The sequence below is a fragment of the Marivibrio halodurans genome (genome assembly GCF_017963645.1).
Taxonomy (GTDB): Bacteria; Pseudomonadota; Alphaproteobacteria; order UBA8366; family Aestuariispiraceae; genus Marivibrio; species Marivibrio halodurans.
The window spans coordinates 112,933-170,403 of sequence record NZ_JAGMWN010000005.1; the positions used below are offsets into that span (position 1 = coordinate 112,933).

Annotated in this window: 50 protein-coding genes and 2 other RNA genes (2 of these 52 cut by a window edge); 38 read left to right on the forward strand and 14 right to left on the reverse strand. The window is 67.1% G+C overall.

From position 1 onward, the window contains the following. A protein-coding gene (locus KAJ83_RS11795) for a YebC/PmpR family DNA-binding transcriptional regulator (RefSeq protein WP_210682278.1) crosses the window boundary here: on the reverse strand, positions 1 to 576 show its 5' portion. Its footprint begins 174 nt before the window's first position; only the first 576 of its 750 coding nucleotides appear in the window; its start codon is at positions 574 to 576; its stop codon lies beyond the left edge, outside the window. A gap of 423 nt (positions 577 to 999) precedes the next feature. Here KAJ83_RS11795 and KAJ83_RS11800 point away from each other — a divergent pair, with 423 nt between their 5' ends. Beyond that, positions 1,000 to 1,518 (forward strand): Hpt domain-containing protein, encoded by a 519-nt coding sequence (locus KAJ83_RS11800; protein WP_210682279.1) that lies wholly within the window; start codon positions 1,000 to 1,002, stop codon positions 1,516 to 1,518. A gap of 7 nt (positions 1,519 to 1,525) precedes the next feature. On the opposite strand, the gene KAJ83_RS11805 is transcribed toward KAJ83_RS11800, so the two are convergent. The 5 genes from KAJ83_RS11805 to KAJ83_RS11825 form a co-directional block, all read right to left on the reverse strand. After that, positions 1,526 to 2,341, reverse strand: coding sequence for a TIGR00282 family metallophosphoesterase (locus tag KAJ83_RS11805; protein WP_210682280.1), 816 nt, complete (start codon positions 2,339 to 2,341; stop codon positions 1,526 to 1,528). After that, positions 2,338 to 2,931 (reverse strand): 5-formyltetrahydrofolate cyclo-ligase, encoded by a 594-nt coding sequence (locus KAJ83_RS11810; protein WP_210682281.1) that lies wholly within the window; start codon positions 2,929 to 2,931, stop codon positions 2,338 to 2,340. Before KAJ83_RS11810 ends, KAJ83_RS11805 begins: the two co-directional genes overlap by 4 nt. Positions 2,932 to 2,990: 59 nt before the next feature. Beyond that, positions 2,991 to 3,148: non-coding RNA, 6S RNA (gene ssrS / locus KAJ83_RS11815), on the reverse strand. 13 nt (positions 3,149 to 3,161) lie between these two features. After that, positions 3,162 to 3,533, reverse strand: coding sequence for a cell division protein ZapA (locus KAJ83_RS11820; RefSeq protein WP_210682282.1), 372 nt, complete (start codon positions 3,531 to 3,533; stop codon positions 3,162 to 3,164). Between the two features lie 17 nt (positions 3,534 to 3,550). Next, the gene (locus KAJ83_RS11825; protein ID WP_210682283.1) at positions 3,551 to 3,865 is read right to left on the reverse strand and encodes a hypothetical protein; all 315 of its coding nucleotides are present in this window, start codon (positions 3,863 to 3,865) and stop codon (positions 3,551 to 3,553) included. Between the two features lie 407 nt (positions 3,866 to 4,272). On the opposite strand from KAJ83_RS11825, the gene tkt reads away from it, so the two are divergent. From tkt to KAJ83_RS11845, 4 genes are all read left to right on the forward strand, one after another. Next, positions 4,273 to 6,300 (forward strand): transketolase, encoded by a 2,028-nt coding sequence (gene tkt, locus KAJ83_RS11830; protein ID WP_210682284.1) that lies wholly within the window; start codon positions 4,273 to 4,275, stop codon positions 6,298 to 6,300. A gap of 63 nt (positions 6,301 to 6,363) precedes the next feature. Next, positions 6,364 to 7,374 (forward strand): type I glyceraldehyde-3-phosphate dehydrogenase, encoded by a 1,011-nt coding sequence (gene gap, locus KAJ83_RS11835; protein ID WP_210682285.1) that lies wholly within the window; start codon positions 6,364 to 6,366, stop codon positions 7,372 to 7,374. Positions 7,375 to 7,406: 32 nt separating this feature from the next. Next, the gene (locus tag KAJ83_RS11840) at positions 7,407 to 8,327 is read left to right on the forward strand and encodes a class I fructose-bisphosphate aldolase (protein ID WP_210682286.1); all 921 of its coding nucleotides are present in this window, start codon (positions 7,407 to 7,409) and stop codon (positions 8,325 to 8,327) included. Between the two features lie 22 nt (positions 8,328 to 8,349). Then, entirely contained in the window at positions 8,350 to 8,994 is a 645-nt protein-coding gene (locus KAJ83_RS11845) for a thiamine phosphate synthase (protein ID WP_210682287.1), read from the forward strand. A gap of 18 nt (positions 8,995 to 9,012) precedes the next feature. Here KAJ83_RS11845 and KAJ83_RS11850 read toward each other — a convergent pair whose 3' ends face one another. Continuing rightward, the gene (locus KAJ83_RS11850; protein ID WP_210682288.1) at positions 9,013 to 9,624 is read right to left on the reverse strand and encodes a glutathione S-transferase family protein; all 612 of its coding nucleotides are present in this window, start codon (positions 9,622 to 9,624) and stop codon (positions 9,013 to 9,015) included. Between the two features lie 613 nt (positions 9,625 to 10,237). Between KAJ83_RS11850 and KAJ83_RS11855 the strand changes: the two genes are divergently transcribed. The 3 genes from KAJ83_RS11855 to KAJ83_RS11865 all read left to right on the forward strand — a co-directional run bounded on the left by KAJ83_RS11855 (position 10,238) and on the right by KAJ83_RS11865 (position 14,778). Beyond that, positions 10,238 to 10,834, forward strand: coding sequence for a hypothetical protein (locus KAJ83_RS11855; RefSeq protein ID WP_210682289.1), 597 nt, complete (start codon positions 10,238 to 10,240; stop codon positions 10,832 to 10,834). Between the two features lie 550 nt (positions 10,835 to 11,384). Continuing rightward, a complete protein-coding gene (locus KAJ83_RS11860) occupies positions 11,385 to 13,061 on the forward strand; it encodes a sulfotransferase family protein (RefSeq protein WP_210682290.1) in 1,677 nt (558 codons plus the stop codon). Positions 13,062 to 13,134: 73 nt separating this feature from the next. Further along, positions 13,135 to 14,778: a sulfotransferase gene (locus tag KAJ83_RS11865; protein WP_210682291.1), complete on the forward strand. Its 1,644-nt coding sequence runs from the start codon at positions 13,135 to 13,137 to the stop codon at positions 14,776 to 14,778. A 57-nt stretch (positions 14,779 to 14,835) separates the two neighbouring features. Here the strand turns inward: KAJ83_RS11865 and KAJ83_RS19655 are convergent, their stop codons facing one another. The 5 genes from KAJ83_RS19655 to epmA all read right to left on the reverse strand — a co-directional run bounded on the left by KAJ83_RS19655 (position 14,836) and on the right by epmA (position 19,698). Further along, positions 14,836 to 16,440 (reverse strand): PAS domain-containing sensor histidine kinase, encoded by a 1,605-nt coding sequence (locus KAJ83_RS19655; protein WP_210682292.1) that lies wholly within the window; start codon positions 16,438 to 16,440, stop codon positions 14,836 to 14,838. A 163-nt stretch (positions 16,441 to 16,603) separates the two neighbouring features. Continuing rightward, entirely contained in the window at positions 16,604 to 17,203 is a 600-nt protein-coding gene (locus tag KAJ83_RS11875) for a 2OG-Fe(II) oxygenase family protein (RefSeq protein WP_210682293.1), read from the reverse strand. 202 nt (positions 17,204 to 17,405) lie between these two features. After that, positions 17,406 to 17,906: an Hsp20 family protein gene (locus KAJ83_RS11880; protein WP_210682294.1), complete on the reverse strand. Its 501-nt coding sequence runs from the start codon at positions 17,904 to 17,906 to the stop codon at positions 17,406 to 17,408. A 271-nt stretch (positions 17,907 to 18,177) separates the two neighbouring features. Continuing rightward, positions 18,178 to 18,399, reverse strand: a complete 222-nt coding sequence (gene rpmE / locus KAJ83_RS11885) for a 50S ribosomal protein L31 (protein ID WP_210682295.1) — start codon at positions 18,397 to 18,399, stop codon at positions 18,178 to 18,180. A 153-nt stretch (positions 18,400 to 18,552) separates the two neighbouring features. Beyond that, positions 18,553 to 19,698 (reverse strand): EF-P lysine aminoacylase EpmA, encoded by a 1,146-nt coding sequence (epmA, locus tag KAJ83_RS11890; protein ID WP_210682296.1) that lies wholly within the window; start codon positions 19,696 to 19,698, stop codon positions 18,553 to 18,555. 162 nt (positions 19,699 to 19,860) lie between these two features. Between epmA and efp the strand changes: the two genes are divergently transcribed. From efp to KAJ83_RS11935, 9 genes are all read left to right on the forward strand, one after another. Next, on the forward strand, positions 19,861 to 20,427 hold the full coding sequence (gene efp, locus KAJ83_RS11895; RefSeq protein WP_210682297.1) for an elongation factor P: 567 nt from the start codon (positions 19,861 to 19,863) through the stop codon (positions 20,425 to 20,427). Positions 20,428 to 20,509: 82 nt separating this feature from the next. Then, positions 20,510 to 21,313 carry an inositol monophosphatase family protein gene (locus tag KAJ83_RS11900; protein ID WP_210682298.1) on the forward strand — a complete coding sequence of 268 codons (804 nt, stop codon included), beginning with the start codon at positions 20,510 to 20,512 and terminating at the stop codon, positions 21,311 to 21,313. A gap of 359 nt (positions 21,314 to 21,672) precedes the next feature. Next, entirely contained in the window at positions 21,673 to 23,157 is a 1,485-nt protein-coding gene (locus KAJ83_RS19660) for an OmpA family protein (RefSeq protein WP_210682299.1), read from the forward strand. Positions 23,158 to 23,247: 90 nt separating this feature from the next. Further along, complete coding sequence (locus tag KAJ83_RS11910; RefSeq protein WP_210682300.1) at positions 23,248 to 24,444, forward strand: flagellar motor protein MotA; 1,197 nt, start codon at positions 23,248 to 23,250, stop codon at positions 24,442 to 24,444. 32 nt (positions 24,445 to 24,476) lie between these two features. Continuing rightward, entirely contained in the window at positions 24,477 to 25,667 is a 1,191-nt protein-coding gene (locus KAJ83_RS11915; RefSeq protein WP_210682301.1) for a peptidoglycan -binding protein, read from the forward strand. 16 nt (positions 25,668 to 25,683) lie between these two features. After that, entirely contained in the window at positions 25,684 to 26,130 is a 447-nt protein-coding gene (locus KAJ83_RS11920; RefSeq protein WP_210682302.1) for a GFA family protein, read from the forward strand. 198 nt (positions 26,131 to 26,328) lie between these two features. Then, on the forward strand, positions 26,329 to 27,018 hold the full coding sequence (locus KAJ83_RS11925; RefSeq protein ID WP_210682303.1) for a vWA domain-containing protein: 690 nt from the start codon (positions 26,329 to 26,331) through the stop codon (positions 27,016 to 27,018). 10 nt (positions 27,019 to 27,028) lie between these two features. After that, positions 27,029 to 27,814, forward strand: a complete 786-nt coding sequence (locus KAJ83_RS11930) for a PP2C family serine/threonine-protein phosphatase (RefSeq protein WP_210682304.1) — start codon at positions 27,029 to 27,031, stop codon at positions 27,812 to 27,814. Then, positions 27,790 to 29,865 carry a helix-hairpin-helix domain-containing protein gene (locus KAJ83_RS11935; protein WP_210682305.1) on the forward strand — a complete coding sequence of 692 codons (2,076 nt, stop codon included), beginning with the start codon at positions 27,790 to 27,792 and terminating at the stop codon, positions 29,863 to 29,865. The genes KAJ83_RS11930 and KAJ83_RS11935 overlap by 25 nt, the downstream gene beginning before the upstream one ends. A 24-nt stretch (positions 29,866 to 29,889) precedes the next feature. On the opposite strand, the gene KAJ83_RS11940 is transcribed toward KAJ83_RS11935, so the two are convergent. Further along, the gene (locus KAJ83_RS11940; RefSeq protein ID WP_210682306.1) at positions 29,890 to 31,020 is read right to left on the reverse strand and encodes a GlxA family transcriptional regulator; all 1,131 of its coding nucleotides are present in this window, start codon (positions 31,018 to 31,020) and stop codon (positions 29,890 to 29,892) included. A 99-nt stretch (positions 31,021 to 31,119) separates the two neighbouring features. Between KAJ83_RS11940 and rnpB the strand changes: the two genes are divergently transcribed. Further along, an RNA gene (rnpB, locus tag KAJ83_RS11945) (RNase P RNA component class A) lies at positions 31,120 to 31,586 on the forward strand. A gap of 59 nt (positions 31,587 to 31,645) precedes the next feature. Here the strand turns inward: rnpB and KAJ83_RS11950 are convergent. After that, positions 31,646 to 32,668 carry a patatin-like phospholipase family protein gene (locus KAJ83_RS11950; protein WP_210682307.1) on the reverse strand — a complete coding sequence of 341 codons (1,023 nt, stop codon included), beginning with the start codon at positions 32,666 to 32,668 and terminating at the stop codon, positions 31,646 to 31,648. A 510-nt stretch (positions 32,669 to 33,178) separates the two neighbouring features. Here KAJ83_RS11950 and KAJ83_RS11955 point away from each other — a divergent pair. From KAJ83_RS11955 to KAJ83_RS12050, 20 genes are all read left to right on the forward strand, one after another. Next, entirely contained in the window at positions 33,179 to 33,655 is a 477-nt protein-coding gene (locus KAJ83_RS11955) for a division/cell wall cluster transcriptional repressor MraZ (protein ID WP_210682308.1), read from the forward strand. A gap of 4 nt (positions 33,656 to 33,659) precedes the next feature. After that, positions 33,660 to 34,655 carry a 16S rRNA (cytosine(1402)-N(4))-methyltransferase RsmH gene (gene rsmH, locus KAJ83_RS11960; protein WP_246484470.1) on the forward strand — a complete coding sequence of 332 codons (996 nt, stop codon included), beginning with the start codon at positions 33,660 to 33,662 and terminating at the stop codon, positions 34,653 to 34,655. After that, positions 34,652 to 35,059: a cell division protein FtsL gene (ftsL, locus tag KAJ83_RS11965; protein ID WP_210682309.1), complete on the forward strand. Its 408-nt coding sequence runs from the start codon at positions 34,652 to 34,654 to the stop codon at positions 35,057 to 35,059. The genes rsmH and ftsL overlap by 4 nt, the downstream gene beginning before the upstream one ends. 3 nt (positions 35,060 to 35,062) lie before the next feature. Beyond that, positions 35,063 to 36,958 carry a peptidoglycan D,D-transpeptidase FtsI family protein gene (locus KAJ83_RS11970; RefSeq protein WP_246484471.1) on the forward strand — a complete coding sequence of 632 codons (1,896 nt, stop codon included), beginning with the start codon at positions 35,063 to 35,065 and terminating at the stop codon, positions 36,956 to 36,958. Between the two features lie 46 nt (positions 36,959 to 37,004). Next, a complete protein-coding gene (locus KAJ83_RS11975) occupies positions 37,005 to 38,489 on the forward strand; it encodes a UDP-N-acetylmuramoyl-L-alanyl-D-glutamate--2,6-diaminopimelate ligase (protein WP_246484472.1) in 1,485 nt (494 codons plus the stop codon). Next, a complete protein-coding gene (locus KAJ83_RS11980) occupies positions 38,486 to 39,232 on the forward strand; it encodes a UDP-N-acetylmuramoyl-tripeptide--D-alanyl-D-alanine ligase (RefSeq protein WP_210682310.1) in 747 nt (248 codons plus the stop codon). Before KAJ83_RS11975 ends, KAJ83_RS11980 begins: the two co-directional genes overlap by 4 nt. A 17-nt stretch (positions 39,233 to 39,249) precedes the next feature. Beyond that, entirely contained in the window at positions 39,250 to 40,335 is a 1,086-nt protein-coding gene (mraY, locus tag KAJ83_RS11985; RefSeq protein ID WP_210682311.1) for a phospho-N-acetylmuramoyl-pentapeptide-transferase, read from the forward strand. 22 nt (positions 40,336 to 40,357) lie between these two features. Continuing rightward, positions 40,358 to 41,764 (forward strand): UDP-N-acetylmuramoyl-L-alanine--D-glutamate ligase, encoded by a 1,407-nt coding sequence (gene murD, locus KAJ83_RS11990; RefSeq protein WP_210682312.1) that lies wholly within the window; start codon positions 40,358 to 40,360, stop codon positions 41,762 to 41,764. Continuing rightward, complete coding sequence (locus tag KAJ83_RS11995; protein WP_210682313.1) at positions 41,764 to 42,879, forward strand: FtsW/RodA/SpoVE family cell cycle protein; 1,116 nt, start codon at positions 41,764 to 41,766, stop codon at positions 42,877 to 42,879. Before murD ends, KAJ83_RS11995 begins: the two co-directional genes overlap by 1 nt. Continuing rightward, entirely contained in the window at positions 42,876 to 44,006 is a 1,131-nt protein-coding gene (gene murG, locus KAJ83_RS12000; protein ID WP_210682314.1) for an undecaprenyldiphospho-muramoylpentapeptide beta-N-acetylglucosaminyltransferase, read from the forward strand. Before KAJ83_RS11995 ends, murG begins: the two co-directional genes overlap by 4 nt. Further along, entirely contained in the window at positions 44,003 to 45,424 is a 1,422-nt protein-coding gene (murC, locus tag KAJ83_RS12005) for a UDP-N-acetylmuramate--L-alanine ligase (RefSeq protein ID WP_210682315.1), read from the forward strand. The genes murG and murC overlap by 4 nt, the downstream gene beginning before the upstream one ends. Then, the gene (murB, locus tag KAJ83_RS12010) at positions 45,424 to 46,365 is read left to right on the forward strand and encodes a UDP-N-acetylmuramate dehydrogenase (protein ID WP_210682499.1); all 942 of its coding nucleotides are present in this window, start codon (positions 45,424 to 45,426) and stop codon (positions 46,363 to 46,365) included. The genes murC and murB overlap by 1 nt, the downstream gene beginning before the upstream one ends. Beyond that, positions 46,362 to 47,261 carry a cell division protein FtsQ/DivIB gene (locus KAJ83_RS12015; protein ID WP_210682316.1) on the forward strand — a complete coding sequence of 300 codons (900 nt, stop codon included), beginning with the start codon at positions 46,362 to 46,364 and terminating at the stop codon, positions 47,259 to 47,261. The genes murB and KAJ83_RS12015 overlap by 4 nt, the downstream gene beginning before the upstream one ends. 76 nt (positions 47,262 to 47,337) lie before the next feature. Further along, entirely contained in the window at positions 47,338 to 48,576 is a 1,239-nt protein-coding gene (ftsA, locus tag KAJ83_RS12020) for a cell division protein FtsA (protein WP_210682317.1), read from the forward strand. Positions 48,577 to 48,741: 165 nt separating this feature from the next. Then, positions 48,742 to 50,616 (forward strand): cell division protein FtsZ, encoded by a 1,875-nt coding sequence (ftsZ, locus tag KAJ83_RS12025; RefSeq protein WP_210682318.1) that lies wholly within the window; start codon positions 48,742 to 48,744, stop codon positions 50,614 to 50,616. 586 nt (positions 50,617 to 51,202) lie between these two features. Continuing rightward, positions 51,203 to 52,174: a UDP-3-O-acyl-N-acetylglucosamine deacetylase gene (gene lpxC / locus KAJ83_RS12030; RefSeq protein ID WP_210682319.1), complete on the forward strand. Its 972-nt coding sequence runs from the start codon at positions 51,203 to 51,205 to the stop codon at positions 52,172 to 52,174. A gap of 226 nt (positions 52,175 to 52,400) precedes the next feature. Continuing rightward, on the forward strand, positions 52,401 to 53,240 hold the full coding sequence (locus KAJ83_RS12035; protein ID WP_379786709.1) for an outer membrane protein assembly factor BamD: 840 nt from the start codon (positions 52,401 to 52,403) through the stop codon (positions 53,238 to 53,240). 23 nt (positions 53,241 to 53,263) lie between these two features. Further along, positions 53,264 to 54,934, forward strand: a complete 1,671-nt coding sequence (recN, locus tag KAJ83_RS12040) for a DNA repair protein RecN (protein ID WP_210682321.1) — start codon at positions 53,264 to 53,266, stop codon at positions 54,932 to 54,934. Beyond that, positions 54,931 to 57,111 (forward strand): NAD-dependent DNA ligase LigA, encoded by a 2,181-nt coding sequence (ligA, locus tag KAJ83_RS12045; protein WP_343221994.1) that lies wholly within the window; start codon positions 54,931 to 54,933, stop codon positions 57,109 to 57,111. The genes recN and ligA overlap by 4 nt, the downstream gene beginning before the upstream one ends. Before the next feature lie 46 nt (positions 57,112 to 57,157). Continuing rightward, positions 57,158 to 57,471: the beginning of a S8 family serine peptidase gene (locus KAJ83_RS12050; protein ID WP_210682322.1), read on the forward strand. 979 nt of this gene lie beyond the right edge of the window; only the first 314 of its 1,293 coding nucleotides appear in the window; the start codon lies at positions 57,158 to 57,160; the stop codon falls past the right edge of the window.

Genomic DNA, 57,471 nt, shown 5'->3' on the forward strand with positions numbered 1-57,471 from the left:
GCCGAAGGTCTCCTGCAAGCCCGAGGCGACCTCGTTCAGATCGTCCGCCTGGCAGGTCACGACATGGCCTTCCTCGTCGGATTCGACATCTTCCGCGCCGGCTTCCAGCGCGGCCTCGAACATGGCCTCGTTGCCGGCGACATCGGGCTTGTAACGCACCTCGCCCGCCCGCTCGAACATGAAGGAGACGGAGCCCGTCTCGCCCATGTTGCCGCCGTTCTTGTTGAAGATGGAGCGGATATCGGCGGCCGAACGGTTGCGGTTGTCGGTCATCACGTCGACGATTATGGCGACGCCGCCGGGGCCATAGCCCTCATAACGGATCTCCTCGTACTCGACGCCCTCGCCGCCGCCGGCGCCCTTCTGGATCGCGCGCTCGATATTGTCCTTCGGCATCGATTGCGCGCGCGCCGCCTGCACGGCGAGGCGCAAGCGCGGATTGGCCGCCGGGTCCGGATCGCCCATCTTGGCCGCGATCATGATTTCCTTCGACAGCCGCGCGAAAAGTTGGGCGCGCTTCTTATCCTGCGCGCCCTTGCGGTGCATGATGTTCTTGAACTTGGAATGCCCTGCCATGGTGGCCCGTCCCGATCATATCGTCCCTGAGGCCGGCTCCGCGCGTCCCCGCGCCCCGGGGGCGGTTTCGGGGACGGTCGCATGTCGCCGCCCGGTTTCCACAAAGTCTAGCGCTGCCCGCGTCGAGTTTACCCGATATGTGGTAGGCACGCACGGCTTTCCTATCGGAACCGTAGTCTCCCGGTGCGCGGGCCCGCGCGGGGCAAGCTTTAGGGCAAGACCGCCCGCCATGCAACGAGCGGCTTCGTCGCCCGCCCCACCACGACGCAACGACCTTCCGCGGCCCTCTTGCGCGGCCCTCTTGCGCGGCCCTCTTGCCATGCCGCGCCACGGCGCGTCATATTGCGCCCATTCGGTCGGGGCTGGCGCGAGGCTGACCGACCGCCGGCCACATGGCCGGCCACGCGAACGGGATAAAGACTTATGGCTGACGGCGGCGACGGATCGGGGGATCGCGGCGATGTGGAGATCGTGACGCCCCCCCATACTCTGAAAAAGAAGGTCTCCGGCAGCGGCGGCCCGACGCCGGAGATGCTGGCACGCGCCGAAGCCGCCATCGCAAAGATGAGCGACGACTATCCCGAATGGGCGGGCAAGGACGTGGAAAAGCTCAGCGCCCTGGTAGAGACGCTGTCTCCGGAGCAGGCGACGAATACCGGCGCCGCGCGGGACGCCTTCCGCCTTGCCCACGACATGCGTGGTCAGGGTGGCAGCTTCGGTTATCCGCTGATGACGCGGATCGCCAATTCCTTCTGCCGCTTCATGGAGAAAATGGAGACGCTCGATGCCGGCGCGATCGACATCCTATCAACGCATGTCGACGCGATGCGCGCGGTAATCGGTCACAAGGTCAGCGGCGACGGCGGCGAGACCGGCCGCCAGATCGCCGAGGGGCTGGAACAGGCGACGCGGAAATACCTAACGAGACACGGCCTGTCCTGACGCCCCCTTACCCCGGCCAGGCGACGGACAACCGCCCGCCGACGCGCAGCGGCTCGACCCGCACGGCGAGGCCGGTCCTGGGGTTCGTTTCCACCACGACACCGCACAGCGTGCCATCGCCCTCCGCCGGTTCCATGCGCGGGCGCGGCAGGCGGCCCAGGAGGCGCTCCATCGAGAGTTCCTTCTTCATCCCGATGACCGAATCGTAATCACCGCACATGCCGGCATCGCACTGAAAGCCGGTACCGCCGGCCAGCACATGGGCATCCGCCGTCGGAACGTGAGTATGGGTCCCGACCACCAGGCTGGCCCGTCCGTCGCAATAATGGCCGGTCGCGTATTTCTCGCTCGTCGCCTCGCCATGGAAATCCACCAGGACGAAGTCGAATCCGCTTTCCACCGGCGCGCCGTCGGGCATCGCCTCGTCGATCGCCTGAAAAGGATCGTCCAGAGGCTCCATGAAAAGGCGTCCCATGACATTGACCACCAGCACACGGTGCCCGCGCGCCGTGTCATAGACCGCCGTGCCCCGCCCCGGCGTGCCCGCCCGGAAGTTCGCGGGACGCAGCAGGCGCGGCTCCTCGTCGATATAGCCGATGATCTCGGCCTGATCCCAACTGTGATTGCCGCCGGTGATGACGTCCACGCCGGCCTCGAAGATCTCCTCGCAGATCTTGCGCGTGATACCGAAACCGTGCGCCGCGTTCTCGCCATTGGCGACGACGAAATCGAAATCGAACTGCTCGCGCAGACGGGGCAGGTGCGCGTTCAATGCGTCGCGCCCCGGCCGGCCGACGATGTCCCCCAGGAACAGAAGCTTCATGGACGGAATGCCTTTCGCTCGGTCACGATCCAGTCGAGCGGTTGGTCCGTCGCCTCGCGGGGGACCGCCGCCACCTCCTGCGCGGCATAGGCGACACCCGCGGCGATCACCCGGCGCCGGCCACGCAGCCTCTCCAGCGTGCGGTCATAGAAACCGCCGCCATAGCCCAGCCGATAGCCGGCCCGGTCGAAGGCCAGCATCGGCACGAGCAGGATATCGGGTTCTACCGCCTCGACCTCCGGCGCGGGCGCGCGGGTTCCGAAGGGTTCCTCCACCAACGCGTCACCTTGGCGATAGAGGCGGAAGGTCAGCGGCCGGTCCTTGCCCTCGACGCAGGGCAACGCGACCCGGCAACCCCGCGCCCAGAGCGCCTGCATCAACGGCGCCGTATCGAGTTCGGAGCCGATCGGCAGAAACGCGCTGACGGTCGATTTCTTCGGCGGGTCGAGCGCCGCCATCACCTTCAGCGACACCTCGATCGCGGCCTGAACGCCGTTCTCCGCGTGCGCGGCCTTGCGGGCTGCCTGGGCCTCGCGCCGAGCGGCGCGCTTCGCCTCGGCGATGGACTCGCCATCCTGCGATTCCGTCATGCGGACACCTTGGGTCACGGGAACGAGCCGCCGACCTCGACGTCTCGGAAAACGAGCGGGCGCGAACCGCGATCGCCGTGGCCGGAACATATCCTCTGGAGCCTGCTCGAGCAGGTGGGCGCCGTTGTACCGAGGCCAAGACCCCGGCAGGGACAGCTCCCTAGAGGTGAGTATAGCCCCCGGGACATAATCGGCTACACGCGCGCCGCAGCACGCGCCCTGGCGCAGATTTAGGAGTCTTGAAGCCGCGCGGCAATAGCGTCGAGTCGTTCGGTCGCGCGATCGATCGCCGCCGCCCCCTCGGCGCGCGCCGAATCCGTGGCATCGGCTCCGGCCTCGGCGGTCCGCGCACCTTCCGCCTCCAGCGCGTCGACACGCTGTTTCAGACGCGCGATTTCGAGTTGGGCGTCGGAGAGTTCGTCCGAAACCAGCAGACCAGCAATCACCAGCAGCCGCGCATGACCGACCTGACCGATCGAACCGGCGAGGTCGCGCACCCGACCGTCGAGTTGCGCCGCGAGCGCGCCCAGATGCTCCTCCTGCCCATCCTCGCAGGCGATCATATAGTCGCGGTCATTTATCGTGACGGAGAGTTGGCGCATGTCCTCGCGGCCCTTTCCTAAGGCTCTTCCCGGCCGGCGGAGGCCGGTCCGGCGCGTAACGCGTCCCCGTCGACCTTCCCGCCATTCCCGCCGCCCTCCGGTGCGAGCACCGCGTCGATATCCGCCAGGGTGGCATCGATCTCCGCGCACGCGCCGCGTTTGAGACGGTTCAGCTCGGTTTCGAGGTCGGCGACGCGACTCTCCAGCGCGCGCTTTTCCTCCGCGAGACGCGCGCGCTCGGTCTCCGCCTTCTCCCGCTGCGCGGTCGCGGCCGTCTCCACCCGCTGCAACGCGGCGGCAAGGCGGCTTTCCGCTTGCGGGATGTCGGTCATGGCGGCCACGGCTCCGCTTGAGGGCGTTGATGCTACGTCGGAAGCGTCCGCGACGTTAAGCGTGGCCCCGGCGCGCGTCAACTCGACCCTCCGTTTCGAGCGCCATCGCTTCGCCACGCCCCAGGTCCGCGAAGCCGCGCGAAACCGGGCATGGCGGGGGTGAATCCGGTTGACCTGCCGGGTCGGCGCTTGCATCTTGCGCCCGCTTTCGGGGAAAGGGGATTCTCCGGGGCATCTTGGGGCATTTTTTCGGTCCGAGGCGGTGCACGCGGCCCGGTCGGAGCGCAACGGCGCGTGGCCGTCGAACGCGAGATGCAAGACCGCCCGCCGCGCCGGCATTCAGCGTATGACCCGCCCGAAGGCGAGTCCACGCGACACGAACGACTGACGAAAGAGTACCGAACGCCATGTCGAAATCCGAACCGCTTCCTTCCTCGTCGTCCGATACGGGGGCGGTCCCGTCCCGGACCATGGCCAATGCCATCCGCGCGCTCGCGATGGACGCGGTGGAGGCGGCGAAATCCGGCCACCCGGGCATGCCCATGGGCATGGCCGATGTCGCGACGGTCCTGTTCACCAAGCATCTGAAGTTCGACGCGGCGGCCCCGGACTGGCCGGATCGCGACCGGTTCGTGCTCTCGGCCGGGCACGGCTCGATGCTGCTCTACGCGCTCCTCCACCTCACCGGCTATGAGGACATGACGCTGGAGGATCTGAAGAATTTCCGCCAGCTCGGCGCCAAGACCGCCGGCCATCCGGAATATGGCCATGCCAAGGGGATCGAGACCACGACCGGTCCGCTCGGCCAGGGTCTCGGCAACGCGGTCGGCATGGCGTTGGCGGAGCGGATGTTGAACGCACGCTTCGGCGACGATCTGGTCGACCATCATACCTACGTCATCGCCGGCGATGGCTGCCTTATGGAGGGTATCAGCCACGAGGCGATCTCGCTGGCGGGCCATCTGGGGCTGGGCCGGCTGATCGTGCTGTTCGACGACAACGGCATTTCGATCGACGGACCGACGGACCTCGCCGTGTCCGACGATCAGGCCGCGCGCTTCAAGGCCTCCGGCTGGCATGTCCAGAAGGTGGACGGCCACGACCCGGAAGCGGTCGACAAGGCGATCCGCGCGGCCAAGCGCTCCGACAAGCCTTCCCTCATCGCCTGCAAGACCGTGATCGGCTTCGGCGCGCCGACCAAGGCGGGGACCGCCGGCTCGCACGGGGCGGCCCTGGGCGCGGAGGAGATCGCGGCGACGCGCGAGGCGCTGGGCTGGCCCCATCACCCGTTCGAGATTCCGGGCGACGTGCTGGAAGCTTGGCGCGCAGCGGGCCGCAGGGGGGCTAAGGCCAATGCGCAATGGGCGAAGCGCCTTGCCGGCCAGCCGTCGGAACGCCGCGCCGCCTTCGAGCGCGGCCAGCAGGGCGACCTGCCGGAGGGTTGGGACGCAGCACTGGTCGCCTACAAGAAGAAGCTGAGCGAGGAGGCGCCGAAGGTCGCCACCCGCGTCGCCTCGCAGAACACGCTCAAGGTCCTGGGGGACGCGGTGCCGGAACTGGTCGGCGGCTCGGCCGACCTCACCGGCTCGAACAATACCAAGGCCGGCGACATGGCGGTCGTGACCCGCGACGACTATAGCGGCCGCTACATCCATTACGGTGTGCGGGAGCACGGCATGGCCGCGGCGATGAACGGCATCGCGCTGCATGGCGGGCTTATCCCCTATGGCGGTACCTTCCTGGTCTTCACCGATTATTGCCGGCCGTCGATCCGGCTTTCCGCGTTGATGGGGCAGCGCGTCGTCTATGTGATGACGCACGACTCGATCGGCCTGGGCGAGGACGGGCCGACCCACCAGCCGGTGGAGCATCTCTCGGCCCTGCGCGCGATCCCCAATGTCGCGGTCTTCCGTCCCTGCGACGCGGTGGAGACGGCGGAATGCTGGGGCCTGGCTCTGGCACGGGCGGACGGGCCGTCGATCCTGGCGCTGACGCGACAGGGGCTGCCGACGCTTCGCACCATCGCGCAGGACGAGAATCTCAGCGCCCGGGGCGGCTATATCATGCTGGACGCCGAGGGAGGCGCCCGCCGGGCGACCCTGGTCGCCACCGGCTCGGAGGTGGAAATCGCCTGCGCCGCGCGCGAGACGCTTCAGGCCGCCGGTATTCCGACGGCCGTGGTTTCCATGCCGTCCCAGGAACTCTTCCGGGCGCAGAGCGTCTCCTATCGCGAGAGCGTGCTGGGCGACGCCGATACCGTGAAGGTCGCGGTCGAGGCCGCGACGGGCGAGAGTTGGTACGCGGTGCTGGGTGGCGATTTCGGCTTCGTCGGGATGACGGGCTTCGGCGCATCCGGGCCCTATAAGGAGCTCTACGAGCATTTCGGCATCACGGCCGAGGCGGTCGCGGACGCGGTGCGCCAGCGGCTGGGCTGACAAGGACATGGAAGACGGGCCGGGGTGGCCCGACCAAGCAGGTCTCAAGGAGGAAAGAGGACGATGGCGGTACGGGTAGCGATCAACGGGTTCGGGCGCATCGGTCGGCTGGTGCTGCGCGCCGCGATGGAAGCGGGCCGCAAGGATATCGAGTTCGTGGCGATCAACGATCTCGGCACCGTCGAGGCCAATGCCCATATGCTGAAGTACGACACCGTGCATGGCCGCTTCCCGGGCGAGGTGAAGACCGGCGACGATTGGATGGACCTCGGCACCGGCCGCATCAAGGTCACCTCCGAGCGCGACCCGGCCAAGCTGCCCTGGGGCGATCTCGGCATCGACGTCGCGCTGGAATGCACGGGCCTCTTCGCCTCCAAGGAGAAGGCATCGGCGCATCTGACGGCGGGCGCGAAGCGCGTGCTGGTCTCGGCCCCCTGCTCGGAGGCCGACGCGACCATCGTCTACGGCGTGAACCATGACTCGCTGCAGGCCGATCACACGGTGATCTCCAACGCGAGCTGCACCACCAACTGCCTCGCGCCCGTCGCCTATGTGCTGAACAAGGCGGTCGGGATCGAGCGTGGCTTCATGTCCACCATCCACTCCTTCACCGGCGATCAGCGCACCGTCGATACGCTGCATAGCGACCTGCGCCGGGCCCGCGCGGCGAGCGAGAACATGATCCCGACCTCGACCGGCGCGGCGCGCGCGGTCGGCCTCGTGCTGCCGGAACTGAAGGGCAAGCTCGACGGCACGGCGATCCGCGTGCCGACGGCGAACGTCTCGCTGATCGACCTGAAGTTCGACGCCAAGAAGGCCACGGACGCGGAAGCGATCAACAACGCGATCAAGGAGGCCGCCGCCTCCGGTCCGCTCAAGGGGGTGCTGACGACGAACGACGAGCCGCTCGTCTCCAGCGATTTCAACCACAACCCGGCCAGTTCCACCTTCGATCTGACCCAGACGCAGGTGGTCGACGGCACGCTGGTGCGCGTCCTGAGCTGGTACGACAATGAATGGGGCTTCTCCAACCGCATGTCCGACACCGCCGTCGCGATCGGCAAGCTGGGTTGAGATCGGCCATATAGATCAGGGGGACGACAGCCATGAAAGTCACGCAGACCGTCAAGAAGATCCTCTCGCACTATGAGAGCGACAATCCCGGCACCAAGCGCAACATCGCCTCGATGTTGATGCAGGGGAAGCTGGCCGGCACCGGCAAGATGGTGATCCTGCCCGTGGATCAGGGGTTCGAGCATGGGCCGGCGCGCTCCTTCGCGCCGAACCCGGACGCCTACGACCCGCACTATCACTATAAGCTGGCGATCGACGCGGGCCTCAATGCCTATGCCGCGCCGCTCGGCCAGCTCGAACTCGGCGCCGACACCTTCGCCGGGCAGATTCCAACGATCCTGAAGGTCAACAGCTCCAATAGCTGGGCGACCGATAAGGACCAGGCGATCACCGCCTCGGTCGACGACGCGCTGAAGCTCGGCTGCGCGGCCATCGGCTTCACGGTCTATCCGGCCTCCGATTTCGCGAACGAACTGTTCGAGGAAATCCGCAAGATGGCGGAAGAGGCGAAGTCCGTCGGCCTCGCCGTCGTCATCTGGTCCTATCCGCGCGGCGGCGATCTGTCGAAGGACGGCGAGACGGCGATGGATGTCTGCGCCTATGCCGCGCACCTCGCCGCCCAGCTCGGCGCGCACATCATCAAGGTGAAGCCGCCGACGGCGCATCTGGAGCAGCCGGAGGCCAAGAAGGTCTACGAGAAGGAAGGCATCGACATCTCGACGATGGCCAAGCGCGTCGCGCATGTGAAGCAGGCCGCCTTTAACGGCAAGCGCATCGTCGTCTTCTCCGGCGGTGCCTCCAAGGGTCTGGACGGCCTCTACGAGGAAATCCGGGGCCTGCGCGACGGCGGCGCCAACGGCTCCATCATCGGCCGCAACACCTTCCAGCGCCCCCGCGAGGAGGCGCTGGAAATGCTGAGCCATATCATCGACATCTATAAGGGCAAGGCCTGATCCCAGGGCCGGTATCCAGTCGATGACCGATCGGCATGATTGCCAACTCTATCTCGTGACGCCGCCGGAGTTCGATCCGGCGGCGTTCGCGCCTCTGGTCGAGGAGGCGCTGGCGGCCGGCCCCGTCGCCTGCCTGCAACTCTGGCTGCCGGAGGCCGACGACGACCGGCTGCGCACCGCCGCCAAGGCGTTGCGCGGCGTGGTACAGGGTCATGACACCGCCTTCGTCATCAACGGCCACGTGAAGCTCGCCGCCTATCTGGGCTGTGACGGGGTGCACTTGGATCATGCCTCCGCCGCCGACGTGAAGGCGGCGAAGAAGGTACTGGGGGAGGATTCGATCGTCGGCGTCTCCGCCCGCACCTCCCGCCACGAGGCGATGAACGCGGGCGAAGCGGGTGCGGACTATGTCAGTTTCGGCCCCGTCTTCGATACCGCCACCAAGGGCCTGCCGGCCGACCCGGCGGCACTGAGCGCGATCGAGTGGTGGGGCGAGATGATGGAGGTCCCCTGTGTCGCCGTCGGCGGTATCACGGCCGACAATCTGACGCGGCCGGTGGAAGCCGGCGCGGATTTCATCTGCGCCGTCTCCGCCGTCTGGAACCATCCGGACGGGCCGGGCGCGGGCGTCCGCGCCTTGACCCGGGCCCTGAAGGCGACGCGTTAGCGGATAGGCGCCACACGCCTATCCGTTCCAGGGCGCCATCGCGATGAATCCGGGCAGCGCCTCCACCCGCGCGAGCCATTGGGTGAGCGCGGGATAGCCGTCGCGCTTGATCCCCCCTTCCGCGCTGACCGATGTGTAGGAATAGAGGGCGATGTCGGCGACCGTCGCGCCGTCCCCCACCAGCCAGTCGCGCGCCGTCAGGTGATCGTCCATCAGCTTGAGCGCCGCATGTCCCTTCGCCTGCCGTTTCGCCAAGAGCACCCTGCGTTCCGCCGTCATCTCCAGATGGTGGCACCAGAAGCGGGCGACGGCGACATTGGGCTCGTGATTATACTGCTCCCAGAATAGCCAGGAGAGGCATTGGGCACGGGCGAACGGCTCCTCCGGCAGGAAGGCCGTTCCCTCCGCCAGATAGCACAGGATCGCGTTCGATTCCGGCAGGCAGCGCCCATCCTCCAACTGCAGCACCGGGATCTTGCCGTTGGGGTTGAGCGCCAGGAAGGCCGGCCTATGCGTTCCGCCCGAATGAATATCGTGCAATTCCAGCCGGAAATCCCGCCCCAGCAGGGCGAGCAACAGGCGCACCTTGTGGCCGTTACCGCTTTCCAGACAGTCATGGAGCGTAAGCATCCGTCCCCTCCCTCTTTCGCGCGAGATGATACCGGAATTCTGCGGGCGACACGCGCGCCCGCAAGCGAGATTTTCAGGGCGCGAGACCAAGCCCCGCTTGGCCTTGCCCAGATATTCCGACTCTCATTGCCTAGTGATGCCTAAGTTTGAAATTCGCCGGGATTGTCGCCCTGTCGCGAACCTGCCCGACCTCTTAAACGCTTCGGGGAAGTGAGGAAGGGGCGGCCCCGCTAAAGTGGCGGAGGAACCTAAGTCCCAAGTACGCCGACTCCATCCGAACGGGGCCGCTTGCGCCACTATACACTACGCAAACATAGATAGTGAACGGTAAAGACCCTAAGGACAGAAGGTGATCGACAACGCCATGCAGATCGCAATCTGTAAGCTAAGGAAAAATATGGTTAAAAATGGCCGTGAAGGAACTCCAACGCATAGACAGCATGTCTCGGCTGGGTCTGGAACATGAAGAATACTGTCATTGAGTCAATCGACTCGACCGTCGCATAGCCAGGATCGCGCGGGCGACACAAGAAATGCGAGAAGTAAAAAGAGTGAGTCGTTATAATCACTTAGTGAATATTGACTAAACATCTGATTCTTTTATAATTTTCTCATGGATACGACGTACCACCTTAACGGCAGCTACAAGCCTACGCTCAAGCGGTTCGCTGATCTTAGTGGGCCGGATTTTTTCCCGACACCGCGCTGGGCAACATTTGCTCTAATCGATAATGAAAGGTTCCAAGGTGACATTTGGGAGTGCGCCTGTGGTGATGGAGCCATGTCTGGCGTGTTGGAGAACACGGGAAGCTCCGTGGCTAGCTCTGACCTTTATGATCGTGGATATGGCGAGCGAGGGGTGGATTTCCTCTCACCCGACCGACACGCTAACAACATCGTCACCAATCCGCCCTACAATGCCGCCGAGGGCTTCGTTCGTTCCGGTTTGATATCAGCGGATCAGAAATTCGCGCTCTTGTTGCGTTTAGCCTTCCTTGAAGGGGCGAACCGCCAGCGCACGATATTTTCGAAAGCCCCGCCCTCTCGAGTTTGGGTATTCAGTGAGCGCATTACCTTTTACCCTGCTGGCGTCGAGCGGAAAGGTAGCGGGACTACGGCATACGCTTGGTTTGTGTGGGACAAGGATGCCCCAAGCACAACAGAACTCCGCTGGTTGGAGCCGGGCTATAAGGCGCGTTACTCGGATTAGGTCCGCATGCGGAGATACTGCCTTCCATGCTCAGTGATGCGGTAACCGGACCGAGGAACGTGTTCAAGATATCCTTCACAAATGTAATTGCCGGGCGTCTCATAGTGCGACTTAATATTACGTATACGCTGTTCCCACACTTCTTCACGCTGCCGAGGAACTGATCGGCGCCGATCTGCGTTGGAGAGGTCGACATAGTCGGGAACCTCCCGTTTCATTCGTGGAAATGTCGCGATGCCGTTTGGTTGGCCCGCAGCAATCTGTAGCACCGCAAACGCTATATCGTTCTCTGTAACGCTAACATTCTGCATCATGGCCCTCTCCTTATATCTAGTTGTAATAATATAAATATATCTCCCAAAGAGCGAGTCGCTTTGCGTCTGGGGCGTATTTGGGAAATTATTCGCCCCAGCTAAAACTCATATTGCGATACGACCTTACGTCTCCCTCGCTTTCGCACGGCGCGAATCCGTGCCACCGTTTCGGCTGGACATGGAACGGCGCCTTTCCCGCCCGGTCCGGCGGCGGGGATCAGCGGAAACGGACGGTCATGACGCAGGCGACGGCGCGGGACGCCCTTCTCGCCGCCCTGAAGGCGGATCATTTCTATGCGGGTCTGCGGGCGTTCGAGACCTTGGACGACCCCGCCGCCCTGCCCCCCGGCACCGCGGAGCGGATGATCCATCTGACGCTGGCGCTCGGGCATTTCGATCAGTTGATGCGCATCATGCGCGCGCCCGGCATCGCGGCCTCGCTATCGCCCGCGATGCGGGAGCTCGGCACGCTCGGCCTCTTCATCGCCGGACGGGGCGATCTCGTCGCTTCCGGCGCGGTCCCGCTTTCACCGAAGCGCCAGGAACTCGGGCTGCTGCTCAACATGGCGCAATGCCTTGAACAGGTGGGGGAAAGCCGCAAGGCGATGAGCATCATGGCCGGGCCGTTGAAACAGGCCGTGGCCACGAACGATCTGGCCGGCCGGGTCGCGATGCATATCGGGGCCTCGCTGTTCGAGGTGGAGGACAGCGTCCGCTTCGCCGCCATGGCCAAGGCCTTGGGCCTCGCCCCCGACGACAATTGGGTCCTCTACCAATCCCTGCGCTACGTGCCCGTGCCGCGCGACGTCGCGCGTCTGCGCAAGCCGGGCGAAGCGGTCTTCCCGAGCAAGAAGATGCCGCTCCACACCTGCATCGGTGGACGACAACGCATCGCCGCGCGTGACGGCGCGGGCTGGGACGGGCTGGGGGTCGATGCCTTCCGACCTGCGCCGAGCTATAGGCCGGACGCGCTCTCCGATCTCGTCGCGAGGCAGGCGGAGGCCGCGCGCACGGCCTTGCGGGCCCCCTGGTTCGCCGAACGTCTGGACGGCCTCGCCCGCGTGCGGGAGCGTTTCGCCCCCGATGCCGCCGATCCGATCCAGGTAATCTCCACCGGGCGGGCGGGAACGACGGCACTGCAGCTTTTCCTGCGGCGCGGAGCCTATCTGCCCTATCATACCTTCGTGTGGCAATTGGGCCCGCGACACCGGTTCGACCTGTTGAACCGGCTGTTGACGGACGCGAACGACCCCGCATCCCTCGCCCCCGCCTTGCGGCGTTATCTATCGGCCCGGATCACCGAATGGATCGCCGCCTACCGACTCGGCAAGACGCCGGTGATCGTCAGTCATTGGGATGTGATCTTCGCGCCCTTCCTGCGCGCCATGTTCCCGGAGGCACGCTTTCTCCACCTGCACCGCCGGGCGGAGGGGGTGGCGGCATCCCAGGTCGGCAAGCGCCAGTTCGCGATGAGCCAGTTGATCGCCCTGCCGACCCATCGCGACCGCGGCGAGGGGACGAACGAAGGGGCGTCGTTCCTCCTGCCGCCCTGCGACATGCTGCCGGACTGCGTCGGCTGGTACATGGCCTTCACGCGCCATTTCCACGAGGCGCTGACGCGGGCCTTCCCCTCCGACCGGCATGCGGATCTGGCGAGCGAGGCCTTGTTCGAGGCCCGGCCGGAAGCCCTGGACGCCCTGCATGCCGTCTTTCCCGACGCGCCGGTCACCCAGGATATGGTCCGCCGACATTTCGGCCGTAAGATCAACGAGAAGCAGGATCACAGCTTCGACGACCCGAACACCGCCGGCTATATCGAGCGCGCGCTGGCCGCCCATGACGCCCGGCGCGCGGCCGCGGAGGTGGCGCCACCCTGGACACCCAGCCCGAAGCCGGCAGACACCGATTCTTAGGTACCCTGGCGAGAATCCTGTACCGTCTTCCCTCAAGATTGCCTCCCGGCAGAGCGACGCGACGGATGGGACAATGCCGACGATAGAGGACACGGACGGTTTGAACGACCTGGTCGGCCATATCAAGGCGGGCCGCCCCTACTCCGCCCAACGCGGTATCGAGGCCCTGTCGGATGGCGCCGGTCTCGGCGCGGATGTCGTCGCCCACCTGATCAATATCGCCGACGTTCTCGGGCATCATGACGACGTCCTGCGCATAGCCGGCACGGCGGACTCCACCGCCAGCCTGCCACGACCCTCGCGGACAGCGATCGCCCGCGTCGCCGCCATCGCGGGGCGGGGCGATTTGATGACCGGGGGGACAATCACGCTAAAGGCGTCGGCCGGCGAGGAGGAGTTGCTGATGTACGCCGCGCAGTGCATGGCGCAGACGGGGCACGCGGGCCGCGCGCTCGACCTCATGGGCGGCGCGTTGCGACGCGCCGTTCGCAGCCACGACCTTGTGGCGCGGAACGCTATGTTCGTCGCCGCCCATGCCGTCGACCCGGACGATGGAGACGCGTTCGACGACGTGCTGCGGCCGATCGGCCTTACACGCCGGAACAGTTGGACCGTCTATGAGCGGCTGCGCCACACGGCGCCCACCGATATCGACCGACTTCCCCGGCCAACCGCCTCGGTCTTTCCCGCCGGCAAGCACATGCTTCATTTCTGTCCGTCCGGCACGGAGGGTATCGACCTGCCGGGAGAAGGAGGGGGACATGCCGCCGCCCCGTCCTATACACCCGACAGCCTCGTCGAAACGTTATCGACCCTGATCGACACGCTGCGCGACATGATGCGGGAGCCCTGGTTCGCGGAGCGGCTGGCGCTCATCGGCCAGACGCGCCGGCACTTCGCCCCGGCGGCCGGCGACCCTGTCCAAGTGATCTCGACCGGGCGGGCGGGAACGACCGCGCTCCATGGCTATCTCGCCGGCAGCCGGTTCGAGCCCTATCACGGTTTCGTCTGGCAACTCGCCCCGCGACACCGGTGGGAGATGCTGAACCGACTGTTGACCGGAACGATCGACCGGGACGGGCTGCGGCCTGTCGCTCGGTGCTATCTGCGTGCCCGGGTAAGCGAGATCCTGGCTGCCTATAGGCTTGGCCGCACGCCGGTATTGATCAGCCATTTCGATGTGATCTTCGCCCCGGTTCTGCTGGCCGCCTTCCCGGACATGCGGTTCATCCATATGCACCGCGCCCCTTCGGCGGTGGCCTCCTCCCAAATCGGCAAGCGCCAGTTCGCCATGGGGCAGTTGCTGCCCCTGCCCTATCGGCGCGCGAGGGCGTCGCAAGGCGCGCGCTTCCATCTTCCCGCCAGCACACACCTGCCGGAGATGGTCGCTTGGTACATCACCTTCACCGAGGATTTCTTCCACGCCCTCGCCACCACCCACCCATCGCCACATCATATCGACCTGCGGGCGGAGGATCTTTTCGAAGGGCACGCGGCGGGATTCGAGGCGCTGGCGCATGTCTTCGACGGACCGGTCCGGTCCGAGGCCGAAACCCGCGCCCATTTCGCGCGTAAGATCAATGAGAAGCGGGAACGGGCCGTCGAAGACCCGCTGACGGCCCGTTATATGGAGGAGACGGAAACCGCCAGACGCCGACTGCGGGCGATGACGCGCCGAACCCTGTTCCCGCTCGATCGCGGGAACCACGCCGGATAGGCAAAATACCCTCCAAAGCCCCCTGGTCTAGGTAAGGGGAGCGAAACCGCCCCGCCCTTAAAGGGCATCGTGCATCTCGACCAGCAAGGTATCCTGCACCCGCGCATGCACGGGAAAGCCCAGGGTCACGGTCGTGCCGACACCGACGATCGAGGTGATGGAGAGATCCACGCCCAGCAGTTCGGTAAGCCGCTTGCAGATCGGCATGCCCAGGCCGGTTCCCGGGTCCCGACGCGCGACGCTGGTGCGTCCCCGGAAAAAGGGTTCGAAGATCGTCGTCAGATCATCCTCCGGAATCCCGCGCCCGGTATCCGCGATCACGATGCGGGCGCCACCGGCCGGCTTTTCTAGCGCGATCAACTGGACGGAGACCGTTCCACCGTCGGCGGTGAACTTAACGGCATTGGAAATCAGATTGCCGAGAATAAGCGCGACGGCCCGGTGATCCGACCGGACGGCGACGGAATCCGGCGCGATGGTGTTTATCCGCAAACGGCGGCCGGGATGTCCGGCCCGGGTCAGGTCGACCGCTTCCCGGATCAACCGGCCAAGATCGATCCATTCGGGATGGATCGGGTACTTTCCGGCCTCTATCCGCGAGAGATCCAGGAGATCGTCGACCAACGCCAGCAAGGTACCCGCGGCCGCATGGATGTCGCGTCCATAGGCGGCGAAATTCGCCCGTGCCAACCCCTCGGTCGCCGGCGTGTAAAGCAGTTCCGAGAAGCCGATGATCGCATTGAGCGGCGTCCTCAAATCATGGCTCATCCGTGCCAGGAAATCGGATTTCGCGATGTTCGCCGCCTCCGCCCGCTCGCGCGCCTGATTCAGGTCCTTGGTGCGGCGGCGCACCCGGTCCTCGAGGCTGTTGTTCAAGGCGGCCAAGTCGTCCATCGCGCGCTTCAGCGAGGTGATATCCTCCTCCACGACGATAAGCGCCGGCTGTCCACTCACCGCATCGCGGGCGATGCGCAGGGTAATCAGGTGCCAGCGCGGTCCTTGCCGGCTCTCGATCAGGAATTCCCCGGACGGTTCCGCCCCCATCGCGCCTTCCCGCAACAGGCGCTCGGCGACCCGCTTGTCCCGGAAGCGGTCCTCGAACCGGGCCGCTGGAGCGGTGGCACCATCGAAGGTCTCGGCCTCGGAACGAACAGGGCCATGCCGGTCGGCCGCGGCGGGATTCATCGTGAGCACGGTCCCGTCGAGACCGATATAGCTGATCATGATGGATGTATAGCGCGTCGCCTCGAGTAATCGGCGGTCATTGGCCGAGAGCATGCCGTCCCCGGTCTCCCGCGTCTCCCGCGCCTCGATCATGACCGCATCCCGCGCTCCTCGGCCGATGCGCACCGGCGTCAAGCTTATCTGCGCGGCAACCGGCGTGCCGCGCGGATAGAGGGTCCAGCTATCCTGTATCGGTGTTCCGGGCGAAGCATGGTCCATGACCTGACGGAGACGCTTGCGCACGGTCGGGCTGTCGGTCGAGAAATCCCGTCGAACCAGATCCTCCCGCGATTCCGCCCCCCAGAACCGCACGGCCTCGGCATTGCCCCACCAGATGGCATGACGCTCGATATCGAATATCCAGATGGGCATCGCGCAGAGTTCCAGAAGGTCGAGGTCCGACCGCCTGGAAAACCGCCATTCCGTCTTATGTGTCACCTTGGTTCCCTCCCATTCCCCAGAAGGGTGACACACTCCCCTATGAGGCACCCTTCCCAGAGAACACAAAAGTCATAATAAATCATAAGTACGATCGTCGGCGAAACGGGAACGACGTTGCGGGCGGGAAAGTTCGAAGTTGGAGGCAGTCACCTGGACCGGGTCACTTGAAGGGGGGGCCGTTAACCCATGCGACCAACGCATGCCGGATGCCCCTCGTTACCGGCCGCACGCGATGCAGGATGAAGGAGGGAAACAGAACGAATGTCCCCCGCTCCTTCGGCGCCGTGGTCGGCTCGCCCGTCCGGTTGAACTCCAACTCGCCGCCCTCATAGTCCTCGGCCCGGCTCAACTGGAAGGTAATGCTTAGCTTACGTGGTGCCTGCCCCGCCGCGGTGCCGTCGTAGTGCCAGCTATAATGTCCCTGCCGCTTCCCTTCGTAGGTCACGAAATAGAGCGGTTCATCCATGCCTTTCACATCGAACTGATAGGATTGCGCGTTGAGGACCGACAGTGTCGTCATGATGCGGTGGTATATCCACCCGCTTTCTGGATCGGGCAGGATATGGCGCGCGGTGCTTCTATTCTGCTCGGGCCGGATTTGCAGGTCCGGGCCGGTGCGGACCTCCTGGCCCGGCTGGCCGGTCATTCGCGCGATCAGCGCATCCATCTCGGCGTCGGTGAAAACGTTACGCCCCGTGACATAGGGCGGAAAATCGATATGCGCGACATCGGCGCGACCCGGCACCGGATACCAGAACATGAGAACCTCCCCCCGAAACGGCATTCTTTTTGTTCGATGCCGTATCGTACGATCCTACATTCAACATGCGCGCTCTCAAAGGGAACGCATGCCGCATCGACCAATAAGAAAAAGGGCGGCGCCATCGCGCCGCCCTTCCGGTTCTCGGGTCATGCCGCCCCGGCGGGGCGTCCTTTGATGATGGAGTCCAGGAAACGCCTGATTACGCGGTTTCCTTGCCGGACTCCGCCGAGGACTTTCCCTCGATCGCCTTGGCCTTGCTCTTGCCGTTGATGGCGATCTGGCGGGGCTTGGCTTCCTCGGGCACCTCGCGCTTGAGGGTTACGTGCAGCAACCCATTCTCCAGCGACGCCTGGTCGATCTTGATATGATCGGCCAGATTGAAGCGACGCTCGAAGGCGCGGGCCGCGATGCCGCGATGCAGGAACTGGCGCTCGGCCTGATCGCCGTCGTTCCCTTCGGAAACCGTCTCCGAAATCCGGCCCGAGATGGTGAGCGTGTTCCGCTCGACCGTCACGTCCAGATCGTCCTCGCCGAAGCCGGCGACCGCCATGGTAATGCGATATTCATCATCGCTCACCTTCTCGATATTGTAGGGCGGATAGGACGGAGCCGTCTCCTGCCCGACCGTATCGAGCATACGGGCCAGCCGGTCGAAGCCGACGGAGGTGCGGAAAAGCGGGGAGAGATCATAGGTACGCATGGAGCTATCCTCCTTTCAGAAGCGATAACCGTTTCATCCCAGGCCGCCCCGGTTCGCCGGCGGCGGCCCATCCATCGTTCGCCCTGGTCGGGACCCGCTTCGGGCGTCCCGGGCGAACGCGTTCGAGATGGGCAAGACGTTTCACGATGTCAAGAGGCCGCCCTGGCCGCGCGTCCCCGTTCGGACACAGAACCGGACACAGAAAAAGGGCGGCCGAAGCCGCCCTTTCCGAGATCGCATCGCGCCGGCCGTCGGACCGGCCGCGCGTCCGTTACTTCAGGCCGAAACTGGCGAAGCGCTTGTTGAAGCGCGCCAGCTGGCCGCTCTCCATCAGGCGGGCCGGGCCGCCGGTCCATGCCGGGTGCGTCGAGGGGTCGATGTCGAGCTTCAGGACATCGCCTTCCTTGCCCCAGGTGGAGCGGGTCTCGTAGGTCGTGCCGTCGACCAGCTGCACCGTGATGGTGTGATAGTCGGGGTGCGTTTCGGCCTTCATCGTCTTCGTCTCCTTGCATGGGACGCAGGCGGCGCGTCTGGGCCGCCTCCTGTCGCATGTGTCGGTGTCATGCTTGATCCGGCGCGGTTTCTACAGAAAGCCCGTGCCCCGCGCAACCGAATTCGGGCAGCAGTGTCGGCTTTCGCGCGCCCTTCAAGCCTGCTCCACCCACGCCCACAGCACGTCACGGATATCCGCCGCCCCCGTCGCCAACATGACGAGGCGATCGAAGCCCAGCGCGATGCCGGCCGCGTTCGGCGGCATGGCGTCGACCGCCGCCAGGAAGCCCTCGTCGATGGGAACCCGCGCGCCCTCGCCGTAAAGCCGGGCGCGGAGGTCCTGGTCGGCCTCGAACCGGCGGCGCAGCGCGGCCGCGTCGGCCAGTTCCCCGAAGGCGTTGGCGAGTTCCAGGCCCGCGACATAAAGCTCGAACCGCTCCGCCAACGACGGGTCATCCGGCTTCGGACGGGACAGCGCCGCCATGGCGATCGGATAATCCGTCAGCACCGTCGGCGCGGGATGGCCTAGATGCGGCTCGATCCGCTCGTCGAAGACACGGAAGAAGATATCCTCCCACCGGTCTCCCTCTGCCGTGCGGACGCCGCGCGCGGCGGCGGCCTCGGCCAGCGGTGCCGGGTCCGGGGCCATCGGATCGCCCCGCGTGGCGGCCGCAAGATCGATGCCGGCATAACGCGCGAAGGCCTCCGCCACGCCGATGACCTGCCAGTCGGCGCGCGGATCGCAGGTCACCGCCCCGTGACGCAGCATGCCGGTACCCGATGCCTTTCCGGCCGCCTCGTCGGCCGTTCCTTCGACCGCCTCGACCGCCGCCAGGAGAAGCGCGCGGCAATCCGCGATCAGCGCCTCGACCGGCGCATCGGCGCGGTACCATTCGATCATCCGGAATTCCGGGTGATGGGTGGGGGAACCCTCGGCATTGCGGAAGACGGGGGCGAGTTGCCAGATTCGCGCGAATTCCGGCAGGCCGCTCCCGCCGGCCAGCAGCTTCTTCATCGCGAATTCGGGGCTGGTGTGGAGATAGCGCGGCGTGCCCGTATCGCCGTTCACGGTCCCCGCCGCCGCATGATGGCCCGGGGCGAGCAAGCGGGTCGCGAACACCCCCAGATGCGGCTCCATGCCGGGGCTTATCTGTAACGCCGGCGTCTCGACCTCCGTGAAGCCAAGGCGTGCGAAGGTCGCCCGCGTGGCGTCGAGCACCGCCGCGCGCCCACGAAGATAGGGCGCGCGGCGCACCATCGCCGCGCCGTCCCAGAAATGTCCATGACCGCCACCGCTCATACCGGCGCTCCCGGCTTGTCCGAAGCGGGCCCCGGTGGTAGGACAGCCGCGCTTTCGCGGGGGACGGAATGTCGCCGCGATCCCCTATCGGACATCGCGCCCGGCCGGACGGTCCGGCCCCGGGCGCACCAAATGTCGCCTGAACTATCGAGCGAGTGGATCATGAAGGTCAACGCGATCAATCTGCGTCCCGGCAGTGCCATTGAAATCGACGGCAAGCTTCTAATCGTCACGAAGAACGATATCAACCAGCCCGGCAAGGGCGCGGCGGTCGCCCAGGTCGAGGCCCGCGACGCGCGCACCGGTCTGAAGTCGAACTTCCGCTTCCGCACTCAGGAGCAGGTGGAGACGGCCGAGCTGTTCGATGCCGACTATCAATATCTCTATGAGATGGAAGGCATCTACTACTTCATGAACCAGGAGAATTTCGAGCAACTCGAGGTTCCCGGCGACGTGATCGGCGACCCGAAGGATTTCCTGCAAGCGAACATGACCGTCACGATCTCGACGCATGAGGGCCGGCCGATCTCCACCAGCCTGCCGCAGAAGGTGACGATGGAAGTGACCGAGGCCGATCCGGTGGTGAAGGGCCAAACGCAGTCCTCCTCCTACAAGCCGGCGAAGCTGGAGAACGGCCGCCCGACCCTCGTCCCCCCGCATATCGAGGCCGGCACCCGCATCGTCGTCATGACGGCCGACGGCTCCTATGTGGAGCGTGCGAAGGACTGACGGACCGCTGCCGGGGCCGGGGCCGGGCCGGTCGATACCCGGACCATTCACTTTCCGATCAACAAGGCATCAGGCATTTCCCATGATCGTTCGCTCCGCCACCCTCAATGTCATGACCAAGGCCGTGCAGAAGGCGGGGCGAGCCTTGGTGCGCGACTTCGGCGAGGTCGAGCAGTTGCAGGTCAGCCGCAAGGGACCCGCAGATTTCGTCTCCACCGCCGACCGCAAGGCGGAGAAGATCCTGCGCGAGGAATTGCTCAAGGGGCGGCCGGATTACAGCCTGTTGATGGAGGAAAGCGGTTCGGTGAAGGGCGCCGACCCGGACCGCCGCTTCATCGTCGATCCGCTGGACGGAACGACCAATTTCCTGCACGGCCTTCCGCATTGGGCCGTCTCCGTCGGCTATGAGGAACGCGGCGAACTCCTCGCCGGCGTGGTCTACGACCCCATCAAGGACGAGATGTTCTGGGCCGAACGCGGCAAGGGCGCCTATATGAACGACCGCCGCATCCGCGTTTCCAACCGCCAGCGTCTGTCCGATGCGGTGGTCGCGACCGGCATCCCCCATCTCGGCATCCAGGAAGGCGCGGGCCAGCAGCAGTTCCTGCGCCGCCTGGAAAAGGCGATGGCGAGTTGCGCGGGCCTGCGGCGCTGGGGCACGGCGTCGCTCGACCTCGCCTATGTGGCGGCCGGACGCTACGACGCCTTCTGGGAACGCGGGCTCAGCCCCTGGGATGTCGCGGGCGGTATTGCGATCCTGCGCGAGGCCGGGGGCTTCGCCGTCGATCTCAAGGGCCGGCGCTATGGCTTCGACAGCCCGGACCTGGTCGCGATCAACCAGCATCTTCAGAAGCCGATGCTCGAATTATTGCGCGCGGCGGAGTAGCCTCAGCCCGGCCTCGCGACCCGGTTCGCCGCCCCCTCGCGGCGCTCCCCTCCTCCGAATGACACCCGTATCACCGCGCCCTCCGATACGATTGGTGGTTTCGCGCACCGTTTGACGGTTGAGCGCGTGGCAGTCGGCGGTCTATGGTGTCGATATTCCAGGGGCGTGGGGCCGGGTCCTGATACCGATGCGCGACGCCAGGGATTTGCCAGGGCAAGGGACTGCCAGGCGGCGATGCAGAGAAACAATAGGGCGGACCTTTCGTGACGCACAGATTGACCAAACGGACGCACCCGCTCGCGTCCCCACTCGGCGCGGCCAAAGAGCCATTCAAAGGGGGCTGGGGCGGCTGGCGCGCGGTGTCGTTCTCGGCGGCGTTGTTCGGCGCCGCCAGCCTCCTCGTCCTGTCCTATCCGGCGCTGGCCCAGAAGGCCTATTATCAAGGCCGCGCGGAAAGCGATCAGACGGTGATCGTCGATTTCTCCGTGCTGGACAAATTGGGGGAACCGCCGAACCTCCCCGGCATGCTGCGTCCGGCCGAACCGAGGCAGCCCTCGGACACCGACAGCCCGCGCGCCGCCGTCCCGCGGTCCACGCAACCCGAGACGAACCAATCCGCGTCGGAGCAACCGCCGCGCGCCCTGCCGAAACCGGCGACACCGCGGATCGCCGCGCAACCCACCACGCCGGAACAGGCACGGCCGCAGCCGGCGCGGCCGAAGCCCGCCGTTCCCCAGCCCGCGAGTTCGAGCCCCGCCCCATCACGATCCGAGGCGGAGCCGGCCGAAACCGCGTCGGCCGAATCGGCGACCTCCGGACTTGAACAGCCCCCGTCGGGCGCTCCGCAATCGACACTGAACGTGTCGCCGTCGCAGACGACCGCGCCAAGCGTCGCCGATGAGCCCACGCCCGAGAGCGAACCGGAACGTCCCTCGGCCCCCCCACCGAAGCCCGAGATCGCGGACGAGCCCGCCGCGCCGGAACCCGCCAGTACAGCCGCGCCGGAGCCAATCTCGGAGCCTGAGCCTGAGGCCGCGGCCTCCTCCGAAACGACGCCCTCCCCTGCGCCCGCGCCGGAACCACCGCCAGCGGCCGAGCCGGAGCCGGAGCCGGAGCCCGAGTCGGAGAATGAAGCCGAGCCCGCGAGCACGGCCGAAAGCACCGAGCCGCCGGCCGACATGCCGCAGCCCTCGTCCGATACCGCCTCCGAGACCGACTCCGCGCCGTCGCCCGCGCCGGCCAGTGGAGAAGACGACGACGGCACAGACGGCGGGACGAACGGCGAAAGCACGATGGCGAGCGCCCCGCCGCCCGCCCCGGGCATAGAACCACCTCCGGGCAGCGACACCGACGAGGGGGCGTCGCCCAACTCCGAAGAAGCCGCGCCGGACAGTTCCCCGGACAGCTCCGAGGATTCTTCCACGGCGAACGCGGCGGTCCCGGAGATGGAGGAGCCGGTCGCGGCCCCTTCGCAGAGCGACAGCCAGACCCAGGTCGCGGCGGTCGACCCGTCCGTCGTCGTCGAGCGGCCGGAAGGATTGGCGGTGTTGTTCGAGCCTGGCGCGCAGGACCTGCCCGCCGGCGCGGAAGCGGCGCTCAACGCGATCGCCGATCAAATGAAGGCCGACAGCGATCTGCGGCTGCGATTGCGCGGCTATGCGCTGGCCGACGGGGATACCGCGAATCAGTCGCGCCGGGTTTCCCTGTTCCGCGCGCTCGCGGTTCGCACCTATCTGATGAAGCGCGACGTCAATAGCCGGCGCATGGATGTCCAGGCGCTGGGATCGAACCTGCCGGAGGACGGTGGGGCCGCCAACCGGGTGGACGTCCTGATCCAGCGCTGACGCGAGGCTAGCGCGAGACGCCGCCCGACGACTTGTCGTATCTGGGCCCGCATAGGCTTTTCCGGCCGCGCGGGCGGGAGAGGTAGATCCGTGAGCCGACCCAATGCTTTCCTGATCCGCATGGCCATCTTCGTGTTGCTCGTGGCCATCGGGGTCTTCCTGATCTTCCCGCAACTCGAACAGGCCTTCTTCGCCAACGTCTTCATCAATGGGGTAATCCTCGGGGTCCTGCTGATCGGCATCATCCATGCCTTCCGCACGGTCGCGATGCTGAACCTGGAGGTGAATTGGATCGAGCGATTCAAGCTCGGCCCCAATGGCGGCGTTCCATCGTCGAAGGACGCGCCGCGCCTGATGGCCTCGGCGGCGACATTGCTCTCCAGCCGGTCCAGCCGGACAGGGCAGATGCATATCTCCGCCGGCGCGATGAAGACGATCCTCGACGGCATCGCCACGCGCCTGGACGAGAGCCGGGAGATCGGCCGGTACATGGTGGGGTTGCTGGTCTTCCTCGGCCTGCTCGGCACCTTCTGGGGTCTGCTGGAGACGGTGAAGAGCGTCGGCGGCGTGATCGCCGGCCTTGATCTGACGGGGGAGGAAGCAGCCGGCGCCTTCGGCGAATTGAAGCAGGGCTTGCAAACGCCGCTGGCCGGCATGGGCACGGCTTTCAGTTCCTCCCTCTTCGGTTTGGCGGGCTCCCTTATCTTGGGCTTCCTGACGCTTCAGGCGGGGCAGGCACAGAACCGCTTCTATAACGAGTTGGAGGAATGGCTTTCCAGCCTGACGCGCCTTTCCTCCGGCGCGATCTCTGGAGATGGCGACGGCGAGCAATCGGTCCCGGCCTACATCCAAGCCCTGCTGGAGCAAACGGCCGACAGCCTGGAGAACCTGCAACGCACCATGGCGCGGGCGGAGGAGAACCGGGCCAGCGGCCAAGGCGATATGCGCCAGCTCAACGACCAATTAACGGCCCTGACCGATGCCATGAAGACCGAGCACGACCTGATGCTGCGCCTCGCCGAGGGGCAGATGGAGCTTAAGACCGTGCTGGAGCGTTTGGCCAAGGCGACCGAGCATTCCGGAAGCGCGGACGACGGCCAGACCCGCCAGCATATCCGCAATGTGGACACCCACCTCGCGCGTCTCCTGGAGGAGATGCCGCGCGGGCGGAACGAACTCGTCCAGGAAGTGCGCGGCGAAATCCGGCTCCTGGCCCGGACGCTTGCCGCGATCGCGCAAGGCCGCAAGCCGGAGGCTGGCTCCAGTCTGCGGACGGACGACTACTGACGGGTTCCATTTCCAGGATCGGGGCTTAGGCCATGGCGCTCGCGCGCAGACAACGCAACAATCAGGATATCTGGCCGGGGTTCGTCGACGCGCTGGCGACGCTCCTGATGGTGATCATCTTCCTGTTGATGATCTTCGTCGTCTCGCAACTCTACCTGAACGAGGAACTGATCGGCCGCGACCGGGCGTTGGACCGGCTGAACTCCCGGATCGACGAATTGTCCTCCACGCTCGCGCTGGAGCGCGAGGCGAACGAGGACCTGCGCACCAATATCGAGCGGCTATCCGCCGATCTGCGCGCCTCGCTCGCCAAGCGCGACGCGCTGCAGGCGGAACTCTCCGATCTGCGCAGCGAGAACACCTCGCTTCGCGCCGACGTGGCCGGCGCCCAGGGTGCAGTGGACAAGGTCGCGAAGGAGCTCGAGGACGCCTACAAGGTGATCGAGGCGAGCCAGGAGAAGATCGGCCTGCAATTGCAGGAAATCGCCGCGCTGGAAAACCGGGTCGAATCGCTGCGCGCGCTTGAGGAGGAACTCAAGAACGACCTGGCGCAGAAGGACCTGACCCTCGATGAGGAGCGCGAGAAACTGGTGGAGAGCCAGGCGGAAGTCGCCCTTCTCAACAAGCGGCTCAAGGAACTCAACGCCCAGATCGCCAGCCTGAACGAGGTGCTGGAGGCATCCGAGGCACGCGACGAGGCGGCCCAGGCGCAAATCGCCGATCTGGGCAAGCGGCTCAATGTCGCGCTTGCCTCGAAGGTGCAGGAACTGGCCCGCTATCGTTCCGAATTCTTCGGGCGGCTGCGTGAAATCCTGGGCAATCGCCAGGATATCCAGATCGTCGGCGACCGTTTCGTCTTCCAGTCGGAGGTGCTGTTCGACCAGGGCTCGGCGGAGCTCGGCACGGCGGGCAAGTTCCAGCTCGCCCAGTTCGCCCGGACGCTGACGGAGATTTCGACCGAGATCCCGGACAGCATCGATTGGATTCTCCGCGTCGACGGCCATACGGACAAGGTGCCGATCGCGACGGCGCGCTTCCCCTCCAACTGGGAGCTATCGACCGCACGGGCGATCGAGGTCGTGAAATATCTGATCGAACGGGGCGTGCCCTCCGACCGTCTGGCAGCGACCGGCTTCGGCGACAACCAGCCACTCGACCCGCGCGACACACCGGCGGCCTATCAACGCAACCGCCGCATCGAGATGAAGCTCGACCAACTCTGATGAAGGCGCGACGGCCATGACCTCGGACGCGGAAGGGGCGGCGCCGGCCGTGACGGGGCGGTGCTATTGCGGCACCACCACGATCCGCGCCGCACGCGCGCCGGAGACCGTGGCCTACTGTCATTGCGCCGATTGCCGACGGGTGACGGGCGCGCCGGTCGCTGCCTTCGCCGCCTTCGACGAGGACGGCGTGACCTTCACACCGGACGAGGGACGGCGCGTCACCGTCAATCCGGGCGTGTCGCGCAGCTCCTGCCCGCATTGCGGCTCGCCGCTGGCCGGGCGCTACGACTACCTTCCGGGGAAGATCTATATCGCCATCGGCCTTCTGGATCAGGCGAACGATCTCGCCCCGCGCCTTCATTCGCATGCCGGCGAGCGCCTGTCCTGGCTCCACATCGACGATGGGTTGGAGCGGTTCGGGACCTCGGCCCGCGCCCGGTTGGGCGACGACGGGAAATAGCGGACGCCCCGATCCCGCGACCGAAATACTTCTCAAATACCGATTCCTTGCGAATACCGATTCGCACGCGTAGGATGGCATGGATACTGCATCGATTCGGTGTGGTATTTGAAAGGCGACTGGGGGAGTCCTTGGGGTGAGACAAGGACTCGACCGTATTCGGCCCGGTCGAAACATGCCGACGAGGCGGCGAAGCTGATGACCCTGGCGTTCGGCGACGGCGGCCTGCTGCCGGAGTTCGTCGACAATCCGGAGAATCGTTGTCCGGTGGTCCTGCTGCTGGACACCTCGGCCTCCATGCGCGGGGCGCCGATCGACGAACTGAACGCCGGTGTCGCCTCCTTCCGAAACCAAATCCTGATGGACGACACGGCGAGCCTGCGGGTCGAATTGTCGGTCATCGCCTTCGGCGGCGAGGTTCGACTGGTACGTGACTTCGTCACCATCGACGATCTCTCCACGCCCCGGCTGGAGGCATATGGCAACACGCCGATGGGCGGCGCGCTGGACCTCGGCCTGCGCACGCTGGAAGCGCGCAAGCGCGTCTATCGCCGCGCCGGCGTGCATTATTACCGCCCCTGGCTGTTCCTGATCACCGACGGCGCGCCGACCGACGGCCTGCTCTGGCAGGAAGCGGCGATGCGCGCGCAGGAGGCGGACCTGATGGGGCGCCTTTCCTTCTTCACGGTGGGCGTGGAGGGCGCGGACATGGAAATCCTGGGCGAGATCGCCTCGCCCAACCGCCCGCCGTTGATGTTGCAGGGACTCAAGTTCCGCGATCTCTTCCAGTGGCTTTCCGCCAGCGTGCGGCGCGTCTCCTTGAGCCGTGTCGACGCGCGTCATGTCGCGCTTCCGCCGGTCAATGGCTGGGCGCGGGTCGGCGTGTGAGGGCGGGGGCATGAGCTGGGTCGCCGCTCTCGACTTCGCCCAGGGACGCCATCATCGCGCGGCCGGCGTGCCGTGCCAGGATTTCGGGCGCGTCGTCCATCCGGCGGAGGATGTGCTGCTGGGCGCCATCGCGGACGGGGCGGGCAGCGCCGCGCTCGGCCATCTGGGCGCGCAGGCGGCGGTGGGCGCGGCGATCGCGCTGCTCGGTCCGCGACTCGGTGCGAACCCGGGACTGCGCGGCGATCCGGCGGGCGGCCCCGGTGGGGCGGACGCGCTGTTCGACGGGCTGTTGGAAGCCGCGCGCGCGGCGATCTCGGAAACCGCGCGACACCAGGGCCGGCCTATCGATGCCCTCGCCACCACGCTCACGGTCTTCGCGGCCGGCCCGCTCGGCGTCGCCGTGTTCCAAATCGGTGACGGCTGGATCGTCAGCCGGGGCCCGGAGGGTGATTATGCGCTGGTCGGTCATCCGCAACGGGGCGAATACGCGAACGAAACCGTTTTCGTGACCGGCGCGGATGCCGAGGAGACGCTGGCCATCACCCATATCGCGGAGCCGATCCGCTTTCTGTGCGCGGCGACCGACGGCCTCACCCACGTCTCGATCGCGGCGGCGGACGACCGGCCACACGCTGCGTTCTTCCAACCGCTCGACAGCTTCATCGCCAGCACCGAGGACGCCGCCGACGCCCATCGCGCGATCCGGGGCTTCCTGCGCTCAGAAGGGCTGCGCGCGCGGGTGGAGGACGACGTCACCCTGATGCTGGGCGGGTGGCACCCGCTCGGGCGGGCGTGAACGCGATGGGCCTTACCCGCTACAGCGACGGCGCGCCGGTGACACTGGCCGAACGCATCGCGGACAGCGGCGAGGCCGAGATACGCGCCGTCGCCGGTACGCCCGATATCCTCGCCAAGATCTATCACGGGACCGGCCGGCCCGCCGGTCCGGACAGGGAGCGGGCGGCGAAGCTCGCCGCCCTCATCGCGCGGCCGCCGGCGGACCCATCGCTTGGCGGATTCCACCGGGCCTTCGCCTGGCCGACGGACGTGCTGCGCGACGCGCACGGCCAGGCGGTCGGCCTCCTTATCCCAGCCGTGCCCGGGGCGCGCGGCCTGACGGCGCTGGGCTCGACCAAGCTGCGGCGGCGCAAGGCGGCGGAAATCAACTGGCATTATCTGCATGCGCTGGCCGCCAATCTCTCCTTCGCGGTCGATCATGCCCACGCCCAGGGATTCGTTATCGGCGACCTACAGCCGGACAACGTGCTGGTCGACGACCGGGCGCTGGTGACGCTGATCGATTGCGATTCCTGGCAGATCCCCGATCCGCGCGCGGCGGGGGCACCCCCCTTCCCCTGCCCCGTCGGCACGGAGGGCTTCACCGCCCCGGAACTGATCGGCAAGAACCTGAAGCGCGCGCCGCGCACACCGGCCAGCGACCGTTTCGCGCTCGCCGTGCTGATCTTCCAACTCCTGCTCGGCCGGCATCCCTGGACGGGCGAATGGATCGGCGGCGGCGACCCGCCGACACGGGATAGCCTGATCAAGTCCGGCGACTGGCCCCACCGGCACGGCAGCCGCCTGATCCCGGCCAAGGGTGCCGTGCCGTTGGAGGTACTGGCGCCGAATCTGGCCGCCCTCTTCCGGCGGGCCTTCGCGCGCGGGGTGGACGACCCGGCCGCGCGGCCCACTGGCGGGGAATGGCAAGAGGCGTTGTGCCTCGCGCTCGCCGCGCTGGAAAGCTGTCCCGACCGGCCGCATCACCATTATTTGCCCGAACGGGGAGCCTGCCCCTGGTGCGCGCGTTTGGCGGCGACGGGCAGCGACGCCTTCCCGGAGCCGGCAACGCCGTCCGATCCCTTCTGGCCCCTCGCGCTCGCCTTCGAGCGCGCGCTGGCCCGGGGCGACGCGCGCATGGCGCTCGACCTCTGGCGGGAGAGCCCGGCGCTCGCCGACCGTCCGGCCCTGAGACGCTATCGCGCGAGAATGGCGGAGATCGGGACGGCGCTCGACGCCTTGGACGGCTGGGCGTCGGCCTATCGCCGCGCGCTGGAAGGGGGACGGCCGGATTGGAGCCACTTGGCCCGCCTGTGGGAAAGCGACCCGGCGCTTGCCGACCGGCGCCTGTTCATTGGGGAGGAGATCGCGGGACGCCCCGCGCTCTCCCTTCTGGACGAGGTGCGCGAGCAAGCCTTGCGCATCCCGCTCGCCCCGCCGGAGCGACTGCTGGTCACGCCGCGCGCGGCGATCCGCGCGGCGGAGCTGCGCCGCCACCAGCCCGCCGTCTCGCGGCAGGAAACGTCCAGGCCGGGCACGCCGACCGGCGCCGCGTCCCCGGCGGCCGACCCGGCGGCGGCCCCGACGACCACCCCGGCGGCCGGGGATTCCGCGCCCGCCAGCGGCCCGGCGAACGGTCTGGACATTCCGCCGATGCCCGTTTCGCTGGCCGATCCGGCGCGGCGAAGGGCGAATCCGGCGCGGGCCCATGCCCCGGCACCTCCCCATACCCCGGCGCCGACCCTCGGCTACGAGATCACCGCCGGCTGGGCCGGCCTGCGGCCCGCACAGCTCACACTCCGGCTGGAGAAGCCGGCGCGCCTGCCCAAATTGGCGCTGGTGGAGGCACGGACGGGACGCGTCGTCGCCGCCCTGCCCGCCGGACGCATGGCGGAGCGGACCCTGCGTCTCGATTTCGAGCAACCGGATACGCGGGTTCTGCTGGAACTGCGTGTCGCGGCGCCGGCCGATCGAGACAGCCTGACGATCGCCCACCCGCCGGAGCGCGCGCGCCGCATCGGCGCCCGCCGAGCCGATGGATTCGACCGGCGCCCTCTTCCGGCTTCCTAACGCAAGGGTCGAGAGGCACCCGCGCTATCGACGGGGTTCGGGCTCCGCCTCCGCCATGCGGTCGCGCACCTGGAAACGCATGGCGCGGCGCATCAGGCGGTCCCGGTCGCGGCGCGTGAGACGCCGCGCCTGGCTGGGCGACATATCGAAGGCCCGCCGGAACAGTGTCGCGAAATGGGATTGGCCGTTGAAGCCGCATTCCACCGTGATATCCAGGATCGGCCGGTCCGTCGTCAGCACCAGCCACAGCCCGTGATCGAGCCGCAGCCGACGGGAAAAATCGCCGAAACTCATATCGAGTTCCTCCCGGAACCCGCGTTCGAGTTGCCGGCGGGAAATATGGACGGTACGCGCCAGATCATCGATCGACGGCGGGTCGGAGAGATTCTGCTCAAGGATCGAGATGGCGCGCGCCACCCTGGGATTCTTCGTGCGCAGGCCCGCCGGAGGCTGCGGCTGCGGCGCGCCGTCGGCCCGCACCCCGTCGACCATCATGATACTGAGCGCCTTATGCGCCCAATCGCGGCCGACATGCTTCTCGATCAGGCGCGCCGCCAACCGGGCGGAGCCGACGCCGCCCGCGCAGGTGATCCGATTGCCGTCGATGACATAAAGCTGACTGGCATCCGGGGTCACGCTGTCGCTGGCTTCCAGCAACTCGTGATAATGCAGCCAACTGACGCAGCAACGCCGCCCTTGCATCAATCCCGCGCGGATCATCGTGAACACGGCGGTGCAAAGTCCGATCAGCGGCACGCCGGCGGCATCCGCGCGCTTCAGATAGGCGGCCACGGCCGCGTCGGCGGTCATGTCGTGCTCCAACAGGCCACCGACCGCCAGGATATAGTCGAACGCCGCCGGGTCACGGAAGGCGGACTGCACGCTTACCTCCACGCCGCAACTGGCGGGAACGCTCTGGCCCGTCTCGCTCATCACGGTCCAGGCACACTGAATCGGGCGGGATCGGTCGCGCTCGTCGGCGGCGAGCCTGAGCGCGTCGACGAAGGACGCGAAGGCATTCAACGTGAAACGCGGCAACAGCACGATGCCCACGTTCAACGCCGCGCGGCCGCCACGCGGTTCGCGCACGCCGAGTCCGCCGAGCCCCGTCGTGACCCGTGGGGTATCCGTGCCCTGAAACGGCGTTATCCTCATGAAACTCTCCGAAATCGCTTGGCCGCGCGATCATAACCCAGAATACCGGCATGTGCGCGATTGCGTTCGACCCGCCGCCGGCCTACATAGCCGGTCGGGTCAGACGGTCGGATGGCCGCGGCGCCATATGCGGGGAAACCCGAGGTGCCGAGGAAAGTCCGGGCTCCACGGGAACACGGTGCCGGATAACGTCCGGCGGGGGCGACCTCCGGGAAAGTGCCACAGAGAGCAGACCGCCCGCCCCGGGGCTCCACGGAAACCGACGCGCACCGCGCGGATCAGGTCCGGGGGCGCCAACCCGGGGCGCGGCAAGGGTGAAAGGGTGCGGTAAGAGCGCACCGCGGCCCCGGCGACGGGGACGGCATGGCAAACCCCACCGGGAGCAAGACCGAATAGGGACGGCAGGGCCGGACCGCCACGGCGGACCGGAGATGCCCAAGGCGCGTTCCCGCGCCCCGTCCGGGTAGGTCGCGCGAGGCGTCCGGCGACGGACGTCCCAGACGAATGGCCATCCAGCGCCCTTCATCGGGCGTGGACAGAACCCGGCTTACAGACCGTCTGACCCGATTTCCTACCCGGCCATGGCGCGCCGCCCCCTACCGGCGGGCATGCCGCCGGAATCGGCCTACATGAATTTTTCCTCGATATCGGTCGTGGACTCCCGGCCGATCGCGTCGAAATGCGCCTCGATGAAACGCGCCCCCTTCTCCCGCCCCATCGCGAACAGCCCATCGATGTAATCCTTGTCGAGATTAGCCTGGCTGGACGCGCCGAGGGTACCCATACGCTCCTCCGCGTCGATCGTGTGGACGAAGGCTTCACGCAAGCGGCCGCCGTCGTCGTTCCCCCGCTGGATCATGTCCGAGACGAACTTGACCACGCGCATTTCCCGCATCAGCGAGGAATTGAAGCTGAGCCCCGTGATCCGGTCGAAGATCGCGGAAGCGTCGGTGGGCAGTTCCGGCAGATTGATCGGCGTCACCTGAACAACCAACAGATCGCGGCATTCGCAATTATAGAGGATGGGGAAAAGCGGCGGGTTCCCCATATAGCCGCCGTCCCAATAATAATTGCCGTCGATTTCGACCGCCTGGAACATGAAGGGCAGGCAGGCGGAGGCCGCGACCGCCTTCGCCGACAGGTCCGCGCCCTCGAAGACCTTGGCGCGCCCGTTCATTACATTGGTGGCGCAGAGATAGAGGCGGGGGCCGGCGGACGTATCACGCAATATGTCGAAATCGATCATGTTCTCCACCAGCTTCTCCAACGGATTGAAGCCGGTCGGGTTCAACTGATAGGGCGACGCCACGCGCGACAGGGCGTCCAGCATCTGGAACATCGGGGAATAGGTCAGGTTGCCGTCACCGAACATCCGATCCATCGGCGAGGGCCAGGGCGCGTGCGCGCCCATCCGCATGTTGCGCCGCCAATAGTCGGCAAGGCAGGCGCGCCCGCCCTCCGCGCCGCCGGTGCGCAGTCCATAGGCGAGCGCGACCGCATTCATCGCCCCGGCGCTGGTGCCGACGATCCCTTCGTAATCGAAGCAATCTTCCTCGAGCAGACGATCCAGCACCCCCCAGGTGAAGGCGCCATGCGAGCCGCCGCCCTGCAACGCGAGATTCAGCGGCTTTCTATCGCGTGTTCCCATGACCGCCACGGTATGAAGCCGGCGCTTCCTTGTCACGCACGAAGACATGGTCACGCGCGCAGACATGCCGATACCGCTCCATCTCCCGGCGGGAAAATTGTTCTTTTCTTGTTCCTGTTAAATTAAAGAGAACATATCAAGATCAATTAAAATACTCAGCCCCCCAACATGCTCGGGATTTTTTTGGGAAAGCATGGCCGGACCAGGACCGGAAGGCCCTGCACACCGCTTCACTACTTCGCGCACCCGCGGAAAGACTGGGGTTTCGTCTTCCCATTACCTGCTTTCGCGTTGACTGATAGCTTATTCCCATGATATCCCATGAATGCCCATGAAAAAGATCGCGGACGAACGTCCGTTCCGTCGAGGGGCAGCGACGGAGCGGAACCGCGGCGGAACGCGCCTCGACAGGCGAAAATTCTTGGGCCATGCGCCGGCCGACGGGCCGGGATGCATGCGGGCGAAACGCCGCGCGACCGGCGCGGCAACGGGATCGGACCCCTAAGGGCGATGGCGCTGTTCACCGGCACCTTCGAGAACAAGGTCGACAAGAAGGGACGCGTGTCCCTTCCGGCCGACTTCCGTGCCGAACTGCCCGATGACGGGCGGCGCGTCGTCTATGTCTATCCCTCGCCCCGCGACGATGCCCTGGAGGCCTGCGACAAGACCTTCATGCAGCGCATCGTCGATTCCATCGAGGACGCCCCCCTCTATTCCGACGAGGAAGACGATCTCGGCGCCAGCATCGTGGCCAATGCCCGAAAGGCCCAGCTGGACGAAACCGGGCGCCTGGTCCTGCCCTCGGACTTCGCCCATTTGGCCGGAATCGACGGCACCGCCACCTTCGTCGGCCGCGGATCGCGCTTCCAGATTTGGTCGCCCGAGCGTTTCGCGGAACATTCGAGCCGCGCGCGACAGCGCGTGAAGGGCCGCACCCTGCCCCTGCGACCCAAACCCGGCGCCCCATCCGGAAACAGGGAGGGCTGATCCGATGCGCGGACCCATGCCCTCCACCGCCCGGACCGAAGCGGCCGGCGCCGTCCACCTCCCCGTCATGCTGGAGGAGGTGATCGCCCGCCTCGCGCCCGCCGATGGGGAAGTGCATCTGGACGGCACCTTCGGGGCGGGCGGCTATGCTCGCGCGATCCTCGGCGCCGCCGATTGCCGCCTCCTCGCCATCGACCGGGACCCGGCGGCCATCGCCCGTGGCCGCGACTTGGTGGCGGCCAGCGCGGGGCGCCTCACCCTGCTGGCCGGGCGCTTCGCGGAGATGGAAGCCTTGCTGGCGGAAGTCGGGGTGACCCGGCTCGACGGCGTGGTGCTCGATCTCGGCGTCTCCTCGCCCCAGATCGACGACGCGGATCGCGGCTTCTCCTTCCGGTTCGACGGGCCGCTCGACATGCGCATGTCGATGGAGGGGCCGACCGCCGCCGACGTCGTCAACGGCTGGGAGGAAACCGACCTCACCCGGATCATCAGGGAATATGGCGAGGAACGCTTCGCCCGACGCATCGCCAGAGCCATCGTCGCGGAACGCGCGGACGCACCGATCGAGACGACGGCGCGCCTCGCCGCCATCGTGCGTGGCGTCGTGCCGAAATCGAAGGACGGCATCGACCCCGCGACCCGGACCTTCCAGGCCCTGCGGTTGGAGGTGAATGACGAGCTCGGCGAACTCGACCGCGCGTTGCTGGCGGCCGAACGATTGCTGGCGCCGGGCGGACGGCTCGTCGTCGTTTCCTTCCACAGCCTGGAGGATCGCCGGGTCAAGACCTTCCTCAAGGCGCGCAGCGGGCGCGGCGGCGGCGGAAGCCGCCACATGCCGCAGCATCCGGACGCGACCCGCGCGCCTTCCTTCCGACTTGAGAGCGGTGGCGTGGAGAAACCCGGCGAGGCCGAATGCCGCCGCAATCCACGTGCGCGCTCGGCCCGGCTCCGCCATGCGGTCCGCACCGACGCGCCGGTATGGGCGGGGGGTACGCGATGAGGACCTTCATCATTTTCACTTGGGTGATGCTGCTGGGCGCGACCGGCTACACGCTTTTCCACATCACCTTCGAGGTCGAGGCGCTGGAGAGCGAACTCGCGCGCCTCAACAAGCAGATCGTCGAGGAACAGGAGGCCGTCCACGTGCTGGAAGCCGAATGGTCCTATCTCAACCGGCCTGAACGGATCGAGCAGTTGAGCGAGACGTTCCTGCCGATGCTGGGGCGGGTGAATCCGACCCAGGTCCTGCGTCTCGAGGATCTGCCCAAGCGCCGGTCGACCGACGACGGCCGTCCGGCCCTCGGCCCGGCCCTCGGATCGAACGAGCCGGCCCCAGGAGCAGAAGCGCTCCCGGCCAGCATCACATCCGACAACCGTCTCACAACCTCAGAAGGGGGGACATGAGAGATGTTCGGTTCATTCAGGACTTCGCGCGACGCCGCGCCCGGCCATAGGCGGGAGCCGCGGCTGGATGGTCATTTCGCCGACGACGGTCGAACCGCCCGCCGGCACGCCGCACGGCGGGCCGGTTCCGAACGCGGGGAAACCGAGGAGATGCGGCGCGAGGCACCACCGAGCAGCGGCCCGACGCGCGCCGACGGCGTCTTCCGTCAGGCGATCGAGACCGGACGCACGCGCCTTCTGATCACGGGCGCGGTGATGGCGCTCGCCTTCGTCGCGGTCAGCGGCCGGCTGGTCGATGTCGCCGCGATCGCCGATCCGCACGAGCCGCGCCAACTGACGGCCGTGCGCGCGCAGGAAGTCGAGACCGAGCGCGCGGCGATCGTTGATCGCAACGGCGTCCTGCTGGCGACCAGCCTAGGCACCGTGTCGCTCAGCGCCAATCCGCACAAGCTGCTCGACCCTGTCGAAGCGGCACAGAAGATCGCCACGGTCCTGCCGGAACTCGACCCGGAGAGGTTGGCCAGCCGCCTCTCCAAGGAAACGGGCTTCGTGTGGATTCACCGCAATCTGACGCCACGCCAACAGGAGCGGGTCAACCGCCTCGGCATCCCGGGTGTGGAGTTTCACAAGCGCGAATCCCGCGTCTATCCGCAAGGCCGGCTGTTGAGCCACGTGCTCGGCTATACCGATGTCGACAACAAGGGCATCTCCGGCCTGGAGAAGAGCTTCGACGAGCGTCTGCGCGCGCGCGACGAGCCGCTGCGCCTCTCGATCGACGTGCGCATGCAGCATGTCCTGCACGAGGAACTTCAAGGCGCGATCGACCAGTTTTCCGCGATCGGGGGCGCGGGCGTGGTGCTCGACGTCAAGACGGGCGAAGTCGCCGCCCTGGTCTCGCTGCCCGACTTCGACCCCAACCATCCGACCGCGGACCCGCAGGAGACGCGCTTCAACCGCGCGACGCTGGGCGTCTACGAACTCGGCTCCACCTTCAAGATCTTCAATACCGCCATGGCGCTCGACGCCGGCACGGTCTCGATGGCCGGCGGCTACGACGCCAGCAAGCCGCTGCGCGTCGCCAATTACACGATCAACGATTTCCACGCGGAGAACCGTTGGCTCTCCGTGCCGGAAATCTTCATCCACTCCTCCAATATCGGGTCGGCCAAGATGGCTCTGGAGGTGGGGCCGGCGGGACAGAAGGCCTTCATGCAGCGCATGGGCTTCCTCGACCGCCTCGATCTGGAGGTTGGGGAGACCGGAACGCCGCAATATCCGGACATTTGGCGTCCCATCAACACGATGACCATCAGCTTCGGCCACGGTCTGTCGGTGACGCCCCTGCATCTGGCAAGCGGCGTCGCGAGCATGCTGAACGGCGGCACGCGCGTCTCGCCCACGTTGCTCAAGCGCGACGCGGCGCCGGTGGGCGCGCGGGTGGTCTCTCCCGACGTCAGCACCGCCGTGCGCAAGCTGATGCGCCTCAACACGATCGACCCGGAAGGCTCCGGCGGCAACGCGAACGTCCCGGGCTATGTCGTCGGCGGCAAGACCGGCACGGCCGAGAAGATCGGTGCCAGCGGCACCTATGCCCGCAAGGCGCTGATCTCCAGCTTCGTCGCCGCCTTTCCGATGACCGACCCGCGCTACGTGGTCTATGCCGTGCTCGACGAACCCAAGGGCACGAAGGAGACCCTCAACTACGCCACCGGCGGATGGGTCGCCGCCCCGATGGTCGGGCGCGTGATCGAACGGATCGCGCCGATCGCCGGCATCACGCCGGTCGATCCGCAGGACCCCTCGGTTCGCCTCGCGCTCGCCATCCAACCGCCGATGCAGGAACAAAAGCACCTGGCAAGTTTCGAAACCCGGATGGCATCCGCCATCCAGACCGACTGACGACGTGTAAGGAACCGACGGCCGGCGACCGGCCCCGATAGAGGTCATGCGCGAAAAGGACCGAGAGAAGGCGATGAACGGCGACGGCGCCCTGCCCCACCTGCCCCTGACCGGCCTGACGGCGGACAGCCGCCGGGTGCGTCCCGGCTATCTGTTCGCCGCGATCCCGGGGACCAAGGTGGATGGCGCGCGCTTCGCCCGCGATGCCGTCGCGGCCGGCGCGATCGCCGTGCTGGCCCCGCCGGGCGCGCTCGACGGGCTCGACCTCGGCCCCGAGGTGACGATCGTCACCGACAGCAACCCGCGCCGCCGGCTGGCCAAGATGGCCGCGCGCTTCTACAGCCCGCAGCCGAAGCTCTGCGTCGGGGTGACGGGCACCAACGGCAAGACGTCGGTCGCCAGCTTCACGCGCCAACTCTGGGCCGCGCTCGGCAATCCGGCGGCCAGCATCGGCACGCTCGGCATTCAGGGGCCCGGCTATCCGGGCGGAGCGGGCCTGACGACGCCCGATCCGGTCGATCTGCATCGCGAGATGCGCGACCTCGCCCGTGCGCGGATCGACCATGTGGCGATGGAGGCCTCCTCCCACGGGCTCGACCAATACAGGCTGGACGGTGTCGGCTTCGCGGCCGCGGCCTTCACCAATCTCAGCCGCGACCACCTGGACTATCACGCCAGCATGGAAGCCTATCGCGCGGCCAAGTTCCGGCTTTTCGAGGAACTCCTTCCACGCGGAGGCGCGGCGGTCGTCAATGCCCGCGCGCGGGAGTTCGAGGCGCTCAGCAACATCGCGCACGAGCGCGGCTTGGAGCTTCACAGTTACGGGCTGGAACACGGCCGCATCCGTTGCCTTTCGATCGAACCGCGCGGCGGCGGCTTCGACCTCGCGCTCGACGTGATGGGGGACCGTTTCCGGGTCGATTTTCCCCTGCCCGGCCGCTTCCAGATCGAGAACGCGCTGGCCGCCCTCGGCCTCGTGCTCGCGACCGGCTCCGCCGTGCGGGTGGCGGTGCCCTTGCTGGCCCGGCTCGAAGGCGTGCGGGGACGGCTGGAACCGGCGGGCCGGCGGACCAATAGCGCGCGTGTCTATGTCGATTACGCGCATACCCCCGATGCGCTGGAAACCGTTCTGAAGACCCTGCGCCCGCATGTCGCCGGGCGCTTGCATGTCGTCTTCGGCTGCGGCGGCGACCGGGACCGGGGCAAGCGTCCGATGATGGGCGCCGTCGCGGCCGATCATGCCGATGTCGCGATCGTCACCGACGACAACCCCCGGACCGAGGACGCGGCCGCGATCCGCGCGGAAATCCTGCCGTCCTGCCCCGATGCGATCGAGATCGGCGAGCGCGCCGAGGCGATCGAACGCGCGATCGCGGGCCTCGCCGCGGGCGATGTTCTGCTGGTCGCCGGCAAGGGGCACGAGCAGGGTCAGACGGTCGGCACCACGGTCCACCCCTTCGACGATGTGGAGGCGGTTCGAAAAAGCCTCGCCCGCCTCGACGGCGCCCCGAACGAAGGAGACACGCGATGAGCGACCGGCTGCGTGGCGCCCCGGAAGGCACCACCAAGACCAGCCATCCGATCGGCGCCTATGCAAAATGGGTCGAGGAGATCGCGCGCCTGCGCGCGGCCTTCGGCGCGCCGGTCATCGCGTTGACCGGGGATCGCGGCGGGATCACCGCATCGGCCCTGCGCACGGCGTTGGGCGGGATCGAGCGGACCGGCCTGATCGATTGGCGCGACGGCGCGCCCCGGCAATTGCGCGACGGGTTGATGGATCCGCCGGCGGCCGCGACGGCATTGATCGTTGTCGTCGACCCCGCTGTCGTGAAGCGGGCTGGCGCGGCCGCTCGCGCCCTCGCCCCCGACGTCATGCTGTACGCCGGGGGAATCGACCCCGCTATCTGCTTCGAGACGATGGAGCGGCTGGGCAGTCCGGAGGCCGTTGTCCTCGATCGCGACGACCCGCGTCATGGGCAATGCCTGGACACGCTCCGCACCTTGCCGCGCCTGCGGTGTGTCGATTACGGCCGTCATGCGGGGGCCGATGTGCGGCTGATCGACTGTCAACTCTATACCAGTTGCTCGTCCGCCAGCGTGCGGATCGGACGCGACGTCTTCGACCTTTGCATGGGCGCGCCGGGGCTTGCCTTTATCGACGCCGCGCTGGCCACGCTCGCGACCGTCCGGGTACTCGGCGGCGACGTGACGGGCGCGGCGTCGCGCTTCGCGGCGGGACCGGATGCGCACCAAACGGCGACGACCGGAAACTGAGGGGAAATCCGACCACCATGCTTTATCTCCTCCTCTCGCCGTTGGCGGACGAATTCCAGGCCTTCAACCTGTTCCGCTATCTGACCTTCCGGACGGGCGGCGCGATCATGACGGCGCTGTTCCTGGCCTTCGTGCTGGGGCCGCCGGTGATCCGCTGGCTGCGCGCCAAGCAACGCGGCGCCAGCAATGTACGCGAGGACACGCCCGAGGGGCATCTGAAGAAGGCCGGCACGCCAACCATGGGCGGCGTGCTGATCCTGCTCGCACTGTCGCTCTCCATCCTGCTCTGGGCCGATCTTTCGCAGCATTATGTCTGGGTCGTCCTTCTGGTGACGGTCGGGTTCGGAGCGATCGGCTTCGGCGACGATTTCCTGAAGCTGACCAAGCGCAATTCGAAGGGCCTGCCCGGCAAGCTGAAGCTGCTGTTCCAGTTCCTGATCGGTGGCGCGGCCGCCCTGTGGTTCGTCACCACCACGCCGGAACCGCTGGCCAGCGGTTTGGCGGTGCCGTTCTTCAAGGACCTGCTGATCAATCTGTCCTGGTTCTTCGTCCCCTTCGCCCTTCTGGTGATCGTCGGGGCGTCGAACGCGGTCAATCTGACCGACGGGCTCGACGGGCTGGCCATCGTGCCGGTGATGATCGCGGCCGGTTGCTTCGGCTTCATCGCCTATCTGGTCGGCAACACGGTCTATGCAAATTACCTGCAAATCCACTATGTCGCCGGGGCGGGTGAACTCGCGGTGTTCTGCGGCGCGATCCTCGGGGCGGGCCTTGGCTTTCTCTGGTACAACGCCCCGCCCGCCATGGTCTTCATGGGGGATACGGGCTCGCTGTCGCTCGGCGGCGCGCTCGGCACCATGTCGGTCGTCACCAAGCACGAGATCGTCCTGGCCATCATCGGCGGGCTGTTTGTGCTGGAGACCATCTCGGTCATCGTCCAGGTCTTCTCCTTCAAGCTGACCGGCAAGCGCGTCTTCGCCATGGCGCCGCTGCATCATCATTTCGAGAAGAAGGGCTGGCACGAGCCCACCATCGTCATCCGATTCTGGATCATCGCCACGGTGCTGGCGCTGATCGGTCTCGCCACCTTGAAACTGCGCTGAGGGAATAGGCAAAGCCACCGCCATGACGATTCCGGTCGACATCTTCCGCGGACAACGCACGCAGATCCTGGGCATGGCACGCTCGGGACTGGCGGCGGCGCGCGCGCTCCGGGAGGGCGCGGCGGAAGTGCTGTGCTGGGACGATTCCGAGGCCGGCCGCGCGGCGGCGGAGGGCGCGGGCTTCCCGCTGGCCGATCCGACCCGCCCCGGCGGCTTCCAGGATGTGGCCGCCCTGATCCCCGCGCCGGGCATCCCGCTGACGCATCCCGCCCCCCACCCCGCGATCGCCAAGGCCAAGGCGGAAGGCGTGCCGGTCCTGGGCGATGTGGAACTTCTGCTGCGCCAGAAAGCCGGAACGCCCGCGATCGGCATCACGGGCACCAACGGCAAATCCACGACGACGGCACTGATCGGCCATATGCTGACGGTGGCCGGGCACCGGGCGGAGGTCGGCGGCAATCTGGGCACGGCCGCGCTGGCGCTCGCGCCGCTGGAGTCCGGCGAGGGGGCCTATGTCCTGGAGATGTCCTCCTACCAGCTCGATCTGATCGACCGGGGGGCCTTCGATATCGGCGTCTTCCTCAATGTGACGCCGGATCATCTCGACCGGCACGGCGGGCTGGATGGCTATATCGCCGCGAAGCGCCGGATGTTCCGCAACGACAAGCCGGGCGGCGTGGCGATCGTCGCGGTCGACGACGCGCATACGCGCCGTCTGGCCGCGGATCTGGTCGCCGCCGGCACCCGGCGACTGATTCCGGTTTCGGCCGAGCGTCCCTGTCCCGGCGGCGTCCATATCGACGGCGCGAAGGCGACACTGATCGACGATATCGACGGCGCGGCGCGCGCGGTGCTCCCGCTTGCCGATTGTCCGGCGCTGCCCGGGCGTCACAACTGGCAGAACGCGGTCGCGGCCTATGCCGCCTGCCGGATGATGGGCCTCGACGCGGCGCAGGCGGCCGCCGGGCTCAAGAGTTTCCCCGGCCTCGCCCATCGGCAGGAACGGGTCGGCCGGCTGGCCGGCGCGCTCTGCATCAATGATTCCAAGGCCACCAATGTCGAGGCGGCGGCGAAGGCGCTGGCCTCCTACGACCGCATCTACTGGATCGCGGGCGGACGCGCGAAGGAGGGCGGTTTCGATGCCCTGCCGGCGCATCTGGGCGCGGTCCGGCATGCCTTCCTGATCGGCGAGGCGGCGGACGCGCTCGACGCGGTGCTCTCCGCGCACGTTCCGACCACGCGCTCCGGCGATCTGGAGACGGCGGTCGCGCAGGCTTCCACCCTGGCAGGTGAGGAAGGGGGCACGGGCGCGGCGATTCTATTGTCGCCGGCCTGTGCCTCCTTCGATCAGTTCAAGGATTTCGAGCAGCGCGGCGACGCCTTCCGGGCAATCGTCGCCCGCCTCGCCGATCAAGAGGGGGGGGCGTAATGGCGATCGCACGCAACGATACCTCCGTCCTCGGCCGCTGGTGGTGGACCGTCGACCGCTGGACGCTTGCCGCGTTGGTGGCGCTGGCGGCGGTCGGCATGATCCTCACCGTCACCGCGAGCCCGCCGGTGGCGGAGCGCATCGGGGCCGACCCCTTCTATTTCGCGCGCAAGCAGGGTGTACTGCTGCTGCCCGCGCTCGCCATCATGCTGACGGTCTCGCTGGCGGATCTGCGGCTGGTGCGCCGCGTGGCGGTCGCGATGCTGGGGGGCAGCCTGCTGCTGTTGGCCGGCACGCTGCTATTCGGCGCGGAAATCAAGGGCGCGACGCGCTGGGTCTCCATCGCCGGCTTTACCGTGCAGCCGAGCGAGTTCGTGAAGCCCGCCTTCGCCGTCGTCGGCGCCTGGATGTTCTCGGCCCAGAGACTGGGCGAGGAAATCCCCGGCTTCGTCATCGCGACCGGCCTCTATGCCCTGGTACTGACGCTATTGCTGTTGCAGCCGGATGTCGGACAGGCGGCCGTTCTCTCCGCCATCTGGTTCACGCAATTCTTCCTGGCCGGCCTGCCGATGGCCGCCGTGATCGCCATGGCGGGGCTGGGTGCCGCCGGCATGGTCGCGGCCTATTTCGCCTTCCCGCATGTACAAAGCCGCATCGACCGGTTCCTGGACCCGGGCCTGGGGGACAGCTACCAGATCGACCGCGCGATGGAGGCCTTCTCCGCCGGCGGCGTCTTCGGGCGTGGCCCCGGCCAGGGCACGGTGAAGACCGTGTTGCCGGACGGGCATGCCGATTTCATCTTCGCCGTCGCGGGCGAGGAATTCGGGCTCATCGCCTGCCTCGTCATCGTCGCGATCTTCGCCTTCGTGGTGCTGCGCGGCTTCGCCCGCGTGCTGCACGACAACGACCTGTTCGTCGTGTTGGCCGCGACGGGCCTGCTGATGCAGTTCGGATTGCAGGCGCTGATCAACATGGCATCCACGCTGAGCCTGATCCCGACCAAGGGCATGACCCTGCCTTTCATTTCCTATGGCGGTTCCTCGCTGATCGCGCTGGCGGTCGGCATGGGGATGCTGCTGGCGTTAACCCGCAAGCGGCCGGGAGTAATGGGATGAGCGGAAACAAGGCAATCGCGCTCGCCACCGGCGGTACCGGCGGCCATGTCTTCCCGGCCCAGGCGCTGGCGGAGGAACTGGGCGCGCGCGGCTATCGGCTGATGCTGATCACGGACCGGCGCGGCGATATCTATGGCGGGCCGCTGGGCGCGCTGGAAACGCATACGATCCGCGCGGCCGGCGTCTCGGGTCAGGGATTCGGCGCGCGCCTCGGCGCGGCGGTGCAGCTCGGCCTCGGCTATTTCCAGGCGCGCAGGCTACTGCGCGAACTGGCGCCGGCGGCGGTGGTCGGTTTCGGCGGGTACCCCTCCGTGCCGACGATGATGGCCGCGAGCCACCTGAAGCTCCGCACCGCGATCCACGAGCAGAACGCCATATTGGGCCGCGCCAACCGGCTGCTGGCCCCGCGCGTGCGGCGCATCGCGCTCAGTTTCGAGCGCACCGCCGATCTGCGCGAGGCCGATCAGAAACGCAGCCTCTGGACCGGCAACCCGGTTCGCCCGGAGATCGCGGCGATCGCGGCGCAATCCTATCCCTCCATCGAGGCCGGGCAGGCGATCCGCCTGTTGATCACCGGCGGCAGCCAAGGCGCCCAGATCCTCGGGGAAACCGTCCCGGCCGCGATCGGCAGCCTGCCGGAGGAGATGCGCAAGCGTCTGCGCATCTCCCAGCAGGTGCGCGCGGAACAATTGGAATTCGTCACCGACGCCTATCGCACCGCGGGCATCGCGGCGGATGTCCGGGCCTTCTTCGACGACATGCCGAAGCGGCTGGGCGAGGCGCATTTGTTGATCGCGCGCGCCGGCGCCTCGACCACGGCGGAGCTGACCTGCGTCGGCCGGCCGGCGATCCTGATCCCCTACCCCTACGCGGTGGACGACCATCAGACGGCGAATGCCGCGCGGCTGTGCGACGACGGCGGTGCCTGGATGATCCCCCAGAAGGATCTGACACCCGATGCCCTCGCGGACCGGTTGATGCAGTTGCTGGCCAAGCCGGAGGTATTGACCGCCGCCGGTGCCGCCGCCGCGCGCATCGGCATGCCGGAAGCGACGCGCAATCTGGCCGACATGGTCGCCGGGCTGGTCGACGACGCGGAAAAGAACCAGGGAGGAACCGGCTCATGATGCGCATGCCGCTTACCATCGGCCGGATGCATTTCGTCGGGATCGGCGGCATCGGCATGTCCGGAATCGCGGAGGTCATGAAGAACCTCGGCTATGACGTCTCCGGCTCGGACATGAGCGAGAACGCCAACGTCAAGCGCCTGCGCGGCCTGGGCATCCCGGTCGCGATCGGCCATGACGCCGCCAATGTCGAAGGCGCGGCGGTCGTCGTCGTCTCGACCGCGGTCAAGCGCACCAACCCGGAGGTCGCGGCCGCGCGGGAGAACATGATCCCCGTCGTCCGCCGGGCCGAGATGCTGGCCGAGCTGATGCGCCTGAAATGGTCGATCTCGATCGCGGGCACGCACGGCAAGACCACGACCACCTCGCTGGTCGCCCAAATGCTGGACAGCGCCGACCTCGACCCGACCGTCATCAATGGCGGCATCATCAACGCCTACGGAACCAACGCGCGCCTCGGCCGGGGTGATTGGCTGGTGGCGGAAGCGGACGAGAGCGACGGCACCTTCATCAAGCTGCCGGCGACGGTCGCGGTCGTCACCAATATCGATCCGGAGCATATGGATCACTATGGCGATTTCGACACCCTGCGCGCCGCCTTCCGGACCTTCATCGACAACCTGCCCTTCTATGGCTTCGCCATGGTCTGCCTCGACCATCCGGAGGTACAGGCGCTGATCGGCCGAATCGAGGACCGTCGCCTCATTACCTACGGATTCAGTCCCCAGGCCGAAGTGCGGGGCGAGAATCTGTGCGCCGACCCGACCGGACTCACCTTCGACGTGGCGCTCGCCATCCGGGGGCACGCGCCGCGCCGGATCGAGGGGCTGAAGCTTCCGATGCATGGCGACCACAATGTCCAGAACGCGCTCGCCGCCATCGGTGTCGCGGTGGAGATGGGGATCGACGATGCGACCATCGCCAAGGCGCTGGCCGCCTTCGGCGGGGTGAAGCGGCGCTTCACCCGCACCGGCGAATGGCACGGCGTCACCGTGATCGACGATTACGGGCACCATCCGGTGGAGATCGCCGCCGTTCTGCGCGCCGCCCGTCAGGCGACGGAGCGCGAGGTGATCGCGGTCGTCCAACCGCACCGCTATAGCCGCCTGCACAATCTGTTCGAGGATTTCTGCACCTGTTTCAACGACGCCGACCGGGTGATCGTGACCCCGGTCTATGCCGCCGGCGAGGACCCGGTCGAAGGGGCGGATCGCGATTCCCTGGCCGCCGGCCTGAAGGCGCGCGGCCATCGCGGGGTCGCCACCGTCGAGGGGCCGGAGGATCTGGCGGATCAACTGGCGCGGACCGCGAAGCCCGGCGACCTTGTCGTCTGCCTCGGCGCGGGATCTATCACGCAGTGGGCGAACGCCATGCCGGAGATGCTGGCCGCGCGCGGCGCGCCGGGAGGCGAGGCATGATGGGATTCGGTAAGCCCGCCCCCTCTCCCCGCCTGATCGATCGATTGCCGCCGGTGCGCGGGCGATTGACCGAAGGCCCGGAACTCAGCCGCGTCACCTGGTTCCGTGTCGGCGGTCCGGCGGAGGTGATGTTCAAACCGGCCGATCTGGAGGATCTTCAACGCTTCCTGATGGATTTGCCGGCGGATATCCCGGTGATGCCGCTCGGCGTGGGCTCGAACCTGCTAGTGCGCGACGGTGGCGTGCGCGGGGTGGTGCTGCGCCTCGGCGGGGATTTCGCGCGCATCGATATGAAGGAAGCGGCGGACGGCAAGGAGATCGTCGCGGGTGCCGCCGCGCTCGATGCGAATGTCGCGAAGACGGCCGCCAATCACGCATTGACCGGTCTGGAATTCTTCGCCGGCATTCCGGGGACGATCGGCGGTGCCCTGCGCATGAATGCCGGCGCCTACGGCACCGAGACCAAGGATGTCCTGATCGAGGCGACGGCGCTCGACCGGACCGGAACGCTGCACCGCGTCGGGCCCGAAGAGATGGGCATGCACTATCGCCACACCGACGCCCCCGCGGACTGGATCTTCGTCGAGGGGCGCTTCCGCGCCGTGGACGGCGAGCGCGCGGATATCTTCCGCCGGATCGAGGAAATACAGCGCTCCCGCGCGGAAACGCAGCCGATCCGCACCCGTACCGGCGGCTCCACCTTCAAGAACCCGGCCGGTGGAAAGGCCTGGCAGGCGATCGACGCGGCCGGGTGCCGGGGGCTCACGGTCGGCTCCGCCCAGGTCTCGGAGCAGCATTGCAACTTCCTGATCAATACCGGCGGCGCGCGCGCGGCCGACCTTGAAACACTGGGCGAGGAGGTCCGGCGCCGCGTGCGCGAGACGAGTGGTACCGAGTTGGAATGGGAAATCAAGCGCGTGGGGGAGTCGCAGGAACGATGACCCGCAAGACCGACAAGAAGACGCGACCGAGCCTCTGGAGTCGCTTCCTGCCGGGCGGCGCGCAACCGGCCAAGCCCGCCGCGCGACGGGACCCGCGCGGTGAACGGTGGCTCAAGGCGGCGCTCGGCGGCGGGGCCGTCCTGTGCGTGATCGGCGCGCTTGCCGGTGGCGGCTTCTGGTTCGTTCAATCGGGCGCGCTGTCGCGCATGCAGACCGCGATCGGCACCGGAATCCTCGCTTCCACCCGCGACGGCGGCCTGGCGCTGCGCGAGGTGTTCGTGGTCGGACGCAAGGAGACCGACCGCGCGGCGATCCTGGAGGCGGTCGACGGCGATATCGGCGATCCGATCCTGCGCCTCGACCCGGACGAGATTCGCGAGCGCCTCCTGGCGCTGGGTTGGATCGCGCGGGCGGAGGTGGAACGCCACCTGCCCGACACGATCGTCGTGCGCTTGATCGAACGGCGCGCGGCCGCGATCTGGCAGCATGACGGGGAATTCGCGCTGATCGACCGTCAGGGCACCGTTATCGGCGGCGAGGATGTGAGCCGGCACGGCCATCTGAAACTCGTCGTCGGAGAAGGCGCGCCGGAGGAGACGGCGCATCTGCTCGACGTGCTGGAACGCGAACCGGCCTTGCAGGCACGGGTCGTCGCCGCCGTGTGGATGGGCGAACGCCGGTGGAACCTGCGCCTCGACAACGGCGTCGATGTCCGCCTGCCGGAAGACGACCCGGCGGATGCCTGGACGCGCCTCGCACGGCTGGAGCGCGATCACGGCCTGCTGGCGCGCGCGGTCGACGCCATCGACCTGCGCCAGCCGGACCGGCTGATCGTGCGCATGACCGAGGACGGCGCCACGCAGATCCACATGCGGCGAACCGGCAAGAATACGTGACCGATCGAGATCGAACGCGCGTTGAATGACGACGCGACGGAAAGACGAAACGAAGGGTTGAGAAGGAAGCACGGCGGTGGCGACGGAACGCACCATAGCGGCGCTTGATATCGGATCGAGCAAGGTCTGCTGCTTCATCGCGAAGGTGAGCGAGGCGGGACGCATCCGCGTGACCGGCATGAGCCATCATGCCTCGGCCGGTGTTCGTGGCGGCGTTCTGGTCGATATGGAGGCCGCCTATCGCGCCGTGCTCGCCGCGGTCCACGCGGCCGAGCAGATGGCCGGCGCGACGCTGGAGGACGTGGTGGTCTCGATCGCGGGCCCACACATGACCTCGACCCAGCTCCTGCGGGAGATGGTGATCGGCGGCGGCGCCATTCGCGACCTCGACCTGCGGCGCCTGCTGCAGGATTCCCGCAATTCGGTCGACCTTCAGGACCGCATGCTGGTGCACGCGATCCCCGCCGGCTATTCGGTCGACGGCAGCCCGCTGCTGCGCGAGCCGCGCGGCATGCACGGCCAGACCCTGGGCGTGAAAATGCATCTGGTCACCGCCAACCGCGCGGCCGTCCAGAATATCGCGACCTGCATCTCGCGCTGCCATTTGAACGTCTCCGATCTGGCGATCGCGCCCTATGCCGCCGGTCTCTCCGCCCTTGTCGAGGACGAGAAGGATTTGGGCTCCCTGGTCATCGACATGGGCGGCGGGACGACAAGTTTCTGCGTCTTCTACGAAGGGGCCGCCGTTCATGCGGACAGCGTTCCGATCGGCGGGCACCATGTGACCTCCGATATCGCACGCGGCCTCGCCACGCCGGTCAACCACGCCGAGCGCCTCAAGACCCTCTACGGCAGCGCGGTTCCGGCCGCCTCCGACGATCGCGAACTGCTCGACGCCCCGCAAGTCGGCGAAGAGGACGACGCCTCATCCAACCGCGTGCCGAAAAGCTTCCTGGTCTCGATCATCCAAGCGCGGATCGAGGAGACCTTCGAACTGGTCAAGCGCCGGCTGGATACCTCCGGCGTGGCCGGATTGGCCGGACAACGCGTCGTGCTGACCGGCGGAGCCAGCCAGCTTCCCGGCGTTCGGGACGTTGCGGCCCGGGCGCTGGGCAAGCAGGTGCGGCTCGGCCGGCCGCTCGGCATCGCGGGTCTGGCCGAGGCGACGGGCGGTCCCGCCTTCGCCACGGCGGCGGGCCTGCTGCATTTCGCGGTCGACGATCGCGGCGAGGCGCGCAGCGCCACCGTGCCGCCGTCCGGTCCGCAAACGGGCTTCCTGGCCCGCATGGGGGGGTGGTTTCGTGAGAACTTCTGAACCGCTTTTCCGCCCCGCCACGAATTCATGCCGCGCGCCCGCCGGGCCGCGGCGACCGAGGTCCCGCCCGCCCGTCCAGCGGCGCGGTGAACCGGGGGAATCGTCGCCTGTCCGGCGGCTTTCTCCCCGCATCCTGGCTCTGGTAGACTCGAAAGGAGGTCAGCCATGACGATAAAGATTCAAGCCCCAACGATGGAGGGGGACTTGCAGCCCAGAATTGTCGTCGTCGGCGTCGGTGGCGCCGGCGGCAACGCCGTGAACAACATGATCCGCTCCAACCTGGAGGGGGTCGAGTTCATCGTCGCCAACACCGATGCCCAGGCGCTCAAGCAGTCGGAGGCGGATCGCAAGATTCAACTCGGCGCGACGGTGACCAAGGGGCTCGGCGCCGGCGCGCGTCCCGATATCGGCCGTGACGCGGCGTTGGAGAGCATGGAGGAGATGCTCGACCACCTGCAGGGCGCCAACATGGTGTTCATCACCGCCGGCATGGGCGGCGGCACCGGCACGGGCGCCGCGCCCGTGATCGCCGAGGCCGCGCGCGAGGCCGGCCTGTTGACCGTCGGCGTGGTAACGCGGCCCTTCCATTTCGAGGGCGTGCACCGCATGAAGGCGGCCGAACAGGGCATCACCGAGCTGCAACAGTTCGTCGACACCCTGATCATCATCCCGAACCAGAACCTGTTCCGGGTCGCCAACGAGAAAACGACCTTCGCGGACGCCTTCAAGATGGCGGACGACGTGCTCTATTCCGGCGTGCGCGGCGTCACCGACCTGATGGTCATGCCGGGCCTGATCAATCTCGACTTCGCCGATATCCGCACGGTGATGGGCGAGATGGGCAAGGCCATGATGGGCACCGGCGAGGCCGAGGGCGAGAACCGCGCCATCGTCGCTTCCGAGAGCGCCATCTCGAACCCGCTGCTGGAGGATGTGTCGATGAAGGGCGCGCGCGGCGTGCTGATCAACATCACCGGCGGGGCTGACATGACACTGTTCGAGGTCGACGAGGCCGCGAACCGCATCCGCGAGGAAGTCGACGCCGACGCCAACATCATCTTCGGCTCCACCTTCGATGAGTCACTGGACGGCATGATGCGTGTCTCCGTCGTCGCCACCGGCATCGAGGGCGAGGCCTATCAGGGTTTGCCGCGCAAGCAGGCGACGTCCACCCCGTTGCGTGGCCGCGCCCAAACGGCTCCCGCCGCGACGCCCGAGGACACCCCCGCGGAGATCGCCGCCGAAGCGGAAAGCGGCGAGGAGCCCTCCGCCGAGTCGATCGAGGTCGCCGAGATCGATCCCAGCGGCGGCGCCGCGAACGAAACCATCGCCACGCCCGAGGAGGCGCCGAACGGGGAGGCCACCACCTCCGCCGCGCACGGCGAGGGAACGCATGTCGCCGAGACCACCGGCGAGCGGGCGGAAGCCGTATCCGGCGAGGAACAGGGCGCGGCCGAGCATCCGGCGGAAGCGCCCCGGGAAGCGGCTCTCTTCCCGATGGATGACGACGAGACGCCCCCCGCGCGGGCGGAGCACGCGGACCATGCCCGTCCGGCGGCTCCCGCGTCGGCGCCCCCCGCATCGACGCGCCACAAGGCGGAGGGCGCACCCGAGCCGGTACGCCCGCGCGATGCCTTCATCCCGCCTCAGGCATCCCGGCCGGAGGAGATGAAGGGCGCGCGGCCGCAATCCTCCCGGGCCGATGCCTTCGCCGAAGCCGCCATGGCCAATGGCAGCGGCCGCGAGGCAAGCAAACCGAAGCCGAAAGCCGGCCTGTTCAGCCGCATGACCGGACTTGGCCTCGGGGCGCGCGGGGAGGAACAGGACGCCCGGCCCGCCCCACGCGCGGCCGCCCAGGCGAGCGAGCCGACCCTCCTGAAGCGGCCGGACGGCCAGACGCCGCGGCAAGCCGTGGCCACGGAACGGGCCCAGCCCGCCGAATCGGCGCGCGCGGAACCGGAGGCCAAGGAACAGGCCCCGACCCGGGCCGACGAGGAGATGCTGGAGATTCCGGCCTTCCTGCGTCGTCAGGCGAATTGACGACACGACGCGTGGCGACCGCCGCCACGGGTCCGCCCGCGAGGGCGTGAAACATCGGAGCCAGGACCGGTACGGCCGCCCCTCGACAGGGGCGGCCGAACTGGTTTGAAGGCTAGCCAGGCCCCCCGAACCACCCCCAGGAAATCCAGGCGGAACAACATCATGAAGTCGCTTGAATTCATGGACATCCCAAGGACATATTGGAGTTCCGTAAATTTACGTGCAGTGCAACATTCCGTAACACTATTTGATTTGAGAGCTTGAGGCCCCGTTGCTACATCAGCAATTGCTGGATAAGCGGATTGGCAAGAACAACGATTTCGCGCTCCGGCACAAGAGTGGTTTCGAGGGGCAAATAGCGCGATAGACGTCCACCGTTCGTTCGGGCCGGCACCGATCGTCCTCATTGAGGATCGGCGGCGATTCCGGCGAAAACCGGACGATGGGGCGACGGAAACAAGGTGATCGCGCGTTCAATCCCCCGGTCGTGGCATGCATGCCACGACGTACAGGTAAGGCGGCACCGTTTCACGGATGACGCATCGCTAGGGTCGTATTAGGTGTGGGGACGATGATGCTTGACGGAATGAGCGAAGAGACGAACCGGCTCGATACGCGTTGGGTATCGCCGAGCGGCATGCTCTCCGATCAAGTGCGCACCGGCGGCGTCGACAATACCGCGCAAACCACCCTAAAGGCTCCGATCGACTGTAGCGGCATCGGTCTGCATAGTGGCGAGCAAGTCGGCATGACCCTCTGCCCCGCCGAGCCCGATACGGGAATCGTCTTCCGCCGGATCGACCTCAAGAATGGCGCGCGCGACATCCCGGCGCGCTTCGACGCGGTCTGCGACACGCGGTTGTGCACCACGCTGACGAACGATCATGGCAGCCGGGTCGCCACGGTGGAGCATCTGATGGCGGCCTTCGCCGGCTGCGGTATCGACAACGCCATCGTAGAACTCGACGCTCCGGAAGTTCCCGTCATGGACGGCAGCAGCGAGCCCTTCGTCTTCCTGATCGAGTGCACCGGCGTGGTGCGGCAGAAGGCCACGCGCCGGGTGTTGCGCATCGACCGTCCGGTTGCGATCGAGGACGGCGCGTCGCGCGCGGCGCTGGAACCCGCCGACGGCTTCACCATCGGGCTCGACATCGAATTCCAGAGCCGCGCTATCGGCCGTCAGGAACTTTTCCTGGAAGTCACGCCGGACACCTTCCGGGACCAGATCGCCCGGGCGCGTACCTTCGGCTTCCTTCATGAGGTGGAGGCCATGCGCAAGGCGGGGCTTGGCCTTGGCGGCAGTCTCGAAAACGCGGTGGTCGTCGACGGCGATCGGGTCATCAACGAGGACGGGCTGCGCTTCGAGGACGAGTTCGTTCGTCACAAGGTGTTGGATTGTATCGGCGACATGGCCCTGGCCGGCCATTCGTTGCGGGGACATCTGCGCGGCCGTCGCTGTGGACATGCGATCAACAACCGCCTCCTGCGCGCGCTGTTCGCCGACAAGGACAATTACGCGCTGGTTCCGGCGACCGACCTGGCCGTCTCGCCGTCCTAGTTCCCCCGCCTTCCCCGCATCGCTTCCCTGTCGTCGCCGGGCCATTCGCCTCCGCGTACCGGTCCGTTTTGGGAGCGATCCCCCGGGTGATCTTGCCGATTCCCCATCATTCGATCGTCGTTCGGGTCCCATCCCCCCTTTTCCGATGGGCGCCAAGGCACTATGACATGGGAATGGCTGACCTGTTGCAGCATGGCCCGACCACGGCATTCCGGTGATGCGTCCGATGACGAGCGAAAGCGTCCCTCGCCCCGCCCTCCGCGCTCTGCGCGCCGCCCTGATCGGGATCGCGGCGCTCGGCCTGCTAGCGGCCTGTTCGAGCGACGAGGAACCGAAATATGTCGAGCGTCCGGTGGAGGAACTCTACAACGAGGCGCTCGACCAACTGGAAGCCGAGAATTTCGAGGACGCGGTGACCGCCTTCGAGGAGGTGGATCGCCAACATCCTTATTCCGTCTGGGCGACGAAGGCCCAGCTCATGACGGCCTATACGCATTATCTCGCCGATGAATATGACGAGGCCATCATCGCTCTCGACCGCTTCACCGACCTGCACCCCGGGAACCGGGACATTGGCTATGCCTATTACCTGCGCGCCATCAGCTATTACGAACAGATCGTCGATGTGCAACGTGACCAACGGGTGACCAAGTTGGCGCTCGATTCGTTGCAGCAGGTGGTGCAACGCTTCCCCAATTCGGAATATTCGCGCGACGCCGCGCTGAAGATCGACCTGACGCGCGACCACCTTGCGGGCAAGGAGATGGCTATCGGCCGCTACTATCAGCGCCGGGACGAGCAACTGGCCGCCATCAACCGCTTCCGAACAGTGATCGAGGAATATCAAACGACCACCCACGTTCCAGAGGCGCTGCACCGGCTGGTCGAATGCTATATCGCGCTCGGCATCACGCAGGAAGCACAGACGGCCGCCGCCGTTCTCGGTCATAATTTCCCAGGCAGCACCTGGTATCGTGATTCCTACGCCCTGCTGGAGGGCAAGGATCTCGCGGCGGACCCCTCGACGAATTCCTGGCTTCGATCCGCCTGGAACTGGATTTTCTAGGCCGGAGGCCGAACCGAACGCGCATGCTGAGCGACCTCTCAATCCGTGATGTGGTGCTGATCGACCGGCTCGATCTCGACTTCGGATCGGGTCTCGCGGTATTGACGGGCGAGACGGGGGCCGGGAAATCCATCCTGCTCGATTCGCTGGGCCTCGCGCTCGGCCGGCGTGGCGACGCGCGGCTGGTGCGCCCGGACGCCGACCGCGCGACGGTCGTTGCCGGCTTCGCCCCGCCGGAGGGGCACCCCGTATGGGCCCTGTTGGCGGAACATGAGATCGAGCCGGAGGACCGTCTGACCCTCAAGCGCGTACTGTCGGCCGACGGACGCAGCAAGGCTTTCATCAATGACGCGCCCTGCGGCGTCGGCCTGTTGAAGCAGGTCGGCGAGACGCTGGTCGAGATTCAGGGCCAGTTCGACCAACAGGGCCTGATGGATTCGGCCACGCATATCCGGCTGCTCGATAGCTATGGCCGGCTGGACGACGCCCGCGCCCGAACGAAGGAAGCGCACGGCATCTGGCGCGCGGCCATGAAGAAGCTGGAGGATGCCCGCGCCGGCGCCGCCCAGGCCCGCGCGGAGGAGGAATTTCTGCGCTTCTCGGTGGAGGAACTCGACCAACTGGCCCCGAAGCCGGGGGAGGAAGCCGACCTCGCGGCCAAGCGCACGATGCTTCAAAACGCCGAACAGATCGTGGAAGCGCTGACCGCCGCGCTGGAGGAGATCGGCGGCGGCGAAGGCGCGGAAAGCCGTGTAGGCGCGGCGCAACGCACGCTCGACCGGGTCGCGGCGAAGGCGGAGGGCCGCCTTGATCCGGCGCTGGCCGCGCTCGACCGGGCGTCGGTCGAGATCGAGGAGGCGCTCGCCGCCCTCAACCGCGCGGGCGCGGAGATGGATGGCGGCGACAGCGACGTGGAGACGATCGAGGAGCGTCTCTTCGCGCTGCGCGATGTGGCGCGCAAGCATAAGGTGGAAGTCGACGCCCTGCCCGCCCTGCGCGACACCCTGGGAGAGCGGCTCTCCCTCCTCGACGCCGGGGAGGAGCGGATCGCCGCGCTGGATAAAGAAGCCGCCCGCACCCGCGAGGCCTATCTGGAGGCGGCGCGGACACTTTCCGAGGACCGGCGCCGGACGGCGGAGGCACTGGACCGCGCGGTCAACGCGGAACTGCCGCCGCTGAAGCTGGAGAAAGCCCGGTTCGAAACGCAGCAGGACATGCTGGACGAGAGCGCCTGGGGCCCCCGCGGCATCGACAAGGTCGCCTTCCGGGTCCAGACCAACCCGGGCATGCCGGCCGGGCCGCTCGACAAGATCGCGTCCGGCGGGGAACTGAGCCGCTTCCTGTTGGCGATCAAGGTCTGTCTGGCCGAGGTCGGTACCATCCCGACCCTCGTCTTCGACGAGGTGGATAGCGGCGTCGGCGGTGCCACCGCCGCCGCGGTGGGGGAGCGCCTGGACCGTCTGGCCCGGCGCGTTCAACTGCTGGTCGTCACCCACAGCCCGCAGGTCGCCGCCCGTGGCGCCGACCATTGGCGCGTGGCCAAGGCGGAGCGCGACGGCCATATGTCGACCGCCGTGGAACGTCTGTCGGACGAACAGCGCCGCGAGGAGATTGCCCGCATGCTTTCCGGCGCCGAAATCACGGACGAGGCCCGGGCCGCCGCCGACCGACTGCGCGAGGGAGTGCGGGCGTGAGCGGCAAGCCATCCGAGAAACCCGTCGACGCATTGAGCGAAGCGGAGGCGCGTAAGGAACTCGCCCGGCTGGCGATGGAGATCGGCCATCACGACGCCCTCTATTTCCAGGAGGACGCGCCGGAAATCCCCGACGCCGATTATGACGCGCTGCGCCAGCGGAATCTGGCGATCGAGGAACGCTTCCCCACCCTGAAGCGCGCCGACAGCCCGTCCGAGCGCGTCGGCGTCAAGGTGAAGAGCGGCTTCGGCAAGATCCGCCACGCGATCCCGATGCTCTCTCTCGGCAATGCCTTCGCGGACGCGGATGTCGAGGAATTCGTGGAGCGGGTGCGCCGGTTCCTCGGCCTCGGCGCGGAGGAGGAGGTCGCCGTCCTGGCGGAGCCGAAGATCGACGGGCTTTCCGCCAATCTGCGCTATGAGGGCGGGCGTCTCGTCCATGCCGCGACACGCGGCGACGGCGCGGAGGGAGAGGACGTCACCCGCAACATGCTGACCCTCGACGACGTGCCGGAAAGCCTGCCGGGCCGCGACTGGCCCGAGGTTCTGGAGGTGCGCGGCGAGGTCTATATGCGCAAGTCCGATTTCCTCGCCCTCAACGCGCGGCAAGAGGAACGCGGCAACAAGGTCTTCGCCAATCCGCGCAATGCCGCCGCCGGCAGCCTGCGCCAACTCGACCCCAAGATCACGGCGGACCGGCCGCTGCATTTCTTCGGCTATGCCTGGGGCGAGGTCGGCCGCGCGCTGGGCGAAACGCAAGACGAGGCGCGCCGGACGCTCGAAGGTCTGGGTTTCACGCTGAACGAGCCCGCGCGCCTGTGCCGAACGGTCGCCGAGATGCTCGACCACTATCGCGAGATCGAACGGACGCGCGCCGCGTTGGAATTCGATATCGACGGCGTCGTTTATAAGGTCAACCGCCTCGACTGGCAGCAGCGGTTGGGGCAGGTCAGCCGCGCGCCGCGCTGGGCCATCGCCCACAAGTTCGCCGCCGAGAAGGCGGAAACCCTGGTCAAGGACATCACCATCCAGGTCGGCCGCACCGGCGCCCTGACCCCCGTCGCCAATCTGGAGCCGGTGACGGTCGGCGGCGTGGTGGTCAGCCGCGCGACCCTGCATAACCAGGACGAGATCGAGCGTCTGGGCGTCAAGATCGGCGACAAGGTGCGTATCCAGCGCGCGGGCGACGTGATCCCCCAGGTGCTGGAAGTGACCGAGGACGGCGGCGGGGAATCCTATCGCTTCCCCGACAAGTGTCCGGTCTGCGCCAGCGACGTGGAGCGCGAGGAAGGCGAGGTCGTCTGGCGCTGCACCGGCGGACTGATCTGCGATGCACAGGCGGTCGAGCGTCTGAAGCATTTCGTCAGCCGCGACGCCTTCGATATCGAAGGCATGGGCACCAAGGTGATCGAGGAATTCTGGACCGACGGGTTGATCAAGGAGCCGGCCGATATCTTCCGTCTGGCCCCCCATGCCGAGGCGATCAAGGGACGCGATCGCTGGGCCGACCAGAAGGTCCGCAACCTGCTGGAGGCGATCGAGGACCGGCGGGAAATTCCCCTCGACCGGTTCATCTATGCCCTCGGCATCCGCCATGTCGGGCAGACGACGGCGAAGCTTCTGGCGCGCAACTATACCTCCCTCGACGCCTGGCGCGCGGCGATGGAGAGGGTCGCGGACGAGCGCAAGGAAACCCCGGACGAGACCAAGAAGCCCGACCGCGTCGGCGAGGCCTATGCGGAACTGACCGGCATCGATACGGTCGGCATGGCGGCGGCCGACAGCCTCGCCGCCTTCTTTGGGGAGGCCCATAATCTGACCGTCCTCAACGGGCTCGCCGGGGAGCTCGACGTGACGGATGTCGCCGCCCCCGCCGCCGATGGCTCTCCCGTCGCGGGCAAGACGGTGGTCTTCACCGGCACGCTGGAGAAGATGACGCGCAGCGAGGCGAAGGCCCGCGCCGAATCCCTGGGCGCGAAGGTCGCGGGATCGGTGTCCAAGAAGACGGATTATGTCATTGTGGGGGCCGACGCGGGCTCGAAGGCCAAGAAGGCATCGGAACTCGGCGTCGCCACGCTGTCCGAGGACGACTGGCTCGACCTGATACAAGATAAACAAAGCGGCGAAGATCGCGATGCGGAACATAACGGGGGGAATACTCAAGGCGCGCTTCTTTAACACGGCCGTTATTCCGGTCGCGGTTATGCTTGTCTTGGGTCTGAGCATGGCCGCGACGGCCCAGGAACCGTCCGCGACGGAGAGAACCGGGCATTCCGGCTGGACCGTGCTCGAATATGACACGCAGGGCCGCGTCGTCGGAACCCGCCGTGGTTCCGTGTCGGAGGGCGCGGTGGAAGACGCGCTCCCGGACGCGGCCGCGCCGGCCCCGGATGCGCGGCCCGCGCACGAGAAGGCCGTGGAGTCCGCCGAACTCCTCGTCGCCGATCCTCCGGCGGAGGCGGAAGCAATCCTGGGGAGGTTGGGGTTCAGCTTGCTGGAACGCATCACCCTGGATGCGTTGGCGGTCGAAATGCTCCG

Bases quoted from the DNA above. Each gene is read 5' to 3' on its own strand.
- KAJ83_RS11860 (WP_210682290.1), top strand. From the start codon at position 11,385: ATGACGCAGGCGACGGCGCGGGACGCCCTTCTCGCCGCCCTGAAGGCG.
- murC (WP_210682315.1), top strand. From the start codon at position 44,003: ATGATGCGCATGCCGCTTACCATCGGCCGGATGCATTTCGTCGGGATC.
- epmA (WP_210682296.1), bottom strand. From the start codon at position 19,698: ATGAGCGGTGGCGGTCATGGACATTTCTGGGACGGCGCGGCGATGGTG.
- KAJ83_RS11825 (WP_210682283.1), bottom strand. From the start codon at position 3,865: ATGACCGACATCCCGCAAGCGGAAAGCCGCCTTGCCGCCGCGTTGCAG.
- KAJ83_RS11900 (WP_210682298.1), top strand. From the start codon at position 20,510: ATGATCGTTCGCTCCGCCACCCTCAATGTCATGACCAAGGCCGTGCAG.
- KAJ83_RS11920 (WP_210682302.1), top strand. From the start codon at position 25,684: ATGACCTCGGACGCGGAAGGGGCGGCGCCGGCCGTGACGGGGCGGTGC.
- KAJ83_RS11930 (WP_210682304.1), top strand. From the start codon at position 27,029: ATGAGCTGGGTCGCCGCTCTCGACTTCGCCCAGGGACGCCATCATCGC.
- KAJ83_RS11810 (WP_210682281.1), bottom strand. From the start codon at position 2,931: ATGACGGAATCGCAGGATGGCGAGTCCATCGCCGAGGCGAAGCGCGCC.
- KAJ83_RS11840 (WP_210682286.1), top strand. From the start codon at position 7,407: ATGAAAGTCACGCAGACCGTCAAGAAGATCCTCTCGCACTATGAGAGC.
- rsmH (WP_246484470.1), top strand. From the start codon at position 33,660: ATGCGCGGACCCATGCCCTCCACCGCCCGGACCGAAGCGGCCGGCGCC.
- murD (WP_210682312.1), top strand. From the start codon at position 40,358: ATGACGATTCCGGTCGACATCTTCCGCGGACAACGCACGCAGATCCTG.
- KAJ83_RS11975 (WP_246484472.1), top strand. From the start codon at position 37,005: ATGCGCGAAAAGGACCGAGAGAAGGCGATGAACGGCGACGGCGCCCTG.
- efp (WP_210682297.1), top strand. From the start codon at position 19,861: ATGAAGGTCAACGCGATCAATCTGCGTCCCGGCAGTGCCATTGAAATC.
- rpmE (WP_210682295.1), bottom strand. From the start codon at position 18,399: ATGAAGGCCGAAACGCACCCCGACTATCACACCATCACGGTGCAGCTG.
- KAJ83_RS11950 (WP_210682307.1), bottom strand. From the start codon at position 32,668: ATGGGAACACGCGATAGAAAGCCGCTGAATCTCGCGTTGCAGGGCGGC.
- KAJ83_RS11820 (WP_210682282.1), bottom strand. From the start codon at position 3,533: ATGCGCCAACTCTCCGTCACGATAAATGACCGCGACTATATGATCGCC.
- murB (WP_210682499.1), top strand. From the start codon at position 45,424: ATGGGATTCGGTAAGCCCGCCCCCTCTCCCCGCCTGATCGATCGATTG.
- KAJ83_RS11915 (WP_210682301.1), top strand. From the start codon at position 24,477: ATGGCGCTCGCGCGCAGACAACGCAACAATCAGGATATCTGGCCGGGG.
- KAJ83_RS11940 (WP_210682306.1), bottom strand. From the start codon at position 31,020: ATGAGGATAACGCCGTTTCAGGGCACGGATACCCCACGGGTCACGACG.
- ftsZ (WP_210682318.1), top strand. From the start codon at position 48,742: ATGACGATAAAGATTCAAGCCCCAACGATGGAGGGGGACTTGCAGCCC.
- KAJ83_RS11805 (WP_210682280.1), bottom strand. From the start codon at position 2,341: ATGAAGCTTCTGTTCCTGGGGGACATCGTCGGCCGGCCGGGGCGCGAC.
- mraY (WP_210682311.1), top strand. From the start codon at position 39,250: ATGCTTTATCTCCTCCTCTCGCCGTTGGCGGACGAATTCCAGGCCTTC.
- KAJ83_RS11880 (WP_210682294.1), bottom strand. From the start codon at position 17,906: ATGCGTACCTATGATCTCTCCCCGCTTTTCCGCACCTCCGTCGGCTTC.
- KAJ83_RS11995 (WP_210682313.1), top strand. From the start codon at position 41,764: ATGGCGATCGCACGCAACGATACCTCCGTCCTCGGCCGCTGGTGGTGG.
- tkt (WP_210682284.1), top strand. From the start codon at position 4,273: ATGTCGAAATCCGAACCGCTTCCTTCCTCGTCGTCCGATACGGGGGCG.
- KAJ83_RS11855 (WP_210682289.1), top strand. From the start codon at position 10,238: ATGGATACGACGTACCACCTTAACGGCAGCTACAAGCCTACGCTCAAG.
- KAJ83_RS12015 (WP_210682316.1), top strand. From the start codon at position 46,362: ATGACCCGCAAGACCGACAAGAAGACGCGACCGAGCCTCTGGAGTCGC.
- lpxC (WP_210682319.1), top strand. From the start codon at position 51,203: ATGAGCGAAGAGACGAACCGGCTCGATACGCGTTGGGTATCGCCGAGC.
- KAJ83_RS11980 (WP_210682310.1), top strand. From the start codon at position 38,486: ATGAGCGACCGGCTGCGTGGCGCCCCGGAAGGCACCACCAAGACCAGC.
- KAJ83_RS11845 (WP_210682287.1), top strand. From the start codon at position 8,350: ATGACCGATCGGCATGATTGCCAACTCTATCTCGTGACGCCGCCGGAG.
- KAJ83_RS11875 (WP_210682293.1), bottom strand. From the start codon at position 17,203: ATGTTCTGGTATCCGGTGCCGGGTCGCGCCGATGTCGCGCATATCGAT.
- ftsL (WP_210682309.1), top strand. From the start codon at position 34,652: ATGAGGACCTTCATCATTTTCACTTGGGTGATGCTGCTGGGCGCGACC.
- KAJ83_RS11865 (WP_210682291.1), top strand. From the start codon at position 13,135: ATGCCGACGATAGAGGACACGGACGGTTTGAACGACCTGGTCGGCCAT.
- recN (WP_210682321.1), top strand. From the start codon at position 53,264: ATGCTGAGCGACCTCTCAATCCGTGATGTGGTGCTGATCGACCGGCTC.
- KAJ83_RS11925 (WP_210682303.1), top strand. From the start codon at position 26,329: ATGACCCTGGCGTTCGGCGACGGCGGCCTGCTGCCGGAGTTCGTCGAC.
- murG (WP_210682314.1), top strand. From the start codon at position 42,876: ATGAGCGGAAACAAGGCAATCGCGCTCGCCACCGGCGGTACCGGCGGC.
- KAJ83_RS11850 (WP_210682288.1), bottom strand. From the start codon at position 9,624: ATGCTTACGCTCCATGACTGTCTGGAAAGCGGTAACGGCCACAAGGTG.
- KAJ83_RS12035 (WP_379786709.1), top strand. From the start codon at position 52,401: ATGACGAGCGAAAGCGTCCCTCGCCCCGCCCTCCGCGCTCTGCGCGCC.
- KAJ83_RS11955 (WP_210682308.1), top strand. From the start codon at position 33,179: ATGGCGCTGTTCACCGGCACCTTCGAGAACAAGGTCGACAAGAAGGGA.
- KAJ83_RS11800 (WP_210682279.1), top strand. From the start codon at position 1,000: ATGGCTGACGGCGGCGACGGATCGGGGGATCGCGGCGATGTGGAGATC.
- gap (WP_210682285.1), top strand. From the start codon at position 6,364: ATGGCGGTACGGGTAGCGATCAACGGGTTCGGGCGCATCGGTCGGCTG.
- KAJ83_RS11970 (WP_246484471.1), top strand. From the start codon at position 35,063: ATGTTCGGTTCATTCAGGACTTCGCGCGACGCCGCGCCCGGCCATAGG.